Annotated in this window: 46 protein-coding genes (2 of these 46 cut by a window edge); 35 read left to right on the forward strand and 11 right to left on the reverse strand. The window is 47.5% G+C overall.

Annotation, left to right across the window (positions count from 1 at the left end):
- From nirB to L0660_RS18190, 5 genes are all read left to right on the forward strand, one after another.
- Positions 1-1,740: the 3' portion of a nitrite reductase large subunit NirB gene (nirB, locus tag L0660_RS18170; RefSeq protein ID WP_235160657.1), read on the forward strand. The gene continues 777 nt to the left of window position 1, outside the view; 1,740 of the gene's 2,517 nt are visible here — the last part of the coding sequence; its start codon lies beyond the left edge, outside the window; the stop codon is at positions 1,738-1,740.
- Between the two features lie 278 nt (positions 1,741-2,018).
- Complete coding sequence (gene nirD / locus L0660_RS18175; protein ID WP_026631460.1) at positions 2,019-2,366, forward strand: nitrite reductase small subunit NirD; 348 nt, start codon at positions 2,019-2,021, stop codon at positions 2,364-2,366.
- A gap of 4 nt (positions 2,367-2,370) precedes the next feature.
- On the forward strand, positions 2,371-3,801 hold the full coding sequence (locus L0660_RS18180) for an ATP-binding protein (protein WP_235160658.1): 1,431 nt from the start codon (positions 2,371-2,373) through the stop codon (positions 3,799-3,801).
- A gap of 26 nt (positions 3,802-3,827) precedes the next feature.
- Complete coding sequence (locus tag L0660_RS18185; protein WP_235160659.1) at positions 3,828-4,496, forward strand: response regulator transcription factor; 669 nt, start codon at positions 3,828-3,830, stop codon at positions 4,494-4,496.
- A gap of 56 nt (positions 4,497-4,552) precedes the next feature.
- On the forward strand, positions 4,553-5,920 hold the full coding sequence (locus tag L0660_RS18190) for a glycoside hydrolase family 140 protein (RefSeq protein ID WP_235160660.1): 1,368 nt from the start codon (positions 4,553-4,555) through the stop codon (positions 5,918-5,920).
- 8 nt (positions 5,921-5,928) lie between these two features.
- Here L0660_RS18190 and L0660_RS18195 read toward each other — a convergent pair whose 3' ends face one another.
- Positions 5,929-7,653 carry a M48 family metallopeptidase gene (locus L0660_RS18195; RefSeq protein WP_235160661.1) on the reverse strand — a complete coding sequence of 575 codons (1,725 nt, stop codon included), beginning with the start codon at positions 7,651-7,653 and terminating at the stop codon, positions 5,929-5,931.
- A gap of 140 nt (positions 7,654-7,793) precedes the next feature.
- Here L0660_RS18195 and L0660_RS18200 point away from each other — a divergent pair, with 140 nt between their 5' ends.
- From L0660_RS18200 to L0660_RS18220, 5 genes are all read left to right on the forward strand, one after another.
- Positions 7,794-9,119 (forward strand): Gfo/Idh/MocA family protein, encoded by a 1,326-nt coding sequence (locus tag L0660_RS18200; protein ID WP_235160662.1) that lies wholly within the window; start codon positions 7,794-7,796, stop codon positions 9,117-9,119.
- Positions 9,120-9,285: 166 nt separating this feature from the next.
- Positions 9,286-10,344 (forward strand): substrate-binding domain-containing protein, encoded by a 1,059-nt coding sequence (locus L0660_RS18205; protein WP_235160663.1) that lies wholly within the window; start codon positions 9,286-9,288, stop codon positions 10,342-10,344.
- A gap of 152 nt (positions 10,345-10,496) precedes the next feature.
- Positions 10,497-11,720, forward strand: a complete 1,224-nt coding sequence (locus L0660_RS18210) for an Nramp family divalent metal transporter (RefSeq protein WP_235160664.1) — start codon at positions 10,497-10,499, stop codon at positions 11,718-11,720.
- Entirely contained in the window at positions 11,720-12,736 is a 1,017-nt protein-coding gene (locus tag L0660_RS18215) for an NAD(P)-dependent oxidoreductase (protein WP_235160665.1), read from the forward strand. Before L0660_RS18210 ends, L0660_RS18215 begins: the two co-directional genes overlap by 1 nt.
- A 29-nt stretch (positions 12,737-12,765) precedes the next feature.
- Positions 12,766-13,827 (forward strand): dihydrodipicolinate synthase family protein, encoded by a 1,062-nt coding sequence (locus L0660_RS18220; protein ID WP_235160666.1) that lies wholly within the window; start codon positions 12,766-12,768, stop codon positions 13,825-13,827.
- On the opposite strand, the gene L0660_RS18225 is transcribed toward L0660_RS18220, so the two are convergent.
- The 3 genes from L0660_RS18225 to L0660_RS18235 form a co-directional block, all read right to left on the reverse strand.
- A complete protein-coding gene (locus tag L0660_RS18225) occupies positions 13,824-14,597 on the reverse strand; it encodes a LytTR family DNA-binding domain-containing protein (RefSeq protein ID WP_235160667.1) in 774 nt (257 codons plus the stop codon). The two genes, L0660_RS18220 and L0660_RS18225, sit on opposite strands and share 4 nt — an antisense overlap.
- Positions 14,594-15,415, reverse strand: coding sequence for a sensor histidine kinase (locus L0660_RS18230; protein ID WP_235160668.1), 822 nt, complete (start codon positions 15,413-15,415; stop codon positions 14,594-14,596). The genes L0660_RS18225 and L0660_RS18230 overlap by 4 nt, the downstream gene beginning before the upstream one ends.
- 218 nt (positions 15,416-15,633) lie before the next feature.
- Positions 15,634-16,569 (reverse strand): GAF domain-containing protein, encoded by a 936-nt coding sequence (locus tag L0660_RS18235; RefSeq protein ID WP_235160669.1) that lies wholly within the window; start codon positions 16,567-16,569, stop codon positions 15,634-15,636.
- A gap of 301 nt (positions 16,570-16,870) precedes the next feature.
- Between L0660_RS18235 and L0660_RS18240 the strand changes: the two genes are divergently transcribed.
- The 23 genes from L0660_RS18240 to L0660_RS18350 all read left to right on the forward strand — a co-directional run bounded on the left by L0660_RS18240 (position 16,871) and on the right by L0660_RS18350 (position 46,094).
- Entirely contained in the window at positions 16,871-17,734 is an 864-nt protein-coding gene (locus tag L0660_RS18240) for an ester cyclase (RefSeq protein ID WP_235160670.1), read from the forward strand.
- On the forward strand, positions 17,731-18,141 hold the full coding sequence (locus L0660_RS18245) for an ester cyclase (RefSeq protein WP_233797999.1): 411 nt from the start codon (positions 17,731-17,733) through the stop codon (positions 18,139-18,141). Before L0660_RS18240 ends, L0660_RS18245 begins: the two co-directional genes overlap by 4 nt.
- A gap of 1 nt (position 18,142) precedes the next feature.
- Positions 18,143-19,297, forward strand: coding sequence for a nuclear transport factor 2 family protein (locus L0660_RS18250; RefSeq protein ID WP_235160671.1), 1,155 nt, complete (start codon positions 18,143-18,145; stop codon positions 19,295-19,297).
- Between the two features lie 30 nt (positions 19,298-19,327).
- Entirely contained in the window at positions 19,328-19,783 is a 456-nt protein-coding gene (locus L0660_RS18255; RefSeq protein WP_235160672.1) for an ester cyclase, read from the forward strand.
- A gap of 56 nt (positions 19,784-19,839) precedes the next feature.
- Positions 19,840-20,667, forward strand: coding sequence for a type 1 glutamine amidotransferase domain-containing protein (locus L0660_RS18260; protein WP_235160673.1), 828 nt, complete (start codon positions 19,840-19,842; stop codon positions 20,665-20,667).
- Positions 20,657-22,366: a thiamine pyrophosphate-binding protein gene (locus tag L0660_RS18265; protein WP_235160674.1), complete on the forward strand. Its 1,710-nt coding sequence runs from the start codon at positions 20,657-20,659 to the stop codon at positions 22,364-22,366. Before L0660_RS18260 ends, L0660_RS18265 begins: the two co-directional genes overlap by 11 nt.
- Positions 22,367-22,392: 26 nt before the next feature.
- Positions 22,393-23,952, forward strand: a complete 1,560-nt coding sequence (locus L0660_RS18270; RefSeq protein ID WP_235160675.1) for a GMC family oxidoreductase — start codon at positions 22,393-22,395, stop codon at positions 23,950-23,952.
- A 33-nt stretch (positions 23,953-23,985) separates the two neighbouring features.
- Entirely contained in the window at positions 23,986-24,411 is a 426-nt protein-coding gene (locus L0660_RS18275) for a hypothetical protein (protein WP_235160676.1), read from the forward strand.
- Between the two features lie 35 nt (positions 24,412-24,446).
- Positions 24,447-24,839 (forward strand): nuclear transport factor 2 family protein, encoded by a 393-nt coding sequence (locus L0660_RS18280; protein WP_235160677.1) that lies wholly within the window; start codon positions 24,447-24,449, stop codon positions 24,837-24,839.
- Between the two features lie 28 nt (positions 24,840-24,867).
- The gene (locus L0660_RS18285) at positions 24,868-25,446 is read left to right on the forward strand and encodes a DJ-1/PfpI family protein (protein ID WP_233798007.1); all 579 of its coding nucleotides are present in this window, start codon (positions 24,868-24,870) and stop codon (positions 25,444-25,446) included.
- Between the two features lies 1 nt (position 25,447).
- Positions 25,448-25,870: a VOC family protein gene (locus L0660_RS18290; protein ID WP_235160678.1), complete on the forward strand. Its 423-nt coding sequence runs from the start codon at positions 25,448-25,450 to the stop codon at positions 25,868-25,870.
- Between the two features lie 32 nt (positions 25,871-25,902).
- Positions 25,903-27,726, forward strand: coding sequence for an AGE family epimerase/isomerase (locus tag L0660_RS18295; RefSeq protein ID WP_026631487.1), 1,824 nt, complete (start codon positions 25,903-25,905; stop codon positions 27,724-27,726).
- 27 nt (positions 27,727-27,753) lie between these two features.
- Positions 27,754-28,092 carry an STAS domain-containing protein gene (locus L0660_RS18300; RefSeq protein WP_026631488.1) on the forward strand — a complete coding sequence of 113 codons (339 nt, stop codon included), beginning with the start codon at positions 27,754-27,756 and terminating at the stop codon, positions 28,090-28,092.
- Positions 28,093-28,095: 3 nt separating this feature from the next.
- The gene (gene glgX, locus L0660_RS18305) at positions 28,096-30,216 is read left to right on the forward strand and encodes a glycogen debranching protein GlgX (RefSeq protein WP_233798010.1); all 2,121 of its coding nucleotides are present in this window, start codon (positions 28,096-28,098) and stop codon (positions 30,214-30,216) included.
- Positions 30,217-30,292: 76 nt separating this feature from the next.
- On the forward strand, positions 30,293-30,613 hold the full coding sequence (locus tag L0660_RS18310; protein ID WP_026631490.1) for an STAS domain-containing protein: 321 nt from the start codon (positions 30,293-30,295) through the stop codon (positions 30,611-30,613).
- A gap of 12 nt (positions 30,614-30,625) precedes the next feature.
- Positions 30,626-31,051 carry an ATP-binding protein gene (locus L0660_RS18315; RefSeq protein ID WP_233798012.1) on the forward strand — a complete coding sequence of 142 codons (426 nt, stop codon included), beginning with the start codon at positions 30,626-30,628 and terminating at the stop codon, positions 31,049-31,051.
- Positions 31,052-31,056: 5 nt separating this feature from the next.
- The gene (locus tag L0660_RS18320) at positions 31,057-34,239 is read left to right on the forward strand and encodes a hypothetical protein (protein WP_235160679.1); all 3,183 of its coding nucleotides are present in this window, start codon (positions 31,057-31,059) and stop codon (positions 34,237-34,239) included.
- Between the two features lies 1 nt (position 34,240).
- Positions 34,241-36,868: a TonB-dependent siderophore receptor gene (locus tag L0660_RS18325; RefSeq protein ID WP_235160680.1), complete on the forward strand. Its 2,628-nt coding sequence runs from the start codon at positions 34,241-34,243 to the stop codon at positions 36,866-36,868.
- A gap of 49 nt (positions 36,869-36,917) precedes the next feature.
- On the forward strand, positions 36,918-37,469 hold the full coding sequence (locus L0660_RS18330; RefSeq protein ID WP_233798015.1) for a GNAT family N-acetyltransferase: 552 nt from the start codon (positions 36,918-36,920) through the stop codon (positions 37,467-37,469).
- 3 nt (positions 37,470-37,472) lie between these two features.
- Positions 37,473-40,319 (forward strand): HEAT repeat domain-containing protein, encoded by a 2,847-nt coding sequence (locus L0660_RS26245; protein WP_235160681.1) that lies wholly within the window; start codon positions 37,473-37,475, stop codon positions 40,317-40,319.
- Positions 40,291-44,004, forward strand: coding sequence for a sensor histidine kinase (locus tag L0660_RS18340; RefSeq protein WP_235160682.1), 3,714 nt, complete (start codon positions 40,291-40,293; stop codon positions 44,002-44,004). Before L0660_RS26245 ends, L0660_RS18340 begins: the two co-directional genes overlap by 29 nt.
- A gap of 30 nt (positions 44,005-44,034) precedes the next feature.
- Positions 44,035-44,871: a sensor histidine kinase gene (locus tag L0660_RS18345; protein WP_235160683.1), complete on the forward strand. Its 837-nt coding sequence runs from the start codon at positions 44,035-44,037 to the stop codon at positions 44,869-44,871.
- A 41-nt stretch (positions 44,872-44,912) separates the two neighbouring features.
- On the forward strand, positions 44,913-46,094 hold the full coding sequence (locus L0660_RS18350) for a PP2C family protein-serine/threonine phosphatase (RefSeq protein WP_235160684.1): 1,182 nt from the start codon (positions 44,913-44,915) through the stop codon (positions 46,092-46,094).
- A 6-nt stretch (positions 46,095-46,100) separates the two neighbouring features.
- On the opposite strand, the gene L0660_RS18355 is transcribed toward L0660_RS18350, so the two are convergent.
- Positions 46,101-47,915 carry a glycosyltransferase gene (locus tag L0660_RS18355; protein ID WP_235160685.1) on the reverse strand — a complete coding sequence of 605 codons (1,815 nt, stop codon included), beginning with the start codon at positions 47,913-47,915 and terminating at the stop codon, positions 46,101-46,103.
- Between the two features lie 202 nt (positions 47,916-48,117).
- Here L0660_RS18355 and L0660_RS18360 point away from each other — a divergent pair, with 202 nt between their 5' ends.
- Positions 48,118-49,323 (forward strand): DUF5009 domain-containing protein, encoded by a 1,206-nt coding sequence (locus tag L0660_RS18360; RefSeq protein WP_235160686.1) that lies wholly within the window; start codon positions 48,118-48,120, stop codon positions 49,321-49,323.
- 43 nt (positions 49,324-49,366) lie between these two features.
- On the opposite strand, the gene L0660_RS18365 is transcribed toward L0660_RS18360, so the two are convergent.
- Positions 49,367-50,824 (reverse strand): T9SS type A sorting domain-containing protein, encoded by a 1,458-nt coding sequence (locus L0660_RS18365; protein ID WP_235160687.1) that lies wholly within the window; start codon positions 50,822-50,824, stop codon positions 49,367-49,369.
- A 433-nt stretch (positions 50,825-51,257) separates the two neighbouring features.
- Here L0660_RS18365 and pgi point away from each other — a divergent pair, with 433 nt between their 5' ends.
- Entirely contained in the window at positions 51,258-52,907 is a 1,650-nt protein-coding gene (gene pgi, locus L0660_RS18370) for a glucose-6-phosphate isomerase (RefSeq protein WP_233798023.1), read from the forward strand.
- On the opposite strand, the gene L0660_RS18375 is transcribed toward pgi, so the two are convergent.
- The 5 genes from L0660_RS18375 to L0660_RS18395 all read right to left on the reverse strand — a co-directional run.
- Complete coding sequence (locus L0660_RS18375; RefSeq protein WP_235160688.1) at positions 52,886-53,272, reverse strand: VanZ family protein; 387 nt, start codon at positions 53,270-53,272, stop codon at positions 52,886-52,888. The genes pgi and L0660_RS18375 overlap by 22 nt on opposite strands.
- 112 nt (positions 53,273-53,384) lie before the next feature.
- Positions 53,385-54,209 (reverse strand): SDR family oxidoreductase, encoded by an 825-nt coding sequence (locus L0660_RS18380; RefSeq protein ID WP_235160689.1) that lies wholly within the window; start codon positions 54,207-54,209, stop codon positions 53,385-53,387.
- Entirely contained in the window at positions 54,206-54,421 is a 216-nt protein-coding gene (locus L0660_RS18385; RefSeq protein ID WP_035361740.1) for a hypothetical protein, read from the reverse strand. The genes L0660_RS18380 and L0660_RS18385 overlap by 4 nt, the downstream gene beginning before the upstream one ends.
- A gap of 190 nt (positions 54,422-54,611) precedes the next feature.
- The gene (gene dnaK / locus L0660_RS18390; RefSeq protein ID WP_235160690.1) at positions 54,612-56,525 is read right to left on the reverse strand and encodes a molecular chaperone DnaK; all 1,914 of its coding nucleotides are present in this window, start codon (positions 56,523-56,525) and stop codon (positions 54,612-54,614) included.
- Between the two features lie 187 nt (positions 56,526-56,712).
- Positions 56,713-57,671 carry the end of a phosphocholine-specific phospholipase C gene (locus L0660_RS18395; protein WP_235160691.1) on the reverse strand. It continues 1,588 nt past the right edge of the window, so the window shows 959 of its 2,547 coding nt (coding positions 1,589-2,547); the start codon falls outside the window, past its right edge — the gene reads right to left on this strand; the stop codon is at positions 56,713-56,715.

Below are 57,671 nucleotides of genomic sequence, written 5' to 3' on the forward strand. Positions count from 1 at the left end.
ACGCATCCAAGAGGTGGCATCGTGGTGAACAACCAGTTGCAAACTTCTGACCCGAATATTTTTGCAATTGGCGAATGTGCATTGGCGCACCATATGATTTACGGGCTCATTGCACCTGGCTATGAAATGGCCGAAGTGGTGGCAACATTGCTTCTGGGCGGTGAAAAGGACTTTTTTCCTTACGATATGTCTACGAAATTGAAGCTGATCGGGACGGACGTGGCGAGTTTTGGTGACCCGTTTATCGAAGAGCCGGCTTGCAAAACCATTCGCTATGAGAACAAGGCGAAGGGCATTTACAAGCGCATTAATGTGAGTCCGGACAGTAAAACCTTGCTTGGCGGCATCCTTGTGGGCGATGCCGAACAATATAATATGCTCTTGCAAACTTGTAAAAGCAAGACCATTCTGCCACCAGATTCGGAAGATCTGATCCTGGGCTCGCGCGGGGGCAAAGAGGCAGGCGCAGGCGTGATGGGCTTCCCCGACGACGCGCTTATCTGCTCTTGCGAGGCGGTTACCAAAGGCATGATTTGCCATGAAGTGAGCGAAAAAGGCAACCATACGATGGACGCTTTGAAAAAATCCTGCAAAGCCGGAACGGGTTGCGGCGGCTGCGTACCGATGGTGAAAGACATCATTTCGGGCGTGATGAAGCAGAATGGCATTTACGTCCGCAATGTGGTGTGCGAGCATTTTGATTATTCACGGCAGGAATTGCTGGATCTGGTCAAAATGAATGGTGCCAAAACGTACGGTGCGGTGTTGGATGAATTTGGAAAAGGGGATGGGTGCGAGGTTTGCAAGCCGCTTGTGGCCTCTCTTTTAGCAAGCCTTTGGAATGAAAATATTTTGCAAAAAGACCGCGCGACGATCCAGGATTCGAATGATCGTTACCTGGCCAACATTCAAAAAGGAGGAACTTATTCGGTCGTGCCGCGGATTCCGGGCGGAGAAATCACGCCAGAAAAACTGATCATTATCGGTCAGGTGGCGCAGCAATATAATTTATATACAAAAATTACTGGCGGACAGCGGATTGATTTGTTCGGTGCGCATTTGAATGATCTGCCGGATATCTGGGAGCAGCTCATTGATGCCGGATTTGAAAGCGGCCATGCTTACGGCAAATCGTTGCGAACGGTGAAAAGTTGCGTAGGATCGACGTGGTGCCGGTTTGGGGTGCAAGATTCGGTAACATTTGCTATTGAGGTGGAGGATCGATATAAAGGTTTGCGTTCGCCACATAAGCTAAAGTCCGCAGTTTCGGGTTGTGTGCGGGAATGTGCGGAGGCGCAGAGCAAGGATTTTGGCATCATCGCTACGGAGAAAGGCTGGAATTTATACGTCTGCGGCAATGGAGGTTCTAAGCCGCAGCACGCGCAACTGCTCGCGACGGATGTGGATAAGGAAACGTGTTTGAAGTTAATCGACCGGTTCTTAATGTTTTACATCAAAACGGCTGATCCACTCACCCGCACTGCTACCTGGCTGAATAAGATGGAAGGAGGCATGTCTTACCTCAAAGCGGTGGTGGTGGACGACGTTCTAGGCATCGCGGCGGAACTGGAATCGGATATGCAAAAGCTCATCGACGTGTATCAATGCGAGTGGAAAGAAGTGGTTCAAAATCCAGAGCTGAGAAAACGCTTCTCGCACTTTGTGAATGCACCTGTGAAAGATCCTTCGATTGCTTTTGAAACCATGAGAGACCAGAAACGGGCTAAAGAATGGGCTTAGTTGGCTGGGATAGCTGGGCGAAATCAGATAGCTGGCTGAAAATAAATTAATAGATTATTCTGGCTTTCTTTTCCAGGGATTGAAATCCCTGGCGAGGGTATGGGTCGCCGGTGACCCGGCTTGGCATCTGGCTAGTGAGCCGCATCGCGGCGGCCAATGATTTGCCCCGGGCTTCAGCCCGGGGATCCAAAGAGAAAGAGAAAGAGAAAGAGAAAGAAAATAAAGAGAATAAAAAATGAAACAAAGCTTTGGGATCACAACGCTAACTTACAACCCCAATGGAAACAACAACACAAACGAAAGTAACCTGGCACATTGCCTGCCACGTCAATGACATTCCGGAAGATGGCGGCGGGTGCGCGCTGATTGACGGGAAACAGATTGCAATTTTCAACTTTGCCCGTCGCGGTGAATGGTATGCAACGGATAACCAATGTCCGCACCGCCAGCAGATGGCCGTGTCGCGGGGGATGATCGGGAGCCATGAGGGGGAGCCGAAAGTGGCCTGCCCTTTTCACAAAAAAACCTTTTCATTGCAAAGCGGGCAGTGCCTCAATGATGATTCCTATAAAATCAATACCTTTCCGGTGATGGTGAAAGAAAACCTCGTTTACATCGGAATATGAGCGAATGGAGAGACTCGATAAGAGCGTAGCAAGCAGTCTGACCCGGTTTTACATTGTAGCATTGTGCGTGGTGGCGATGCTGACAATCAGCGGTTTGTTTCTGATCAGAAGGACTATCAATAACCTGAACCATGACAGCCGCATGGTGAATGTGGCCGGAAGGCAGCGGATGCTGAGCCAGCGGCTGACCAAACTTGCGATCCTGAATGTCGGGCAGATAAAGCACAGCGACTCCGCTCAGTTCGACTCGCTTTTAACGATTTGGAAAGAAAGTCACGAGAATCTCGCCAACAAGAAATTACCCGTTGAAAATGGCCTGGTAACCTGGAAAAGCGCTGCACTGGACTCGATGTTTCTGGATCTGATGCCCGTTTTTGACAGCATTTATACCAATTTTTCTTTGGTTAATGATTCAAAAGTAGCCGCGTCGGCAAAAGCTGAGGCATTGAACCTCATTCTGGATAAGGAACCACTGTTTCTTGCCAAAATGGATAAGATCGTTTTTCAGTTTGATAAAGAGAGCTTCCAAAGACTCGAAAACCTCGAACGCATTGAATGGATTCTGGACATTATGACCATCCTCGTGCTTTTTGCAGAAGGGTTGCTGATTTTCAGGCCAGTTGTAAACACCACCAGGCGCGTCGTGCGAATGCTGACCGAATCAGAAAATGCATTGCAGCTTTCGAACCAAAAACTGAAAGAAGCGAATCACCAGCTCCTGGAAGCGCAGAACGATTTGCTGCGTGTGGAAGAGGAAAAATACGAGCTGCAACTGGCCGAAGATCGCATCCGCGCCAGCGCCTTGATCGAAGGGCAGGAGGAGGAACGAAAGCGTTTTGCACTCGAACTGCACGACGGCATTGGCCAGATGCTCACCGGCCTGAAACTGCACGCCGAAAAGCTGAAATCCGTCCAGTTTCATGACGAGAAAAACCAAAAGCGTTTCGAACAGCTGGTGACATTAATCCAGGACATTATCCAGACTACGCGGCAGATTTCGTTCAATTTGATGCCTTCCGTATTGAGTGATTTTGGGTTAAGCGCCGCATTGCGCCTGCTATGCGAGCAAACTGCCGAGCTCTCGGGGATCAAAATAGAGTTTGATGGCGATGCGCAAAAGCGTGTTGAAATGGGCCGTCCCACTGAAATAGGGCTCTATCGGATCGCGCAGGAAGCGTTGAATAATGCGGTTAAGCATGCCAATGCGGATAAGATCAAGATTAAATTGGAACAAAATAAGAATCGGATTATTTTGGAAATCGCGGATGACGGAAAAGGATTTTTAATTAGTAATTTGAAATCAGAAGACGGCATTTTCCTGACCCGAAACGGCATGGAAAATATCCGAACCCGAACCCAGCTGCTGAACGGCGAAATGGAGATCGTCTCCGAAGTCGACAGCGGAACACAGCTCATCGTGCGGGTGGATCTTTAAATTATCAATCCAAAAAACACACCTGCATGCCCATCCGGATCCTGGTCGTTGACGACCATTCAGTTGTAAGACAAGGCATTATAACCCTGCTGGAAGACGAGGAGGACCTGCTGATAGCGGGTGAAGCGGCGGATGGGGACGAGGTTTGGGATATGATTGAGCAGGTGAGCCCGGATGTGATCTTGCTCGACCTCACTATGCCGAAAATGTCAGGCATTGAAGTCATTAAGCAGATCGCGCCTGCGTTTTCGGATGTCCGGATCCTGGTTTTCAGCATGCACAACAATGCGGATTACATGATCTCAGCCGCCACCAGCGGCGCTGCGGGTTATTTGCAAAAAGACACAAGCCGCGACGAAATGCTCAAAGCGATCCGCAGTATTGCCAAAGGTGAGCTCTACTTTCCTCCCTATGCTTCGTCGGTGATCATCAAAAATTTATTGAAACAAATTGCCAGAAATCCCGAGCCCAAAGTTGAGCTCGAAGCAGACAATGATAAGTCGATCTGGAAAATGATCACGCCCCGTGAGCAGCAGATCCTGAAATGCCTCACCGAAGGCATGAGCAGCAAAGACATCGCCGAGAAGTTCGACATCAGTTCCAACACCGTTGCGAACCAGCGCGCGAGCATTATGAAGAAGGCAAATGTGAAAAACACAGCGGAGTTGATTAGTCTGGCTTTGCGGGGGAATTAGTTTGCTTCCTTTTTTTACATTTGTATCATTATAAATGTAAAATGTTTCAACTATCCATGAGCTTTCGCAGCCTCTTTTACGCCCTTTTGCTTACGATTTCCGGTTTTAGCGCTGTGGCGCAGTCGTTTACGGTAAGTCCCAACCAGCGTTACTTATTAAAGGACGGCAAGCCGTTTTTCTGGATGGGCGATACGGCATGGGAACTCTTTCACCGCCTCGACCGTGAGGATGCTACCTATTATCTGCAAAAACGTGCCGGACAAGGATTTACAGTCATCCAGGCCGTCGCGCTGGCAGAATTCGACGGATTGAATGTGCCTAACACTTACGGTGACAAACCATTGATCGATAATGATCCTACCAAGCCCAATGAAGCTTATTTCAAGCATGTTGATTTTATCATCGACAAAGCCGCGGAGCTGGGTTTAACCATTGCTTTTTTGCCCACCTGGGGCGATAAAGTTTTTAAATCAACTTGGGGAAAAGGGCCGGAAGTTTTCAATAAAACCAATGCTGAGGCTTATGGTAAGTGGCTGGGTAACCGCTATAAAAACCGCAAAAACATCATTTGGGTCCTGGGCGGCGACCGCACGCCTAGAAAAGACGTGGATGATGTAGGCGTTTGGCGGGCGATGGCTGCTGGCGTCGTTGCGGGCGTGGGAGGGAATGATAATGCGATGATGACCTTTCATCCGCAGCCTAATAAAGAAGGATCCGGCGAATGGTTTCATGATGATAAATGGCTGGATTTCAATATGTTTCAGAATGGTCATTGCCGGGATGCAGCCGTTTATGACAATATAAAAAGAGCATACGACCGCAAGCCTACCAAACCCGTGCTGGACGCAGAGCCGATTTACGAAGACCATCCCGTTTGTTTCAATGCCACCGAGCTAGGCACTTCCAATGCATACGACGTAAGAAAAGCAGCATATCTGGATCTTTTCTCAGGCGCTTTCGGCCATACATATGGCTGCCACGATATTTGGCAAATGTATGCACCGAACCGCGAAGCGGTAAATGGCCCGCACATTTACTGGCAACAAGCGATGGACTTGCCAGGCGCGAAGGAAATGCAATTTGTTCGCAAGCTCATGGAATCACGTCCCATCCTGGACCGCGTTCCGGATCAATCCGTTGTGGTTGAAAATGATTTGGCTTCCTACGAAAGAATCCAGGCCACGCGCGGCACGGACTTCATTTTCATTTATACATCAACAGGAAAATCATTCTCCGTAAATCCCGGCAAAATCTCAGGCAGTCAGCTCAATGCGTTCTGGTTCGATCCGCGAAACGGCAAAACTAAAGACATTGGAAAAGTGGACGCCAAGGCAGTAAAGCAATACACGCCGCCGACTTCGGGTTACGGGCAGGATTGGATTCTTGTTCTAGACGATGCTTCCAAAAATTACAAGATGCCGTAAAAAATGGCTCACCGCAGGAACACAGAGCCGGTCGGCAGTCGTTCGGCCGCCGAAAATGATTGCTTGTAACCACTCTCGATTTTGGGCAGATCCTTCGTTTTCTTTTGCGCTTTGAGGCTTTGGGATAAACCGATGGCTGACCAGCCGTTTCCGGGATTCCAGATCAGATCTTCCCTGTAAATTTTTTCAGCAACGGCTGGTTTGTTCATTTTTAATAAATAAGCACCTAAAAACTGCCGCGCTGGAATCGGCCAATCGTTGGGCTCCGTGTAGATGAGGCTATCTTCGATCCCGATTGCCTTGTTGAGGCTGGCGATCGTTTCGTCATAATTTTTGTTTTCAAATGCAATGGCGGCTGTCAGGATTTGTCCGGCAATGTTTGCGATGGGTGTAAATGCGTTAAAGGGAATGCGTCTTTTCGTCAGGATCGGATCTTTTGCTTTTTCCAGAAGTGACTTTAATTCCGATTTTGCCTTGTCGGCAGCGCCGGTATTTACAAGGGCCATTCCTCTTGCGAAGTTGCGGAGCAGACCAGCATATGTCCATTTAGGATCCAGTTTGGTGGTGTCGTTAAGGATTTCATCCCATTTTCCCAGCCTTACCAATGTAAGTTCAGGGAGCATGAAGAGATATTGATCGTATGGACTTTCGTATGTCGGCGCTACCGATTTCCTTAACCTGTTTGCCGCATGCATGCCCGTTTTATACAAGCCGGCGCTCATGGCGCAATAGGTTTGCACAGCAAAATAATGCGGACTGTGTTTTACGAGATTGAGGTTTTTGGCAAGAGAATCATATTGAACCAAGGCTGCATCCGCACGATCATTCACATCCACGCCTTTCAGGAAATAACCATTTCGCTCATATTCGTGACTCGACATATGCACCATATGTGCCACGCCGGGCAGCTGATCCCTCAATTTATCCGCATTGGGAAGCGCCACTTCCGGGTGACGCGAAGCTTCTGTTAGATGAATGTGGTAATGCAATGCTGCCGGATGATCGGGGTTTGCCTGCAAAACCTGTTCACTCAGCGCAATCACCTCGTTGGTCCAGGCTTTGGGTGTACCATCGTTATTCCAAAAATCCCACGCGTGTATGAGCATTACCGCGTCTACGAAAAGCATTTTGATGTCCTGATCCTCCGGAAATTGAGATATCAATCCGCGCGTTTTTTGCGCATAGGCAATGTTAAGGACTTTTCTGTCTGCATCAGACGCATCCGCGGAATAGCGCTGGTTCATGACAGCGATCAGTGCCTGCTCTTTCTTTGTTGTGTTAGCCGCAAACTGGTTCATTTGCTTTAAAACCGCCGGAATGCTCTCTGGTTTTTTATACAAATGTGCAGCATTATAATAAGGCCCCATCGCCAGCGCTTGTCCCCAGTAAGCCATTGCACACGTCGGTTCGAGGCGGGCTGCCTCCTGGAAAGATGCCAGCGATTCCTTCATATGGTAACTATAATACATGGTCAATCCCTGATCGAAATAGAACTGGGCACTATCATTCCTGGTCGAGATCGGATATGAATATTTACCCCATCCGGGCATTGCTGAAATGAACTTTCCGTTGGCCGCTGCTTGCACCTCCGAGCTGCTGACAGCGCCGCAAACGGCAATGTTGGTTTGTTCCGGAATTTGGGTTTTAAAAACTTCAAAGGCATTGAACCGCAGTAACAGAGCAGTTATCACAATGACGGGAAGCAATAAAAAAGAGAGGGAAAGATTTTTCATTTTAAGTAGCTAATGTGCCTGACGGATCATTTAAATATAAAGCCATTATTTCTTTTTCGGTAATCCGGCAGGCATTTTGTGGCTCTGCGGTATGATAATTGCCTTCATCAGGCTTTCGAAAAACAATCAACAAACTGAAAATGAGAGAGCCATTAACAGCCCAGCCGCCGATTTCGCGCAAGGGTTTCTTAACATTAACGGGTAGATATGCGGCCATCGGAGCCATGAGCGGATTGGCAATCCAAAGCTCAAAAGACGCTTTTGCACAAGCGCCGCTTAAAGCCACTTCGCCGCCAGCGCGCGTGCCTGCCAAACCGGAGGATCCTATCGTGTTGGAGAAGTGGAAGTCGGAATATGACCAGCAAAGCGCGCCTACGCCAACGCCGCTTCCGCCTGACCAGCGCGTGGGGTATGCCGTTGTAGGATTGGGGCACTTGTCCCTGGAAGAGATTCTACCAGCGTTAGGAATGTGCAAAAAATCCAAATTGGCGGCACTTGTGAGTGGAAGTCCGGAAAAAATGAAAAAGGTCGCTGCCCAATACGGAGTCAAGACAGAGAGCTGTTACAGCTATGAAACGTATGATCAGCTAAAAGAAAACAAGGAGGTGGACGTCATTTACATTGTTTTACCAAACGGCTTGCATAAGGAATATGTGGTGCGTGGCGCTAAGGCAGGAAAGCATATTTTGTGCGAAAAACCGATGGCCAACACTGCCGAAGAATGTAAGGAAATGATTGCTGCCTGTAATAAAGCGAATGTGAAGCTGATGGTTGCATACCGCATTCAATATCAGCCGCATAACCGCAAATTGAGGGAAATTTTGCAGAAAAAGGAATTTGGGCCTGTTAAAGTGGTTGAGGCTTCCAATTGCCAGAGTACCGCAAACCCGGATCACTGGCGTCACAAACTGAAACTCGCTGGCGGCGGCGTTCTCCCCGACATAGGCCTTTACTGCCTCAACACGACCCGTTTTATTCTTGGAGAAGAGCCAACCGAGGTTTTTGCATATCAGTACAGCACCCCGGGTAACCCGCTATTCACTCAGGTTGAGGAATTTGTATCATGGCAAATGCGCTTTTCCAATGGCATCATTGCAAATTGCACTACACATTATAATGTACACGAAAGCCGCCGCTATCGCGTCCTGTGTGAAAAAGGCTGGCTGAATATGGACAAAGCGTACGCTTACAAAGGCCAGGACCTGAGCAGCGCCAAAGCCGATGGCCGCTTAGAACTGCACCAGAACATTGGTATGGCGGAAGTAAACCAGTTTGCAACAGAGATGGATCACTTTTCCGACTGTGTGATCAACAACAAAAAGCCATTCACACCGGGTGAGGAAGGTTTGCAGGATCATATTATTATGGAAGCCATTTACAAGTCTGCGCGTGAAGGTAAGCCTGTGAAAATCAACTCAACCCAGACCAACGCTGCATTGCACGGGCCTGAGCCAGAGTTGGGATAATCATTGTTTAGCAAGATCAGGCCGGTCAAGCACTTCGTTTTCCGGCCTGATCTCAATCCACCACTCTTTGGAGGCACTGCGGGTCCGGCAGACAGTTTATTGAGAAAATCAGGCAATTCGGTCATTGCGTTATATCTTTACCCCGATATACAAACCTGATCCGTTAATGGAAAAAGAGAATACTTTGTTTGGCGTGCGGGAGATTGCGAGAAGGGCTAATGTATCCACGGCCACGGTGGACCGTGTGCTGCATAACCGGACTGGGGTTTCCGAAAAGACCAAAAAGCGGATCAACGACATCATTAAGGAACTCGATTATCAGCCTAACATCCTGGCCAGCAGGCTCGCTTCCAAAAAGATCATTACACTGGCCATTCTGGTTCCCGAGGTTTCCGAGGAAACTGATTTTTGGGAGGCACCATTGAATGGCGTGCGGAGGGCAGAAGCTGAAATCAGGCAATATGGCATTCAGACACTTACGTTTTTCTTTGACCTTAATAATAAAGATTCCTATGTTCAAAAAGCGCGTGAAATCCTTGCGCTCGATGTCCACGGCATTTTAATAGCACCCTCATTTATTGCAGAAACAAAAGAATTTGCAAAAGAATGTGCTGAAAGAAAAATCCCATTTGTCTTCATTGATTCGGACATTCCGGATCTGAAAAGCCTATCGTACATTGGCCCGCATCTTTATAAAAGTGGCTACGTAGGGGCGAAGTTGCTCACTTACAGGCTGCAACCGGAAAAGAAAGTGTTGATTATCAACATTTCAAAAGAAATCGACAACTTCAATTACGAGACTATCGAGGGAGGTTTCCGCGCCTATTTTTCGGACAATCAGAATCCCAATGAGATCGTCCGCATTGACATTCGTGAGACGGATTACCAATCTGTTGCGCGGCATTTAACCTATGTTTTTCATCTTAATAAGGATATAGGCGCTGCATTCGTGACGAATTCACGAGTGCATACCGTGGCCTCGTTTCTTAAAAACAGCCACCGCACCGAGGTGTCGCTGATCGGTTATGATTTTGTGAAGGACAATGTTAAATATCTTGAAAGCAATGTTATCGATTTCCTGATCTGCCACCGTCCGGAAGACCAGGCTTACCGGGGCATTATGGCGCTGTACCAAACGCTGGTCATGAACGCAAACGTGTCCAAGCTGAACTACATGCCCATTGACATTGTGACAAAAGAAAATTACGAGTTTTATCAAAATTGATTTCTATTAAACGGGCATATTACAGTTCTGCAACTTTATTATCTCGTCCGTTATTAATGTTAAATATTTCTTATCTATATTTACGGGCACGTGCCCGTTACATGTTGATCTTACATTGATGGGAAATCCCGGACCCTTTAAACATTCACATTTTGAAAGATTCTATTTTTAGATGGCTTCGCTCGTTAGGGCCGGGAATGATCACGGCGGCATTGGTTTTCGGGCCCAGCAAGCTCACCATTACTTCCAAACTAGGGGCGGTTTACGGTTATTCACTCCTTTGGGTCGTGATTGCTGCGATCGTTTTCATGGCTGTTTTCACGGCTATGGCCACGCGGATCGGCCTTGCTACGAACCAATCGTTGCTGGCGTCGGTAAAACATAAATGGGGCAGGCCGGCTTCCGTTGCCATGGGGATTGGTGTTTTTTTAGTGAGCACATCATTCCAGGCTGGCAATTCCATAGGCGTGGGTATTTCTGTTGGGGAGCTTTATCATACGTCGCCCGTTCCCTGGATCATAATTTTTAATGTGGTGGGAATCAGCTTGCTATTTTTCAGGAGCTTCTATTCTGTGCTGGAAAAGACGATGATATTCCTGATTCTTGTCATGTTGTTTTCCTTTATTACCACATTTTTTTACGCGAGACCTGATGCTTCCGAAATTGTCAAGGGCTTTACCACACCGGTCATCCCGGCAGGTTCACAAGGATTGATCATTGCTTTTGTGGCTTCCTGCTTTTCTATTGTGGGTGCATTATATCAATGTTACCTCATTCAGGAGCGCATACGGGTGAAGCCAGAGGTCAGGAATGGCAAAAATGACAGTACGACGGGAATCATCGTGCTCGGTGTCATGTGCTCGATAGTGATCATTTGTGCGGCGGCCATCTTGCAGCCGAAAGGCATTAAGGTAAATTCTGCAACGGATATGGCCAAGGCACTGGAACCACTTTTTGGTAACAATGCATCAACACTCTTCCTTGTAGGCCTGTTCGGTGCAGCATTTTCTTCATTGATCGGTAATGCATCTGTTGGCGGCACATTGTTGGGGGATGCATTGGGAGTAGGGAGCAATTTCAGCTCTAAATCAGTGCGTTACCTGGTTGCCTTGGTGATGGTTGTCGGTGCGGCTATCGCTGTTAAATTTGGTAAGCTGCCATTGGAGCTGATCGTATTTGCACAAAGCGTTACCATTTTCATTGTTCCGTTTATTGGAACTGCCCTCTATATGGTCGGTAATGACAAAGAGCTGATGGGCGACAAGGTAAACAGTCCGCTCGTGAAAGTGGTTGCGGGCGTGGGGCTGGTCATCATTTTCTCTCTTGCGATCATTAATAGTAAAGAATTATTTTTCAACAATCCGCTATTTAAATAATGACTGGTTTCGAACTTCTGGAAGAAAAATGGCTGAGCCCATCGGACGCTTTAATTGAAGATATAAAACAAATAAAAGGCGATATCCTGATCCTGGGGGCCGGTGGTAAGATCGGGCCTAGCATTGCGAAACTTGCTAAACAGGCTATCGAACGAGCCGGCCTGGACAAGCGTGTGATTGGCGTTTCCAGGTTTAGTGAGGAAGGATTGACTGAAGAGCTGAATGCGGCAGGCATCGAAACCATAGCTGCTAACATCTTGAATGATGCTGAGTTGCAGGCGCTGCCGGAAGTGGAAAACGTGCTTTATCTGGCCGGGACCAAGTTTGGCACTTCCAACAATGAACCTTACACCTGGGCAATGAATACGTATCTGCCGGGCCGGGTAGCTGAGAAATTTAAGAATTCAAAGATCGTCGTCTATTCAACCGGCAATGTTTATCCGTTCACGACGGTCGCATCCGGTGGTGCTACGGAGGAAATGCGCGCTGATCCGGTGGGTGAATATGGCCAGTCCTGCCTGGGTAGGGAGCGGTTATTTCAATATTTTTCATCTGTACATAGCACACCGATCCTGATTTACAGGCTCAATTATGCCATTGATTTCAAATACGGCGTCTTACTGGAAGTGGCAAAATCAGTTCTGGCGGGTAAGCCGGTGGATCTGCGGACAGGCCACGTGAATGTAATCTGGCAGGGTGATGCCAATGAAATGGCTATCCGTTCGCTGCTGCATTGCGAGTCGCCATCGAAGATGCTGAACATTACCGGACCCGAAACGGTCTCACTTCGCTGGCTGGCCGCGGAATTCGGACGTATATTCAATACCGAACCGCAGTTTGTAAATGAAGAGCAGCCCACGGCATTATTAAGCAATGCGGCTGAGTCTTTCCGGTTGTTCGGCTATCCGCGCACAACATTGAAGCAAATGATTGGAATCACTGCGCAGTGGCTGCAGGAAGGTGGAAAGACTATTAATAAACCGACTCACTTTCAGGAGCGTAAGGGACAATTTTAAGAGATTTTGGAATAAAAAAAACAGGAGAAATGCTTAACACAGAAACGAGGAAACTGTTGTTTGAGGGCACCGTAATCCCAGCCCACCCGCTGGCTTTGCAACAGAATTTGCAACTGGACGAGCCCAGGCAGCGCGGATTGACGCAATATTATATGGCCAGTGGGGCAGGAGGCGTTGCCGTCGGCGTGCATACCACGCAATTCGAGATCCGTGATCCTGAGGTAAACCTTTATGAAACAGTCCTCAGGATTGCGGCAGAGGAGATTGCTAATGCGCATCTGGACCGTCCGTTTATCAAGGTGGCCGGCATTGTCGGGCTTACAGATCAGGCGGTTAAGGAAGCAAACATCGCTTTGAAATACGGTTATGATCTTGGGCTGGTGAGTATGGCAGCATTCAAAAATCATTCGGAGGATGACATTATCGAACATATCAGAACCATTGCGAAGATCATCCCGGTTTTTGGATTCTACCTGCAATCGGCCATTGGTGGCAGGATTTACTCGTATCAATTCTGGCAGCAGTTTGCCGAGATCCCGAATGTGCTGGCGATCAAGATTGCCGCATTTAACCGTTACCAGACGCTGGATGTTGTCCGCGCGGTTTGCAACAGTTCGAGGGTGAATGAAATAGCACTTTACACGGGTAACGACGATAACATTGTAGCCGACCTGATCACGCCCTACCGGTTCGAAGTCAATGGTGAAATGATTGAAAAGACGTTCGTGGGCGGCTTATTGGGACATTGGGCAGTATGGACAGAAAAGGCAGTGAAGGTGCTCGCGGCGGCAAAGGAATTTGCAAAAAACAAACATACAAATGCAGCTGATGTTTTACGCTTGAATATTGAAGTGACCGACATGAACGCGGCCATTTTTGATCCGGCGCACAACTTTCACGGCTGCATCACAGGCGTGCATGAAGTGCTGAGAAGGCAGGGACTTATGGAAGGGATCTGGACATTAAACCCAAATGAAACGCTATCACCCGGCCAAGCTGAGGAGATCACGCGCGTCACACAAGCATATGCGCATTTAATTGATGATGAGTTTGTTATAGACTTTTTAAATCGCCACGTTAAAGTAGTTTAAGACAATTCTTCAAACCATTTCTTGAAAACGGGCACGCGCTCTTTGCTGATCAGGATCTGGTTGGACGAGGATGGCGTCGTGCGGACGAGCAGCCTGCCATTGAAATACAATTCGATCTCCGAAATGCATTCGCGCGATATGATAAATTGACGGTTGGCCCGGAAAAAATTCGTAGGGTCCAGTTGATTTTCAAGCTCTTCTAAAGATTTGTCGACAACAAAGTTCCTGTCATCATGCAAAGTGGCCACCACGACTCCGTTTTTAATGGTTAACCACCCGAAATCAGAATCCTTTAACGGGATCAGCTTGTCACGATAAGGCACCAGGAAGCTCCTGCGGGGGCTTTTTCGGTTCAGGATCTGGTTATGCATCAGCTCTTCCAGATATTTTACCTTGCTAATGGCATTCTCCTCATTAAGCTGATAGTATTTTTCAAGACTGAATTTCAGGGATTCCTGGCGGATGGGTTTCAGCAGATAATCGATGCTGTTGAGCTTGAAGGCACGCATGGCATACTCGTCGTGCGCAGTGGTGAAAATCACCGGACAGCCGATGGAAATTTGTTCGAAAATCTGGAAGCAAGTGCCGTCTCCGAGCTGTACGTCAAGGAAAATCAGATCCGGACTGGGGTTATCGCTGAGCCAATCAACGGCGGTTTCTACGCTGTCGAGCACACTCAGGATCTCAGTTTTAGGATCAATTTTTTGTATTAATTGCGTCAGATACTCGCCCGCTGGCTGTTCGTCTTCAATGATAAGGATCTTGGTCATGGAGCTTCAATCAATGGAACTTTAACTGTAAAATGCTGCTCATCTTGCAGCAACAATGGTTTTTGGCCCGTCTGGATCTTGTAACGTTTATCCAGGTTTTGCAGGCCGATCCCGGTTCCGGGCGAATTTTTTTTGTTGACGGAATTAGAAACCGTAATGTGCTTCTCCTGCTCGCTCAGCCTGAGCTCGATCATCAGTATCTGACTGGAAGTGATCACATTATGCTTGATTGCGTTCTCGATCAGGATTTGAAGGGAAAGTGGAATGATGTACCAACTCCTGGCCGTTTCCACTTCATGAAAGCAGTAAGCCAGTTTCTCACCAAATCTCGCCTTATATAGGTCAAGATATGCACGCGCAGCGTCCAGCTCGTCTTTAAGCAGGATGAGACTCTGGTTTTGCACTTTAAGATTGTATCTCAGAATGTCCGACAGATCCAGCACAATGCGCTGAGCCTGATCCGGATTGGTAGCGATCGAAATGTTCAGGATGTTTAGTGCATTGAACAAAAAATGCGGGTTCAGCTGATTTTGCAATGCTTCGAGCTGCGCTTTCAGCTGCTCGCGTTTCAGCTGCTCATTTTCAAGTCCGATCTGGTGGTTTTCCTGCGTCGTCAGTAGAAAATTCCGGAAGCCGAGAATGGCCAGCAGCAGCAGAATGTGGTACAGGTAATACACCACCCGGAAGATCAGCATATCCGAATTATCTGCGTCCAGGGCCAGTTTAAGCTGAAAAAGGATCTCATTGATCCCCATAAAAAGGACAAACAACAGGACGATCTGAACCCAGGTTTTCTGGCTGTTGAACCAGCTGGGCATATTGTAAGTATTTTGAAGGCAGATATAGACGAATATCCACGAAAATTCGAAGCTTATTATAAACTGAATGCAAATATCCAGCAACCCAGAACCGATCGTGTCGGGGTCAAATAATGATGTCCAGACAAAGATCAGGCGCGGAATTGTGGCAAATAAGCTTAGGATGAAACAGAGACGCCAACCTAATGACATCCCATTCCGATAGTTTAAGTCGGGGTTCATGCCAGGCTTGTCAGAAGCTTGCTATTCCTTGAAGTTTTTGCAGAAGTAGTATTCTTTTTTTGGATGAGCGACGCCACAGATTCGATCAGGCCAATTTCTGCCTGCGTCCATTCCCGGCTGTTCAGGGTGTCTTCCAGCCCTATGAAACCCAGCCAGCCTACATTTCCCTGAATCGGAACGGCCAGTAACGACAGGGCATCCTGCTGACTAAGCCATTGAATTTCAGCGCCTGTCATATTTGCAGACGGTTCTAAAACTGGTTTTTTGGCATCAAATAACGCATTCCAGCGATTGAAACCCGGAATCTTGATGGTCTTTCCTGAATGCTTAGCGGGCACGCCGGGTGCAGTAACCTCTATCTTTAATGTCAGGTCCTGCGCATCACCGGTTGCAGGCTGATTTTTGATATACAAATAAATCCTGCTCAGGTCCATCACTTCCAATAGCAACGAGAATGCATTGGAAAGCGAATCAGAAGCAAGCTCGTCTTCGCAACGCGCAAGCACTTTCTTGTAAAGCGACTCGTGGTTTTGGTTATGCTGGTCGATCTTTTTGCGGGCGTTGTTTTTCCATTTGGCCAGCGTGTTTTCCAGTGCAGGGATCCAGCCCAGTTTGTTAGAGCAATTGATATAATAGCTTGTTTCTGTCACTGCCAGCACTCTTTCAGCCGTAACCGGGCAATGTCCTTCTGTCATAACCAGGCAGGGAAGCTGGCTGCCGAGCACATTGGCGAGGTCGGTAATCTTACCGTCCGGAAGGAGGCAATTGGAAATCAGCAGATCGTATTTGGACTCGTAAAAGGCTTCAATAGCCAGTTGTTTGGAAGCAACTTGCCGGATACTGAATTTGTAACCAGCGTAGCCAAGAGAATCTTCAAGCAGAGCGAGATATTCCTTTTGGATGGCAACGATGAGGAGGTTTAAGGGTTTCATGAGATAAACGTTTTTAGTATTGCAATTATACAAACTAAAGTAGAAACAATACTACCATTCCGAACTTAAAGGTCAGAAAAAATAGTACCCCAAAAATCCAGGTTTAACGTCGTCGGTTTGAGGTCGGGAAACAACAGGTTCACCTTTACATTTTTCAGTTTCAGTTAAAATTCGAAATGCTTCGCGAGTGTTATTGGGATATTTATGGAAGAAAAGGGACACAGACGCGAAATTTTGTTTTGTTACCCTGCTCACATGGATTTAAGAAAAGTCGAACCCTTCAAACCGAACATTTAAAAAGATGAATGCTAATAAGTTACTCTCTCGACGATATTTTTATCAAATCATGAATGGCAAGAATGAGCAGGTTGCTCATGAGATCTTATCCGAAGATTTCGTATTCACATTGCCTACACATCCCGAGCCATTTCACGGCCCTGACGGATTTTTCGGACTGGTCCAGATGCTGCACGGTTCGTTTCCTGATTTTTACATTAACCCACAAGAAATGGTAGCCGGCGGCGACTGGGTTGTAACGCGCTGGAGAGGCGGCGGCACGCACACAGGCGGACCACTGCTTACCGTAAAAGGAAATGTGGAAGCAACCGGGAAATTCTTCGAAATCGATGGCATGACCTGGCACACCATTAAGGACGGCAAGATCACCGAATCCATCGGTCACGAAGATACACTGGGACTAATGCTGCAACTGGGCGTCCTGCCTTCCGAAAACGAGCCTGTACCCGCGGACCTGGAACACAACCAAACATTAGCGACCAGATATTTCGACGAGATCATGAGCCAGGGCAAACTGGAAGTGATCGAAGAGATCCTGGATCCTGAATTTGCGTTCATCATCCCAACCCAGCCCGAGCCGATCGCCGGATATCCCGCATTCAAAAATTTCGTAGGCTATCTGCGCAATGCATTTCCTGACATCAAATTCACGGTAATGCGCCAGACCGCAGAAGGCAATAAAGTCGCCACACGCTGGAACATTGAGGGCACACACCAGGGAGAATTCCTGGGCGCCGCGCCAACGGGTAACCACGTGAAGGATTACGGCATCGACATTTTCACAATCAAAAACGGCAAAATCCTTTCGGTTCATGTAAATGAAAACGACTTTGGATTAATGCAGCAACTTGGAGCAATCCCATCATGACATTGGAAGAAAATAAAGCAATAGTACGCAGATACTGGTTCGATTTCTGGAACGAAAAGAATGTAGCAGTCCTGGACGAAATCGCAGTGGAAGATGTGGTTTTTCACTTTCCTCCCGGCCAGGCACATCAGCCACCTACATTAAGAAAGTGGTTCGAAACTGCCCTGATAGCATTCCCCGACGTGTTTTTTACCTTGCACGACGAACTCGCAGAAGGCGATAAAGTGGTAAGCCGCTGGTCATACGAAGCCACCAATACCGGAAATTTCCTGGGACGCGAAACGACCAGCATCCGGGTCCAGGACCAGGGAATTGACATATTCCGCATTGAGAACGGCAAGATCGTTGAAATGTGGGTTGCCCAGGATAGTCTGGGTTTATTGCAACAATTGAAAGTGATTCAATAAAATGGAAAAAGCAGTTGTCCGTCATTATGTTAACAGAGGCGGGCAGCTTCCGGTGAAGCCTACAATTATTTCAGGCTTCGATGCGGATACGGACGTGCTGATCATTGATGAGCCCGAGCATTCCAGAAAAGACCTGGTTTTTGAGCAGGACGGCGACAATACATTGATCAGACTGGCGGATTCATTTATGATCCTCGCCTCGCTGGAAAATGTGCATGCGATTGATCTGGACCCGGCCCCGTTTTTAAAAGAGTTCTATAAGGCGTTGCAGGAGAATGATATAGAGGAAATTTTATCGTTTCTGGCTGAGGATGTCTTATGGGAAATGGGCGGCCCGCAGGATTTGATTCCCTGGGCAGGTGCCTGGGAAGGAAAAGCAGGAGTAAGGCAATTTTTCCAATTACTAAAAGAAGGATTGGCTTTTGAAAAACTGAATCCGACCCGGTTTGTAGCGCAGGGAAATACATTGGCCGTCGTGCTCGAAGGAAGCGGTGAAGCCAGAACCGGGAAAGCTTTTTCAGGCAGCGTGGTGCATTGGGTTATTGTAAAAAATGGCAGGATCAGCCAGCTGCAATGTTACCGCGATACATTTCCGATCATCGAGGCCATGCAGGGTGGGAGGCCGTTCACGATAGCAGCAAATGGTTTTGGATCAGCACATTATACCAATAAATCGGTCACATCGCCGCGCACGACGGACAGCATTGTATTCGACGAAGCAATTTTTGACAATGCGCCGGCAACGGTAAAATCGGCCAGGGCCATGTATGGCGCACTACAAGGATTCAAACCAGAAGACATCCGTAAAGCATTTGCGCCCAATGTAGTGTGGCATATGTTCGGGCCGAGGGACATCATTGCATGGTCGGGGGAGCGCATCGGACCGATTGCGGCCGTGGAATCGGCAAAGCAGATCATTGAAACCATGCGTTTTGACCGTTTCAAGGCAGTAAGGATGCTTTACCAGGACAATGTAGCGGCCGTTTTGATCGATGAGCCGGGCGTTTCCAAAGCAAGCGGATTGCCTTTTCATACGAGCGTTGTGCATATTGTAGTCGTGAATGAAGACGGAAAAGTGGCTTCGATCCATAACCACGTTAATACAGCAGAAATAGTAGAAGCCTTTTTGGGCGGAAGACCTTATACAGTGAATTGAACAGCATTTTAACCCTTAAAAGAAGAAAGCATGTCACTTACAGCAGAACAAAACAATGCGATTTGTGTTGAATTTTTCGAAACAGCCTGGAACACAGGTGTTGTACGCGAAGATTTACTGGCATCCGACGCGATAGACCATTCACAAGTGGGCGGTAAAACGGTTTCTGAGCCTGGTTCGGCCAGTTTTAAAGGCATCGTGGGCATGTTCCGCGGCGCTATGCCGGATGCAAAGCTTAGCATTGAAGATCAGATATATGTAGCCGATAAAGTAGTGCACAGATGGAGACTCAACGGCACCGACACAGGCGGCGTTATGGGCATGCCGCCATCCGGAAAATCCATCACATTAACAGGCACAACCACAGCCCGCATGAAAGATGGCAAAATCGCTGAGCGCTGGGCCAATGTGGATGAACTGGGCCTTTTGCAACAGCTAGGCGTAGTTCCTCCTCCTCCTTCCGGAGCGGCACCAGTAGCACACTGATGATATTCGTAAATCCTCCTCGACATTGTTTTTAAAATTATTCAAACCCGAATTTTATGTCTAAAAAAGTACTCGCCATTTTATCGGAATACGGATATTGGGGCATTGAGCTGGTAGGCCCGCTCGAAAAACTGGAAGCAGCCGGTTACACCGTAGATTTTATTACGCCAAACGGCAAAAAAGCAGAAGCGCTACCGCCAAGTTATGATACCACTTACGTAGATCCTCCTCTGGGCGTGTGTGTTACCACGCAGCTCGCAGCTGATAAAGTAAATGCATTTGAAGCGACAAACCGTTTGGAAAATACAATGAACCTGTCGGAAGTGATCCCGCAGCGTCCATACTTCTCAACACCGGATTTCCTTCGCGCATTTGAAAAATATTATAGCGACCTCAAAATCGCACAGGACAAACTGACCGAAGAATACGACGCGGTTTTCCTGGTAGGCGGCAGCGGCCCGATCATCGACATGGTGAACAACCAGCGTGTGCATGATGTAATCCTTGCTTTTTACAAAAAACAAATGCCTGTTGCTGGAATCTGCTATGGCGTTGCGCCACTGGTTTTTGCAAGAGATTTCAACGAACGCAATTCCATCATCAAAGGAAAACACGTTACAGGTCACTGCATTGAGTACGATTACCATGATGGAACCGGCTTCCTGCACACCGATCTGAACATGGGGCCACCGCCATATGTGCTGGAATACATTCTTTCCGATGCCGTAGGACCAGAAGGACAATATCATGGAAATTTCGGTAAAGAAACTTCCGTAATCGTTGACTATCCATTTATCACAGGCCGTTCATTGCAATGTTCATTCGAATTCGGAGAGCAGTTTGTGAACGTTTTGGACAAAGGCCTCACACGTTATGGCTGGTAAAACCGGGAATCAGAAGATCATTGAGCAATTCCTTGCGGATGGCATGGATTATATGTTCGGCAATCCCGGCACGGTGGAACAAGGTTTCCTTGACGCCCTGGCCGAGTATCCCGACATGAAATACATCCTCACCTTGCAGGAAACCATTGCGGTGATGATGGGAGACGGTTATGCCCGCGCCACACAAAAGCCGACATTGGTTCAGCTGCACAGCTCGCCGGGCATTGGCAATGCGGTAGGCGCTGTGTATCAGGCCAAAAGAGGTCATGCGCCCTTAGTGGTAATTGGCTCGGATGCCGGTGTGCAATACATGAATATGGATGCACAAATGGCCAATGACCTCGTAGCGATGATGGCGCCGGTGACCAAATATTCGACCATGGCCACCTCTTCGAAATCGCTGCTTCGCACTTTGCGCCGCGCTGTAAAAATAGCGTCGACGCCGCCTATGGGACCGGTTTACGTTTGCCTGCCCATGGATGTCCTCGACGAGATCAACGATGAGCCCGTATTTCCAAGCTGCATTCCTTCCACGCGGGTTTCGCCTGCGCCGGAACTGATCAGGCAGTCAGCGGAAATGTTGCTGGCAGCCGAAAAGCCGATAATTTTCGTCGGTGACGGCATTGCCTATTCAGATGCAATCCCTGAGCTTACACATGTTGCCGAGCTTTTGGGCGCGGAAGTATACGGTGTCGAATTCGGGGATCTCGTCATGGACAATACGCATCCATTGTATCAGGGCACCACGGGCCACATGTTCGGTTCGTTCAGCCATCCGATAACAACCAAAGGAGATGCAAACCTCATTGTAGGCACTTATATGATGCCTGAAGTTTTTCCTGAATTGGGAGAAATTTATGCGCCGGAAGCGAAAGTGATCCATTTCGATCTCAATGCTTATGAGATTGCCAAAAATCACCGCGTCGATCTGGGTGTAGTAAGCGATCCGAAACTTTCGCTTGCCGCATTGGCGCAAGAAATTGAGGCTGTAATGTCGCTTGAGCACAAAACGAAGGCACAGCAACGTATAGTGCAGATCGGTAATGCTAAAAACGCTAAGATCACCGCTGAGAAGGAAGCAGACTATCAGCAGCAAGGCAAGTCGCCGCTGCATATGTCGCAGTTCACGAAAGTGCTGGCTGAGAAGCTGAATCAGGATGAAACGATTATTTTCGATGAAGCATTAACCAGCTCAGCGGCCGTGAGCCGTTATCTGCCACCGAAGCTTGCCAAGCAGTACTTTTTCACAAGAGGCGGTTCCTTAGGCGTTGGTTTTCCGGGTGCGATCGGTGCAAAAATCGCTAATCCTGAAAAGACCGTGATTGGCTTTTCCGGAGACGGGGGAAGTATGTACACCATCCAGACATTATGGTCTGCGGTGCGGCATAATACGGGAGCCAAGTTTGTGGTTTGCAACAATGGTTCTTACAAACTGCTGCAACTCAACATTGACCAATACTGGCAGGAACGCGAAATTCCAAAACACGATCATCCGCTGCCATTTGACCTTTCCTATCCAGCCATCCGGTTTGACATCCTGGCGCAATCCATGGGTGTAGAGGCGGTAAGAGTGGAAAAAGAAGAGGAAATTTTGCCTGCTATCGAAAGAATGCTGGCCGACGATAAGCCCTTTTTGATCGACCTGGTGCTGGAAGGCAGCCACAAGTCGGACTGGGTAAAGACAAACTGTTCACAGTAATACATAAACTCTCCACCATTTCTGAAATGGAACAACCTGGTTTTGACTACATTATAGTGGGTGCCGGAGCCGCAGGCAGCGTTTTAGCCAACCGGCTAAGCGCTGACCCGCAGATTCAGGTGCTGCTTATTGAGGCAGGAAGCAAGGATACGGAGCCAGCGATCCACGACCCGGGCGGCTTTGTAAGTCTATGGGGATCAGATCTCGACTGGAACTTGTCTACCACGGATCAGCCCGGGCTGGGCGGCCGGGCTATTACCATCAACCAGGGCAAAGTGCTGGGGGGCGGAACGGCGATCAATGCCATGATGTATGTCCGCGGCAACCCGGCCAATTTCAATGAATGGGAAGCCATGGGTGCAACAGGATGGGGTTACCAATCTGTTTTGCCTTATTTCAAAAAATCAGAAAATTTTGAAAACGGTGCTTCGGAGTTTCACGCAACAGGCGGTGAACTGAGCATTCGCGAGTGTCCGGATGATGTGATGCGTTCCGATCATTTCCTGATCGGTGCTACGCAGCTGGGTTATGATGGCCCAAACTGGGATTACAATGGTGCACGCCAGGAAAATGGCGCCGGATTGTTGCAGTTTCACATTGATAATAACAACCATCGTGACAGCAGCGCATCTGCATTTTTGCATAATATTTCGGAAAGGAAGAACCTGACGATCTACACTAATGTACTCGTTTCCAATGTGCTGATCGATGATAGAAAAGCAATCGGTGTTGAGTTTCTCGCCAGCGCGGGGAATACAGAGCAGGTTTTTTGCAGTAAAGAAGTGATCCTTTCTGCGGGCGCCTTGCATACACCGAAAATATTGCTTTTGTCGGGCATAGGACCAGCAAATGAGTTGGACCAAAACGGCATTCCAGTGGTTGCTGACCTTCCCGGTGTTGGGAAAAATTTGCAGGATCATTTGCAGCTTCCCATGATTTACCGTTCCAAAATCGCGATGCCCAACACCACGCTTTTGACGGGTAATGCTTTGTTCGTTAAAGTAAGAGAAGAAAGCAGCGTCGTAGATCTGCAAATCAATTTTACACCAAGCTTACCCGGACCACTGGCGCCTGTGCTTCCCGACCTGGGCGGACCGGTCTGCATTTTCCTTCCGATCCTGGTGCAGCCTAAAAGTCGTGGAGAGGTGACATTGCGCTCCGCTAATCCGGCAGACAAGCCTGTGGTTAATCCGAATTACCTGGATCAGGAAGCGGATGTGGAAGTGCTTTCCAAGGCCGTTGAACTGGTCAGAAAGCTTGCTAATACTCCTAAATTTCTCGAACTGAACGGCGGGGAGATGGTGCCTGGTACGGATGCGGACATTGAAGCATTTGTGAGAAGCCAAAGCACCACGATCTGGCATCCGGCCGGAACTTGTAAAATGGGCACCGACGCAATGGCCGTTGTGGACGCTGAACTAAGGGTTCACGGCATTCAAAATCTGCGCGTAGCCGATGCGTCTGTTATGCCTACGGTTACGAGCGGGAATACAGTGGCGGCCTGTTTCATGATTGGTGAAAAGGCAGCCGATATGATCCTGGCAGCACATCCTGTTGCCGATCTCACAAGGAGTTTAATCGATTGATTGAATTATAATTAACCTAAAAAATACAACATAATGCTAACGCAGGAAGCAATACAAGCACTGGCTCTTGACTGGTATAAGAAGCTGGATGTCCATGTCCCTATGGTTGAAGTTTTGCCGCTGCTTGCGGATGCCGAACTCGAAATGGTTTTCCCGGAAGCAACCGTTTATGGTTATGCAGGATTTGAAGGCTGGTTTCAGCGCGTGATCCGCATTTTCTTCGACGAAGTGCACACTGTGAAAATGGTGGAGCCGGTCATTACAGGCAACACGGCTGTGGTGAAGGTGGTGGTGCAATGGGAAGCCAGCGTCTGGAATGCCCCTGAGCCATTCAGCAAGCGCATCAAATGCGATGCTTTCCAAACATGGGAAGTGAAATTGAATGATGCCGGAAATGTGATCATTACCAAATACATCGTCGACGGCCTCGAATATCATGAAGGCTCTGCGACGCTATAAATCAGGTTATTAACCCTTCTCTATTTTCTACAATCATGAAAAACGTTCCGGATACCAAGCTGGGAAAGATGTACAGAGAACACATCCAGCACATCCTAGATAAGAACATTGACGCGCTTTTGGACCAATACACAGATGACGCAACATTGATCAGCAGCTTCTCCAAATCGCCGGTTATCTACAAAGGCCGCGATCAGGTGAACGAGCATATGCAAGGCATTTTGGGAATCGACGGATTGGAAACAGACATTGTTTTCTGGGCCGAAACCGAAAATCCGGAAACATTGATGATCACCGAACAGATCACGATGACAGTAGGAGGCCAGAAAAGCGAAATGCGCTTCGCCGACAGCTGGGTGCTGCAGGACGGAAAAATCGCCATCCATTTTGCCGGAATGGTGCAGCATCCGGACGGAACATTAGCCTAATTAAAACATAACCCATAACACTTTCCTCATGAAACTGGCAGGAAAAAAGATCGGCGTGCTCTTGGAGGCCGATTATTTTGAAAATGAAATATTCTATTACAAATTCCGCTTTCCCGAGGAAGGCGCTGACCTGCATTTTCTGACAAGGTTATGGGGACAGGATAAACTAACATTCCTTGGCCACGAATATCGTGCTCCGATGGACTGCTGGGAATCGTTCGAAAACATGAGCGACGAAGAACTGCGCACTTACGATGCCATCATCGTGCCTTCCGGCATGGTCTCTGACCGGCTGCGTTACACCGAAGACGTAGAAAAAATCCCGCCCGCAACCGAATTCCTGAAACGCGTTTTTGCGGAACCAGGCATTTTGAAAGGCATCATCTGCCACGGATTATGGCTTACTGCACCCGCAACTGAGCTCGTTCGCGGCCGCAGGCTGGTGTGCCACAATAACCTTATCGGCGATGCCAAAGCTTACGGAGCCATTTATACCAATGAAGATGTGGTTGTGGACGGCGACCTGATCACCGGACGCTCGGGCGGACACGCGCATTTGTTTGCAAAAAAGATCATTGAAACATTGTCAGCAGCTAACCAGAATTAACATGAGCGCGACATTTTTTCACCTGGCACTAACCGTTCGGAACCTCGCTAAGTTCGAGGAGTTTTATTCCAAATATTTTGGCTTTCGACGGGCAAGGGTCATCAGTCTGGGCGACGACGCCGAGCTGGTTTTCCTCAAAAACGACGACAACATTTATTTCGAAATCTTCCCGCCCGAAGAAGACCGCCCTTACCCGATGTCCGAAGCCGACGGCCCGCATTATCCCGGATTAAGGCACATTGCATTCTCCGTGGACGACATTGATGCCAAAGTAGAAAGCATGGGCGAAGACGCCGTCATCACCCTAGGCCCGCTCCATTTCGACGACGTAATTGAAGGCTGGAAAACCGTCTGGCTCAAAGACCCGGAAGGGAACATTATAGAAATCACCCAAGGCTATAAGGATCAGGAAGACCTCGCATAATAAACTCTCAAAACACCTTTACCAACTAACGCATGAATATAAATTTCACTTTTTCAGATACCATTGCAGGGTATATCACGGGATATAATGCAGAGGAACGCTGGTTTACCGTGGAGACGTCGGACAAGCGTCCTTTTAAGATCAACCTGATCGCTTCCACCTATGCACGCGGTGTGCAGAACCTGACAGAAGGCTGGCAGGATCCGGGCGATATCGCTCCGTTTTTGTCTACGAACGGCCAGTACGTTTTCGCTTACGGAACATTTTATCCCAATGCTGGCGCAGATGAAAGCACGTTTGAAGCGCAGCAGCTGATTTTCCCTGGCAAGGAGCCGAAAGCCTATCGCCACGAGGAGCAGAATTACTGGATCACGCAGATCAGCTCGATCGCTTCCAGCTATCTGAAATGGCAATTTGATTATCCAAAGGAGGAGATCAATTACAAAAATTACCGCACAATGCTCCATTTGGGAGGTTCCAAAAAAGGAGATTACTTGCAGGAAACCGACACGATTTCCCGGATGGTTTACGGATTTGCGTCAGCTTATCTGTTAACTGGAAAAGACGAATTCCTGGAAGGTGCTGAGCTTGGAACAGAATATCTGCGCGACCATATGCGCTTTTTTGACCAGGACGATGACCTCGTTTACTGGTATCACGGCTTGAAAGTGGAAGGCCAGAAAGAAACCAAATTGCTGACTTCGGAATTTGGCGATGACCTGGATTCGCTTCCTATGTACGAGCAGATCTACGCATTGGCAGGCCCGACGCAAACTTACCGGATCACCGGCGATCAGCGCATCCGTGATGACATTGACAAGACCATTGATCTTTTTGAAAAATACTTCAAAGACCACGACGGCGAAGGTTATTTCTCACATTTGCACCCAATCACACTGGATGCGCACGAGGAATCCTTGGCGCATAACAAAGCCCGCAAAAACTGGAACTCGGTAGGTGACCACGCACCGGCTTACCTCATCAACCTCTGGCTGGCGAGCGGCGAGCAGAAGCATGCGGACTTTTTGGAATACACATTTGACACTATTACCAAGTATTTCCCGGACTACGAAAACAGCCCGTTTGTTCAGGAGAAATTCTTTGAAGATTGGAGCAAAGACCAGACCTGGGGATGGCAGCAAAATCGCGCAGTAGTAGGCCACAACCTGAAAATCGCGTGGAATTTGATCCGTCAGCAGTCGCTTACTCCGAAAGAAGAATACCTGGCATTTGCCAAAAAAATTGCTGAACTCATGCCTGCGGCTGGCTCTGACCAGCAGCGTGGTGGCTGGTATGACGTTGTGGAACGTGTGCAGAAAACGGGTGATAAGCACCAGTTTGTATGGCACGACCGCAAAGCATGGTGGCAACAGGAACAAGCGATCCTTGCTTACCTGATCATGTACGGGGTATTGGGCGATGAAGAATATGAAAAACAAGCGCGTGAGGCGGCTGCATTCTACAATGCATTCTTCCTGGATAATGACGATGGCGGTGTGTATTTCAATGTGTTGGGCAATGGTATGCCGTATCTTTTGGGAACAGAGCGTTTCAAAGGAAGCCACTCAATGAGTGCATATCACAGCACAGAACTATGCTATTTGTCAGCAGTTTATATCAATTTGCTGATCACCAAGCAGCCGACTTATTTCTACTTTAAGCCTTATCCAAACGGCTGGAAGGACAACATTCTGCGTGTTTCGCCGGACATTTTGCCTCCTGGAAGCGTGTATATCAGCGAAGTTTTTATTGACGATCAGCCTTACAGCGATTTCGATGCGTACGGACTTACCGTGAAACTTCCTGAAACAGAGGAACGTATCCGCGTAAAAGTACAGATCAGTTCGGCCAAGTAATTTGAACCACATTAAGAAACTATTCAGATGAAAGTTACCATTACGGATCAGGAAGAAATTACGGTGGTTGCGGTCTCCGGCGATATAGACAGCAAAACGGCGCCCGAATTTGAAAGAAATGCAAAGGTGGCCATGGACAAAAGCAAGAACATCGCGATTGACCTCACCGAAGTGGGCTTCATGTCCAGCGCCGGGCTGCGCGTATTGCTGATGGTTTACAGGAATATCAGATCGCAGGAAGGGAAAGTGGTGCTGGTGGGGGTTTCGGAAGAGATCCAGGACGTCATGTCAACCACGGGTTTTATCAACTTTTTTACGATCGTGGAAAAGCCGGAAGACGGAGTTGCATTCCTAAAACAAGACTAATCCATGGCAACAGATATCAGGATTGATTACTACCCGACGCACGAGCAGCAGGGGATCAAATTCAGAAGGGGACATGCATTGCCATTTGGTGCGACTATGGTCCCTAACGGAATCAATTTCAGCATTTATTCCAGCGAAGCCATCGACTGTACACTCGTATTGTTCGAAAGGGGAGAGGCCGAACCATTTGCAGAAATCCGTTTCCCTGAGGAATTCCGCACGGGCAATGTGTATTCCATGATCGTGTTTGATCTGGATTACGAGCGCCTGGAATATGGTTACCGCATGGACGGCCCGTTCAAGCCCGAAGAAGGTCATCGTTTCGACAAAAGCATTATACTCAGCGATCCCTACGCCAAAGCCATTGGCGGACGGGATTCCTGGTTGGCCAAGCCGAATTGGGATAACATTTACCCGTATCGCTCACGCCTCGTTTTCGAGGATTTTGACTGGGAAAATGACCACCCGCTCGAAACGCCTATTGAGGATTTGGTGATCTATGAAATGCACGTGCGCGGCTTTACGCAGCATCCGTCATCGAATGTTAAAAATCCAGGCACATTTGCGGCCATCCGCAGCAAAGTGGCTTACCTGAAAGATCTGGGGATCAATTGCGTGGAGCTGATGCCGATCTATGAGTTTGATGAATGGGAAAACAGCAAGGAAAACCCGGTTACAGGCGGTCTGATCGTCAATTTCTGGGGTTACAGCACGGTTAATTTCTTCTCTCCAAAGGCAGGTTATGCGGCCACGGGAAAGTTTGGCATGCAAGTGGACGAGCTGAAAACGCTGGTGAAAGAACTCCATAAAAACGGCATTGAAGTGATGCTGGACGTGGTTTTCAATCACACCGCCGAAGGCGATCACCGCGGTCACACGATCTCTTTCAGGGGAATAGATAACAAAACTTATTACATGCTGACGCCTGAGGGCTATTATTTCAATTTCTCAGGAACCGGCAACACATTGAACTGCAACAATCCGGTGGTGCGGAACATGGTTTTGGACTGTCTGCGTTACTGGGCAGCCGATTACCACATTGATGGCTTCCGTTTCGACCTCGCTGCCATTCTCGGCCGCGACCAGAACGGCGCTCCGCTAAGCAACCCGCCATTGCTGGAATCGCTCGCATATGACCCGATCCTTGCTAAATGCAAGCTCGTAGCAGAAGCATGGGACGCAGGCGGATTGTATCAGGTCGGTTCATTTCCGGCTTACGGACGCTGGGCTGAATGGAACGGAAAATATCGCGACTCGATCCGGAAATTCTTGAAGGGCGACGAAGGCCTGGTTGGAGAAATGGCACAATGCATCCAGGGATGGCCTGATTTGTATTACTATCGCGGCCCGACGGCCAGCATCAATTTCATCGCCTGCCACGACGGTTTCACGCTTTATGACCTCTTCGCTTACAATGAAAAACACAACGAAGCGAATGGAGAGAATAACAATGATGGTGGTAATGATAATCATTCATGGAATTGCGGCGTCGAAGGTGAAACAGATGATGCGTACATTAATCAGCTCCGTCACAAGCAGATAAAGAATGCGTTGTCGATCCTGATGGTGAGTCAGGGTGTGCCAATGATCCTTTCGGGCGATGAAGTTGGGGTTACCAAAAATGGGAACAACAACACCTATTGCCACGATAACGAGCTCAACTGGCTGGATTGGAGCCTGATGGAAAAAAACGCGGATATTTATCACTTTGCGCAACGCATCATGCGCTTCCGCCGTGCCCACCCGGTACTGAGGAGCAGGACGCATTTCCAGCACAGGGATTACGTAGGAAGCGGTTTTGCGGACATCACATTCCACGGAACCCAAGCCTGGCAACCCGATTTTTCACCCAGCAGCCGCTGCCTGGCATTTATGCTGGACGGCGCCCACGCCAAAAGCGGAACCATTGTCGACGACTCCATCTACGTAGCGATGAACTCCCACTGGGACGGCCTGTACTACGAACTCCCACCACTCCCGAATGGACAAAGCTGGCACCTGGCCGTGAATACGGACATGCCTTCAGGTGAAGACATTTACGAGATCGGCAAGGAGCCGAAATTGGAGGATCAGGGGAGGTTTTTGGTTGGCGGGAGAGCGACGGTGGTGTTGGTTGGGAAGTAGCGCCCCTTACAAGCACAAGCAAGCAGACATTTACATTTAAAAAACAAATTGTTTCAAAAACTTATAAAACAACATCATGGCATTTCAAATAGAATCTTTAATAGAGAATCAGGAGGCGCGGTTTACATTGCATGGTGAGCTGGATTCGCTTTCGGCGCGGGTGTTTCAGACCGAGATTGAGAAAATTGCAAATCAGCCGATCGATTCGTTGGTGCTTGATATGGAGGACCTTAACTTTATGTCCTCTGCCGGGCTCCGCGTTTTGATTTATTCAAAACAAAAAATCGGGCCGAAATTATCCATTTACATTGTGAAACCCCAGGAACTGATCGTGGACACGCTTACCAAAACGGGTCTGCAGCACAGCGTTACCATCGTTGATCAATATCCAGTTTAACATCTCCTGATAATGGAATCGAAAAGTTTTCCCGGCACTGTTGATTCTCTCGATTCGCTGCGGGAATACATTGGTGAGCTCTCGGAAAAGGCTGGTTTGGCCAAAAAACCAACTTACAGTCTCAAACTGGCGGTCGATGAGATTGCTACGAACATCATTTTGTATGGTTACCAGGAACCAGGGATCGAAGCGGACTTTCAGGTGGTGAGTGAGATCATGCCTGATAAGCTCGTGGTGATCCTGGAAGACATTGCCGCGCCGTTTGACCCGCTCGCGAAAGACCTGCCCAACGCGCAGGACCTGACGCTTTCGCTGGAAGAACGCGGCATCGGTGGTCTTGGTATTTTCCTGACAATCAATGGTGTAGATGAGTTTTCCTATGAATATGCCGATGGAAAGAACCGTAACAAATTTGTAATGAAAATTGCCGCAACCTGAGTCCTATGGTTGAGAATTCTACTGTTACCAATCCATTTCCTGGCCTTAGGAGTTATGATTATGACGATCATGCTTTATTCTTCGGCAGGGACGCGCACATCCGGGAGTTGAAAAACAAACTCCTGGACGGGCGTTTTCTTGCGTTGATCGGATCCTCGGGAAGTGGTAAATCTTCTTTAATCAAAGCGGGCCTCATTCCATCGCTGGAACAAGGCGAGGCGGCAGACCGCTGGGCGGCAGGCCGCTGGAAAGTGATCATTTTCCGGCCGGGGGGAAATCCCGTGAGAAATTTCGTAGAGGCCCTGAAAGTGGCCCTGAGGGACATTGATCCGCTTTGGGACAGCCGCGATCCATTGGCTGTGGAAAAAGAACTTAGCAGGGATCCCAAAGTTGCCTTAACATTGCTTTCGGCGATCCGTGACCAGAAAATTCTGCTGGTGATCGATCAGTTTGAGGAGCTGTTCCGCTATGAGCTTTCGGAAGATTTTTCGGGTAAAAACAGAACCAATGCATTTGTAAAACTGCTGTTGACCCTCATTAACCAGCGTGAGCTTCCGGTGCACGCGGTGATCACGATGCGGTCGGACTACTTGGACCATTGCACGGAATTCGACGGCCTGACCGAGATCATTAACAAGGGCTATTATCTGCTTCCGAAAATGAACCCGGAGGAAGTAAAGCAAGTCATTGTGGGGCCTGTCGAGTCGGTGGGCGCCAGCATTGAGTCTGAACTTGTTGCAGGTTTGCTTAAAGAATTGGCGGATAACCCAGATTTTCTGCCCATTCTGCAACATGCATTGATGCGCACCTGGGATCGCTGGAAATCTACCAAGCCATTCTCGTCTCCCGTTTCCCGTGCTGATTATGAGGCCATTGGCGGCATGCAGGAGTCGATTACCATGCATGCGGAGGAAATTTACACGCAGCGGCTTGATGAAAAAAGGCGGAATGCAGCAGCCAAACTTTTCAAATCCCTCATTGTCCTGGGCCCGAGCGACACCTCCTCGCTGCACCCGACCGTCTTGCGCGAGATCATCCAGATCACCGGCATTCCCGATTATCTGCTGATCGACGTCATCATGGTTTTCCGCGAAAATGGTGTTTCCATCCTGACGCCAAAACCAGGCGTAAAGATCGATCACGACTCGATCATTGATGTTTCGGTTGAAAAAGTGCTCACATTCTGGGAGCGGTGCAGAAAGTGGATAGAGGAGGAGCTGGAATCTGCAAAGCTCTACAAGCAGCTCAGTTACTCGGCTGCACTTTACCAGGAAGGCCGCACGGGACTTTGGGTTAATCCCGAACTGCAACTGGGACTTAAATGGCTGAAAGAAAGCGAGCCGACATTGGAATGGGCGCAGCGCTATGATCCGTTTTTCGAGCGTGCGACCAATTTTTTAGATTACAGTAAAAAACAATACGAACTCGAAGTTCGTCAGAAAGAAGACCGCCAGAAACGGGAGCTGCGCAAAGCCAGAATATTCGCTTCGGTGCTCGGGATCAGCTCATTAGTATCATTACTATTTTTGATTGTTGCACTTGTGTTGCGCACACAGGCACAGCAGAGTGAGAAAACGGCCCTGGAAAAGGAAAGCCTGGCACTGGAGGAACGGAAACGGGCTGAGGATCAGACACGTGAAGCCATTGCGCAAAAGAAAATCGCAGAGCAGCAAGGGACATTTGCCGAGCTGCAAAAGACATTAACCGAAGAACAAAAAGGCATTGCGGTAAGGGAACAGGAGAAAGCCGTGAAAGAGAGCATCGCCGCAAAAATTGCCAAGCAAATCGCTGAGGAACAAAAGATCCAGGCCGACAATGCCAGAAAAGCGGCGGTCGAATCTCAGAAACAAACGGAAATTCAAAAAGAATACGCCGTAAGTGCGCAGAAAGAGTCGGACAGGCAAAAAGTGTATGCGCAATCGGCCCAGAAAGAAGCGGAAAGCTCCCGGAATGATGCATTGAAACAGCGCTCCAAAGCAGTGGCGCGCTTCATTGCGATCCAGTCATTTCAAATGCCTGCCGGGGATGAACTGACTGCATTACTGGCTTTGAAAGCATATGATTTTAATATAAAAAATGGCGGGGAACGCGAGAATCCGGATATTTTCAATGCACTATCCAAAGCGGCGGGCGCGAAGGCAACATTAATTGCACATAACGACATTGTACGCGTCGTGGCCGAGCCGCAAGCAGGGAATTCGGTTTTCGCAACGGCGGGGGACGATGGTGTGGTCAGCCTCTGGAATTATCTCACGCCTGCGGCCAAGCCGCTTTTGCTGCGCAATCCGAGGCAAACCTTCAAAAGCATTCGTTCCGTCGCGTTTACGCCTGACGGAAAAACGTTTTTTACGGGCTCGTCCAATGGTCAGATCGTCCGCTGGGACAATTATATGCCGGGCGCGCCGCCTGCTAAAACCATCGTAGGGCATGACGGCATCGTGTTTTCGCTGACGGTGAAGAACATTAATAACAGGCCGCATCTGCTCTCTGTAAGTTCTTCCGGGCAGGTGAGGCTTTGGGATGTGAGCGACAAAAAGCTGGATGTCGTGAGAAATATCAATGTTGGCACCGAGATCGCCTCGGTTGAAATCCTGGCTGACGGCCAGTATATGTTCCTGGCAACCGGAACGGGCAAGCTCATCCGTGTGGACCTGACCAAACCAGATGCAAAACCAGCAGAATACAACCTCCCCGGCCTCCGCGGAAGGCTGCTATCCATGGCATTCACGCCTGATCAGAAGCATTTATACTTCGGCACCAGCTCGGGAATGCTTTACAATGTGCGCATGAACAATAACGAGCCGGTTCCAAACTCAATGAACGGAACACAGGGAACGCACACTTCGGGCATAACCAGCATTGCTTTCGCGCCGGACGGAAGCCGCATTGCCACAGCTTGCTATGACTGGAAAATACGCATCTGGAATGCAAAAGAAGATATTTCCAAACAACAGCCTGTGTTATTGAGCGATTTCGACTACTGGGTGATGGACATTCAATTTACCCGGGATGGTAACAAATTGCTGGCTGCCGGTGCGGATAAAACGGTCCGGATATGGGACATTAATTCGGCTATATTGTTTGCCGAAGTTTCTAAAAAGGTAAAACGCGAACTGACCGAGGAAGAGTGGGACCAATACATTGGAAAGGATATTCCTTACGAAAAACTGTCCCGGAACATCAGATAATATGAAAAGATTTTTACCCATTTTGATCCTCCTAACCCTTGCTTTTGCAGGCACAACAGCCTATGCACAAGAGGATTGCGATGCAACGGTGATCATTCCCGAGGCTGACAGGAAATATAGGACCGGGAATTTCGATGAGGTTTTTCAAATCCTGAACCCTTGCCTTAAAACCAGATTTTCGCCGAATGCGCAAGTGCAGGCATATAAGATCATTGCATTAACATATCTCGCGCTGGATTCTTTGCCACAGGCGGCCACGGCTGTGCGTAACCTTTTGATAGCCAACCAAAATTACGAGCCGGAATTCTCTGCATTGCCGCAATTCAAAGACCTCGTTGCCCAGCAGCGCGATCTCATGGACCGCATCATCCAAATCACTTCCGTTTCCAAGAAAGCGGAAAACCTTCTGCAAGTGCCCGCCACCGTAACCGTTTTGACCCAAACTGACATTGTAAAACGAGGCTATAAAGACCTGACCCAAATGCTGAATGACATTCCGGGCTTCGACGTCATCAGAGGGAACGGGCCGTCTTATGTCACATTCTACCAGCGCGGTTACCGCTCCACTTCCAACGACCGCACCATCCTCCTTGTGGACGGCGTCGAGGAAAACGACCTGAATTCAGACAACATCCCCATTTCACGGCAATATGCCTTGTCCGACATTGAGCGCGTGGAAGTAATCTATGGCCCGGCTTCGACTATGTATGGCGCAAATGCATTTGTAGGCGTTATAAACCTCATTACCAAGCGTTTTCTGGATCGCGAAATGCCGGAAGGTAAGAAAATGGTCGTTTCTACGAACGGTCAGGTGCGCTATGGATCTTTAAATACAAAACTCATTGACGGTGTGGTGACCATGCGGACAAAGGACGTTGCGGTTTCGGTAACGTCGCGCTATTTCGCTTCTAACGAGCTGGATTACAGCCGGTATCCCGAATGGAATTACGATCCGAGAACCGCTGATAACTATCCTGCACAGCAGAATATCAACGGCGCCGCCGCGCAGACTTACATTACTACCAACAAGCTCAACACGCTTTTCCCTAACAACGATCTTTATCAGGTTGGCTATGATGCGAACGGCAATGCCAATGCATTGAGCCTGACTAATGCCGGAAAGGCAAAGGCGGCCGAACTGGATAATGCTAATTTATTCCAGGCGAATGTGAACGGAAGTCCGGTGGGTTTTAATGATGATTCAAAAAACTTTTTTATCCGGGCAAAAATCGAGTTTAAGGATTTCATGATATCGCTCATGAGCTGGAAAACGGACGAAGGCGCAACACCTTGGTATACCAACCGCTCCCGCATCGTAACACCCGAAGTTTCGCGCTGGGTCGCCAACAACAAGGCGTTTTCTTTGACCTACAATAAATTCATTTCTGAAAAAGTCCAGATCCTGAACCTGACTTCCTACCGGCTCCATGAGCTGAATGGTGCAACCAATTTGCCCACTTATAGAGGTTATTTCAATGGCAGTTACGGCATTATCGACCTTCTTAACCAGCGCAAGCCCACCTATACGATCCCTTACTGGTATCGTGTTTCCAACCAGCTGCGTAACGAATTCCGCGTGTTGCTCACGCCGTTGCCGAAGCTGGACATTAACAGCGGCATCGAAATCAGGAACAGTATTATACAGGCCAACTACATTACTTCGCAAACCGAAAATGCAGACGAAACCGGACGCCCGGATTCCACATTGGCAGGCGGCGATAACTTCCGTGTTTTTGACATTGGTATATTCACACAAGCCACTTACAACTGGACCGAAAGCCTGAAAATGGTGCTCGGTTCACGGCTCGATCACAATCAGATCCGTTCTAAGGGCGGTTATGGCTTCGTGTTCAATCCGCGGGTCAGTTTGATTTATTCCAAAGGTAAATTTGTATTCAAAGGCATTTACACAGAGGCATTTAAGGATGCTTCCTATCTTCAAAAATACGCCACGAACCGCGAGCGCGCGCTGAATAATCCCACTTTGCAGCCCGAGCGCGTGAAGAATGTGGAAGGGAGCGTTTCAATCCGGTTCAATAAAGCAATGTCCTTTAATGTAGCAGGTTATGTAGCCAATTACAGCAATGCGGTAGGGCTTGCGGCTGCCACGACGCCGGCGGGCTTGCCTACGCAGCAGTTTCAGGCACTGGGCAAGCAGCGCATTATGGGCATTCAGTCGGAAGCGCGTTATGATGTGAAAAGGCTGAATGTCTGGGGCAATTTCACTTACAGTAAGCCGCGCGATCTTAGTAAAGTCGAGGGGCAGAAGATTCCTATCAGCGACATTGCGCCCTGGTCGGCTAATCTGGGAGCTGTATATGAGCCGGTTAAAAACCTGAGTATCAGTGTTACCAACAATTATGTGAGCGCAAGAAAATCTGGCGTAGGAACTTCGGGAAGCAGCAATCCGATCACGCGTTTTGAACCGATTTACTTGCTGAACTCGACATTGACCTATCATAACATTCTGAATGTGTTCAGCTTACAGGTTCAGGTTTCCAATGTGTTTAATCACGAATATTTTGTACCGGGCATCCGGGCGGCCGAGGGCGTTACGTCCGCGTCGCGTTACCCGCAGGAAGGTCGCGTGTTCTCGGTCGGGCTGCTTTTTGACACAAACCGCAAATGAAAACCGGCTTCTCGAAATGGAATTAATGCATATAAATCCTCCTCGCTTAATGGAAACAAGGTTTGAAATCAGAAATTCGGAGTTCCTGCTCATCAAGCTGGACCATCCCGAACGCCTGGACGAAATGGGGGCGCTCCGGGTGCTGGCCTGGAAGGATGAGCAGGGCATAAGCCAGGATTTTTTCTCACATAAAGCCTGGCTGGACGATGAGGATCTGCTGGCGCACCATTGGGTTATCTTGCATAATAAGACAATCGTGGCCGCTGCACGCATGACTTTCCATACGGATTACAAATCGGTCCCGCACGCAGATTTGTTCGACGGATCCATCCTGGAAGGTTTTGGAAATGGCCCTTATGCATCTCTGAACAGGCTGGTGGTTGCGCCGGAATATCGCGGCAACGGCTTTTCAACATTGCTCGACGAAGCCCGCATTCAGTATGCAGCCATTCTTGGCGCCAGGCTGATCATTGCCCAGCCCGTTGCGTCACGCATTAAGCCGCTGGAAGATCTTGGATTTTTCTACCTGGGGAAAATCAGGCCATTATATCAAATGCCTGAACGTCAGATCTATTTTATGATTAAAGAATTAGGAGTTTAACTGGTGAAAAAAATCAAGGACATATCGCGGATGCTCAACATCAGAAAGGACGAGGAAAGCCTCGTGAGCCTGCTGATGGCCTATTCTTTTTTTATGGGCGGCGCAACGGCATTGTTCTACACGGTGGTGGCTTCGTCGTTTCTGATGAGTTTCGACCGCTTAATGTTGCCCCAGGTTTACGTGGTCGGCGGCGTTTTCGTTTACCTGCTCGGGTTGGGCTTAACCCGCATTCAGAAACGCATTCCTTTTAATCGGTTAGGCGAAAATGCATTGCTTTTCCTGATTGTCTCCATCGCCGTTTTCCTGGTCATTTATCATCTTACAGGCAGTAAGTGGGTTTTCTTTTTTCTCTTTATCTGGAACCGGATTTTTGTTCTGGTCAATGGCGTCACGTTCTGGGCAGTGGTTGTGAAGCTGTTCAATTTTCAGCAATCCAAAAGGTTATCCTCGCTCATCAACAGCGGAGAAGTTTTTTCCTCTGTCATTATGTATCTGGCGGTTCCGGCCCTGGTCAAGATTTTGCCGATCGACTCGCTACTGATCCTGGCTGTTGGTTTCCTGATCGTCTGCGCCGTTTTATTGAGAAAAATTCACAAACGTCACGTAACAACGGATCATACACGCATTGAAATAAAACCGAAACCGGCCGAGCATGTGGCGACGGATGCTGTGGATCCCAAATATTTCCGCAACATTTTCCTGCTCGCATTGCTGCCCGTTTTCGCCTTATTTTATGTTGAATATATTTTCTTCACGGAGTCGCGCAATGTGTTCCCGAACAAAGAATCGCTGGCCAGCTTTCTCGGATTTTTCTTTGGTATCAGTGCCATTCTTGAATTTTTTATCAAAACATTTTTCTACAACAAGCTCATTAGCAAATACGGCTTGAAGCTCGGCATTCTGATCCTGCCTTTGAGCCTCGTTTTCAGCTTTGCCGTTTCTGTGATCTATGGTTTGGGTTATGACACGGCGGCCATCTTTTTTGCCTGTATTGCGCTTTCCCGGTTTTTCATGAGTGCGGTTCGCAAGGCCATTGCTGAGCCGGCATACCAGGTTTTATATCAGCCCATTCAGGCGCGTTTCAGACTGAATGTTCAGGGCCGGATCGAAGGCCGGGCCAAGGCGATGGGTGGTTTGGCGGCTGGTGTTCTGCTTTTTGTGCTGGTCAACATTTCGCGGATGGACGCCTTGCAGCTCGCAATTTTGTTTTTGGTGGTGGCGGTTTGCTGGACGTTTGTGGCATTCGTAGGGGAGAACTCTTACAAAAAAATGGTGCGCGACAAGATTTTTAATTTCCCCGAAAAATCGAAGAAAAACGCTTCCTATACGCCAGGGCAGGCTATTTCTGAAAAGCCATTTGAACAACTTATCAACCAGATTTTTTCACCCAAAGAAGAAGACCGCATTGAAGCGGCGCTGGGACTGGGCAGCACGAACCGGTTCCTGTCGTACAAATATCTCATTCCATTGTTACAGGATCCCAACAAACGGGTGCGTGAAGCGGCCATATACACGGCCGGCGAGTTGAAAAGGGCAGAGCTGTGGCCGTTTTTAATGGAGCAAATGGAGGCCGATCGTTACTTTACCGTTGCTTTCGATGCGCTGGTGAAGTCGGGACCGCCTTTGTTGAAATACATTGAAAAATCATTTTTAAGCAATGAGGATAACCGTTACCGGCAGCTGCATTTGCTCAAAATCGTAGAGCAGATCGGTGGTCCGGAAGCGATCCGGTTTTTGCGCAGAAACCTGGAAAATCCCAACCGTTTTGTAAAAGACAAGGTGCTGGAAGCATTGCGGAACCTGCGTTACACCTGCAACACCACGGAGCAAACATTCATGCTGAACGAGCTGGACGAACATTTGAAAACATTCGCCTGGCTGCTCTCGGCGCAGCACGATCTTTCGGATGCCTATGAGCCGGAAAGCCAGCTGATGCTGAATCTGGAGCGGGAGAGGATGCGGATTATGCGTAAAGCTTTCATTGTACTGGAAGCCGTTTATGGCTCTCGTTTTCACGCCGTAACCTTGCTCAAAGGCGATCAGGCAACCGATGCACGCGACTACCTGACCGAGATCTGTGACCTGCTTTTGCCCGAAAACATTAAAAACAAAGTCCTGCCATATCTCGATAGCGACTCGCTGGACGAAATGCGCCGCCGCTATGCAGAAATTTACCCGCTGGCAACATTATCCGTGGAAGAGCGTCTGATCGACATTATTAATAAGGATTACACCAGGATTTCGCGCTGGACGAAGGCGGTCGCGATCAAAGAGTTGCGCCATTTTGATGCCGGAATTGTGACGCCTGTGCTGGTTGCCAATGCGGTTTCCAGGTCTAAGATTATTTCTGAAACATCATTTTACGTCCTCCGAATTGTAAATCCGGCCCGTTTCCGCTCCTTAATGGAAGCAATGACCAGGAAAAATGATGCTTTTCACATTGAGATCATGAAACCGCTTGAATGGCTTTCGACCGAAGAAGATCTGCTTGTTTCCAAGCTCCGCCGCCTGCGCGAAACGCATGCATTAGGCGGACTGCTAAGCGGGGAATTGCAAAAAGTGTTGCTGACCTCGGCCTATTTCCAGGAAGAGAGCGGCGAAGTGGTAGATCTGCGGAAACACCTCAGCGACGGCGACGTTTCCATCCTTGTGACTTATGGAAAATTGTTTTTCTCCAAAATCGGCGCACTGGAAGCCGGTAACATCCGCAATGTCGCGGAACTGACGGCAATGGGTGTCGCTATGATCCCAAATGTGCTGGAAGACACGGAATTCTATATCATTGAAAATTTTCTTTTAAAAGATCTTAATATCAGGCAAAATGTGGAGGAAAGTGTTGAGATCCATTAAGTTACTAATCATTCTGATGTGTCTGACCGGCTCGGAAAAGCTTTGGGCACAGCTTGCAAATGTGGCAAGGCCGGACGTAGGAAGGCCATTGTCGGGCTATTATTCTTCTGCCGAATATCGGGCACACGACCAAAACTTCGCCATAGCCCAGGACAGGGCAGGCATGATGTATTTTGCCAATTTTGCGGGTGTACTTGAATTTGACGGCGTGGAATGGAAAACGATCCAGACGACAAATATCACACGCGTATCGGCCCTGGCGACGGACGCAAAAGGCCGGGTGCTTGTAGGAGCGAACGGAGAATTCGGTTATCTGGGCAAGGACGCTTTCGGTGTTCAGCGATTTGTGGATCTGTCAGTAAAACTGAAAGAAAATTTTGGACAAATTATTCAGATTATCCCTACCAAAGCCGGCGCTTGGTTTGTAACGGATCAGATCAACTTTTTTTGGAATGGCACAACGGTGAAGCCATTCAAGCACAACCTGAAAATCCAGGCGGCATTTTCCTTCAAAGAGGAAATGCTGGTTTATGCAAAAAATAAAGGGATGATTCGGATCAATGGGGATCAGATCTCCCAAATCGAGCAAAATAGTGACGTGCCTGCTTTGCTGGACCTTACGTCGGTGGTACAGCTTGGGGATGGTTCTGCGCTTCTGGTAACAACAAGTCAGGGCATTTTTAAATTAAAAAATAACCGCATTGAGGTCATTGGCGGCAATGTGAATCCCGTGATTGTACGCAATCAGGCAACTTATGCAACCAAATTACAGGATGGAACAATTGCGATCAGCATGGCAACGGGCGGCATGCTGGTGGCGAATGCGGACGGAAATGTGCAATATCCTGTGGCAGCCGATACGGATTTACAGGAAACGCAAGTGTCGGCCATGTTCACCGACCGTGAGCACAATCTTTGGGTTGCGCTCAACGACGGTATCGCCCGCTTCGACCTGCCTTCACCGATCTCACTTTTTGACAGCAGGGATGGTCTGAGAGGTTCCGTAACTGCTATCCGGCGGTTTCAGGGACGGGTTGTGATAGGCACATTGAACGGATTATATTATGTAGAAAACAACCAGATCATTCACGTCAACGGCTTTTCCGGAAGCTGTCTGGGCCTGGATGAAGCGAATGGCACGCTATACATTGCTTCAAACAAAGGGCTTTTTCAATGGACCAAAGGCTCCGGAACTTCGAGAATAAATTCGGTCTTTTCACTGAGCGTAACAGCTTCAAGCACTGGTAATGAGCTCTTTGTTGGCTTGCAGGACGGCTTAACAAAGTTAACGCGGGCAGGCAGTGAATGGCGGACAGAGCGGGTAAAGGCAGTTAACGAACAAATAGTAGGCGCTACCGAATCCTCCCCATCGACTTTCTGGCTCGAAACGCTTTCCAATGGCATTATAAAGCTGGATGGGAAATCAGGAACCATTAAACGATTTTCTGCTGCCCAAGGCATTTCCAGCCCATTATACAACAAACTGTCTTTGTATGAAGACAAGCTAATAGTCTCCAATAAGGATGGCCTGTTCGAGTACCAGCCTCAGTCGGACCGTTTTACCCGTGCGATTTGGCTGCATGCAGAAAAAACCTGGTTTGATCGTGTGCAAGGGGATGATAAGGGCAATGTCTGGACCACACGCGGCGACAAAAAATCAGCATCATTTTTCAAGAAAAAACCTTCCGGCGACTTCGAACTGCTGGAAACACCATTGATGCCCATCGCGGACGTTCCGTTTGAGATCATTTTTCCGGATGAAAATGGCAGCGCCTGGCTGGGCGGAGATCAGGGGCTCTTCCGGCTCGACATGCGGGTGCCGGACCAATATGTTTACGAATATCCGGTCATGCTGAGGAGTGTTGCCACGCAGGATAGCCTGCTGCAATTTGCACAAAACGGAATGATTACCAAGCCTCTCAGCCACCGTCAGAATAATCTGATTTTTGAGTTTGCATTACCGAGCTATCACACGAATCAGGAGGTTCAGTACCAATATTTTCTTGAAAATTATGACAAAGAATGGTCTGACTGGGGACCGCTGACGCGTAAGGAATACAGCGGCTTGCCGTCGGGAAGTTACAATTTCAAAGTACGGGCAAGGGACGTTTATGACCACGTTTCAAAGGAAACATCATTGGCCTTTAAGATCCGCGTGCCCTGGTTCAGACAGTGGTATATGATCGCCTTGTACCTGATCTTATTCGGGGCCATGATTTACTACGTGGTCCGCTGGCGGTTGAGAAGAATTTTGAGAGAAAAGGAAGAACTGGAAACGCGGATCCTGGAACGTACGGAAGAGGTTGTGAACCAGAAAGAAGAACTGGAATTGCAATCCGAAGAACTCTCAGCAACCAACGATCAGCTTGAAAGGATCGATGAGTTTGTGAAATCAATTAATGGCGAGGTAAATACGGGGCGGCTGTTCCAGCTGGTTTTAAACAAATTATGCGAATTTCAAAACGTCAACGGAGCGTCTGCACTCGTTTATAACGCCGCGACCGACAATTATCAATTTATAGCGCTGGCGGGCGCAGTGGAAACTGCCAATGTAGAAGATGTCAGACTGACGGCTCAGGAAGCCGAGCAGCGGTATATCGAAAATGGCGAAGAAATTTTGGAAGATATTTTCCTTAAAAATGATTTTCGAAAGCAAAACGCCAATGCGTCCATCAGTGAGATTTTTTCTCCTAAGGCACTCATTACGATCTTGATACGGGTTGACGGTGTGGTGAAAAGCTACATTACGCTGGAAAATACGGACCGTGAAAATGCATTTTCGGAGCGGGATTTCAATGTCGTTAAAAACCTGAAAGAGCATTTGATTGGGGCTTACATTAAAACAAACATTCTTGAAAATCTTGAAAATACATTGTCCAACCTGAAATCGACGCAGGAAGAACTGATCCGGCAGGAGCGGCTGGCCTCGGTGGGCAGCCTTACCAAAGGGATTGTGGACAGGATTTTAAACCCGCTGAACTACATTAACAACTTCTCGCAATCGTCCGGGAAGCTTTTAAAGGAAATTACCGAAGTCACTGACAAGCACCAGGATGGCTTGTCGGAAGATGAGAAGGATGATCTGGACAGTGGTTTCAGTATGCTTCAAAAAAACCTGGAAAAAATTTATGAACATGGCAACAGCACAACGCGTATCGTAAAGGATATGCAAAAGTTGCTGAAAGGGAAATCGAGCGATTTTATCATTACAGAATTGAATCCTTTCCTGGAAGCAAAGGCCAAAACCGCCATTCAGGAAACGCTGGCCGAATATAAAGATGCATCTGTAAAGCTGGATTTGGCTTTAAATGGCAATCCGGTTAAGGTCAGTGTGCTGCCTTATGAATTTGCACAGGTGATCACGAACCTGATCAGCAATGCCTGCTATGCCTTGCTGGAAAAGGCCAGGATCGATAAGACGTTTGAGCCTCAGATTATTATCTCGTCCAAGCTTGTAGAAAGCGGCGTTTGCATTACCGTACGTGATAATGGGAAAGGCATTCCGGCCAAAGAGCAGGAGCAGCTGTTTAACCCATTTTTTACAACAAAACCTACGTCCAAAGGAACAGGGCTGGGCTTATATATGAGTAAGGACATTATTGAGTATCACAAAGGGCGCATGTCGGTAAATTCATTGGAAGGGGTGTTTACCGAAATAGAAATTTTCCTGCCGGTTGTTGCTTAATACGCTAAATGCTGCAAATTTTTAATTACCATGACTATGGGAGCCGGAACGACGGAACAAGACATTGAACTGTATCAGCAAAAGATCATTGAGCTCAACAAGCTCGCCGAAATAGGACAACTGAGTGCAGGTATTTTACATGAAATAAAAAATCCGGTGAGTTTTGTCAATAACTTTTCCCGACTTTCGCAGGGATTGGTTGGCGAGATCCTGGATATTTGCCAAAGACCGCTGTCCGAAATGACCGAGACGGACATCGCCGATGAAAAAGATCTGCTGGAAACGCTTTCGCAAAACCTCGTCAAGATCAACGAAAACGGCAAACGCATTGAGCGGATCATACAGGGAATGCTCGCACAAACCCGCTCCGACGCTGCTATCCTGGAATCCACAGACCTCAACCAACTGCTTGAAGAATACAGCAAGCTGGCTTACCAGGGCGTCCGGGCAGAGGACATCGCCTTCAATGTAATGCTCAAATTTAACTTCGATCCTGAGATTGGCTGCGTGAAAGTGGCGAAAGGGGAGTTTGGTCGGGTGATTGTCAACCTGGTCAATAATGCGTGCTATGCGGTGAATGAAAAGTCGAAGCGGCAGGCGGAAGGCTATGAACCTGTCATTGAGATTACAACATCCAGAATCGGCCAGGAAGTGGAAATTAAAATTTGCGATAACGGCATCGGCATTCCGGAAGACATTGTTGCCAAGCTTTTTAAGCCGTTCTTTACAACAAAACCGCAGGGAAAAGGGACGGGACTGGGATTATCGCTCACGTACACCAGCGTGACGGACACGCACAAAGGAAGCATTCATGTAACCTCTGTGGTCGGCGAAAAAACGGAGTTCACAATTGTGATTCCCGGTTGAGATTTATTTAAAACAGATATCAATTTAAAAAATTATAGATAATGGCTATCAGAATATTAAGTGTAGATGACGAGCAGGATATGGAGATGCTGATTCTTCAATTGTTCCGAAAGCAGATCCGGGATAAGAAATACGAATTTGTGTTTGCTAGCAACGGCATTGAAGCATTGGAGCGGCTGGAAGAATCTGATGACATTGCACTTATACTATCCGACATTAACATGCCCGGCATGGACGGCCTTACGTTTCTGTCGAAGGTAAATGAGAAGCAAAATCCGTTGCTGAAATCGATCATGGTTTCTGCTTACGGCGATATGGACAACATCCGGACGGCTATGAACCGCGGCGCATTCGACTTTGTGACCAAGCCGGTGAATTTTGAAGATCTGGAAATTACCATTTCCAAAACCGTGGAGCACATTGAGATGCTGGCCAGCCTGGAAAAAGGCCGCGAGCAGCTGATCGCGATCCAGAACGATCTGAGCGTTGCTAAGGAAATTCAAATGTCCATGTTGCCGAAAACGGTCCCGGCCAACATTGGCAAAGCGGGGGTGGATCTGCATGCATTTATTCATCCGGCAAAAGTGGTCGGCGGAGATCTGTACGACTATTTTATGATGGATTCCGAGCGTCTGTTTTTCATGATCGGTGATGTCTCGGATAAGGGCGTGCCGGCAGCATTGTTTATGGCGATCAGCAAGGCCATTTTCAAAAGCCAGTTTTCCAACCGCAATGGTGATTCGATCACGGAGAAAGTAAAGATTGTGAATGAGTTTCTGAGTGAGGACAATTCTTCATATATGTTCGTTACGGCCTTTGTTTGTATATTAAATGTCAAGACAGGCGTTGTTGAATATGTAGATGCCGGCCACGAACCGCCCGTAATCATTCGCGCCAATGGTGAAACCGAGCTGGTCAAAAAGGAGGGAGGCATGGCCTTGTGCTTCGACCCGACATTCGAGTTCGAATCGCATACTTTAACATTGAACCCGGGAGACAAATTCGTCCTATACACCGACGGCGTCACCGATGCCAATAACCTGGTAGGCGCACGGTATGGCCTGCATTATCTTCAAGATTTCTTCACAACCGGCGAAGGCTCTACCAAAGAAACCGCCAAAGAAATGAACGAATCAACATTAGAAAGCCTGATAGATTTCATCGGAGCCGCAACGCAATTCGATGATATTACCATGCTTTCGCTGCGGTATATGGGGAATTGATTATTTTCAATACAACCCCGCTACAGGCTGGTATCTTAACAGTGCCAGCTTGTAACTTTCTTCGTATCTTTTTTGTAGCTCGGACCAGCATAGGGAGTCCAGAACCGATTTGGGGAGGGTGGCGCGGGGGATGTATTGGTGACTTTCGAAGTCTTCTATGAATTCGAGGAAGATTTCGGTAAGCTGAATGACTGCTTGCTCGCTGGATTGTTCCCGTCGTTTTACAACTTTGACTTCATTGTTTCCTTCCATTTCCGCAGCTTGTCTCGCGAAATGTCCAAAACCGGAAACGTCGCTGGTCACGACCGGCGTTCCGTGCAGGACAGTTTCCATGGGCGCATATCCCCAGGGCTCATATAGTGACGGAAAAACGCCTAAATGACAGCCTCTTACAAATTCCAGATATTCCATGGAAAAAAGCGATGTCACCCTTTCAATGAAATCGGGATGGTAAATCACTTTCACATTATCTCCTTCTTTATTAGTTAAGCCTGCTTGCTGACAAAATGCTAAAATGTCGTCCTGGCCGGTTAGATGGTGGGTGGTAGTGGGCGGCAGGCTTTTTCTTTTGAAGTTGGCCAATGCCTGGCGCCAGGCCATTTGCAGATCGTCATCGATGAGCTGATTGAGATCAGGAAGTTTGCGGCCTTCCGCACCTGTAACATTGGCATAGATCCTGGGCCCGAGCTTGGCGCTGATCATTTTACAGATTCGCTGCAACTCCCGAAAACGCTGGCGTGCTTCCAGAACATCCGGCTTAATGTTATGAAAAGGCTGTTTTGAAATAATAAACAGAACAACATTCGTTTCCGATTTCCTTCGCAGGAGTTCCTCATTCAGCCGCGCAATGGCCTGCAAGGTTACGTCGAAACCTTTGTTATAAAATTCATAACGGCCGGATGTAAAGAAATAGAGCGTCTTGTCACTTCTGAGTTGGTAGCTGGGCGAAAACAGCGCCTTGACAAATGCATCGATCTTTTGCCGGTTTTGCAAGTGCCACTCAAAAACTTCGTGACCAACACCCGGTTTACGATGGATACCGCTATGCACTATACTATCCGGCTTGCGCCCCAAAAACACCTCGCATTCCGCAGCCGTAGATTCGCTGTTTGTAACAAGCACATTGGCATACTTTGCGGCGTTTCTCTCCAATTGTGCCTGTGCTTCTATGCCATATTCCCGCGCTTTTTGCTGCCAGTTGTAGGTAGGGATTTTGCAAAAGTACTGATCTTCATTGGATGCAAGATAGCGGCCCAGTGATGTGGCATGTGTGGTAAAAACCGTTGCAATCCGTACTTGCCTACGCGCGAATTCGGCCAGCGCGGCAGCCGACATCCATTCGTGAAAATGAGCGATAATGTCCTGGTTAATATCCGTTTCTTCAATGAGTTTCGTGAAAAAAAGCCTGCTAACCTCCCCAAAACCAAGGACTTGATCCAGCAACGCATTGCTTTCCAAAGCGGAGATTTCCTGATGCTGCCACAATGCAGTTTTAACTTCATTCAGCGCTTTGGCAGGGATAATGGGGTTGATCAAAATTACTTTCGGACGTACTTCTTCCAACAGCCAGTAACCCAAATGTATCTCATATCCGAGGCTTCTGATGTACAGGATTGCCCGGGAAAGCGGGGAGTTATCCAGCTCACGGATCGGGCGGAAATCGAGTTTTGCTTTTTCGTGAAAATAGGGACCGACGAGGAAATATTTATCTCCGTAAGTGTCCGTCATCGTCGGTGCTTTGGACTTCACGTACGTGTATATCCCACCGATCTGGTTACAGACTTCCCAGGCAATTTCAAACAGAAGTGTATTCGGTTTCAAAATGATAAGAGGGTAAGGTAGGATATTTCAATTAAAATTAATTACTTAAATAAGATATGGTGAAATCGAATATGCTAAGCAGCAAAATCGAACGGTAAGACAGCTAAAAGTGGTGCTGAGCTGTATGCGCGAGTAAAAGGCGCTTGCAGATAGCTAATTTCCCGTATATTGGGTTCCTAAACCTTCATTCCTGAATTCTTTGATGAAACCTTTACTGCCCGCCTCACTGCGCCTGGACTCCATCGATATTTTCCGCGCGGTCACGATGCTGATCATGATTTTTGTGAATGATTTCTGGACCTTGAAAGGGGTTCCTGAATGGATGCAACATAGCAAAGGTCCAGAGGACGCTATGGGACTTTCAGACGTTGTCTTTCCCGTTTTCTTATTTATTGTAGGACTGTCCATTCCGTTTGCCATTGCCAACAGAAAATCAAAAGGGGACAGCAACGGGACAATTCTTTACCACATTGCCGAGCGCACTTTTGCATTACTGTTAATGGGTATTTTCATTGTGAATTATGAAAATGCCGTGAGCTCGGGCATGATCGTTAGTAAGTATGTCTGGGAAATTCTCATGGTAATCGCATTTTTCCTGATCTGGAATGTGTATCCTGACCGGCCAGAGAAAAAGCCCTTATATACAGGGCTGAAAGTGCTGGGCTATCTTTTGCTGGTGGGTTTGGCAGTTATTTACAAAGGTGGTGACGCGGCGAATCCTTCGTGGATGGGAACACATTGGTACGGCATCCTCGGACTGATCGGTTGGGCTTATCTGGTCTGCGCGGTTATTTACTTTCTGGCTGGCGACAACCTGACATTGAATGTGGCTGGCTGGCTTTTTCTCATTTTATTCAATCTTGCAGATTTCGCGGGGATGCTCTCTTTTTTGGATCCGGTGAGAGATTACGTCTGGATTGTAGGGAGCGGTGCAATGCCTGCATTTACGATGGCGGGCGTCGTGGCATCGGTCATTTATCGGCTTTATAGCAAGAAAAATGGTGTTAACGCGACATATCTGGCCATCCTGGTTGTGCTTGGCATCGTTTGTCTTCTCTATGGCTTCGGGACGCGCCCGTTTTGGGGAATTTCGAAGATCAGGGCTACGCCGGCCTGGGTTGGGATTTGCAGCGGGATCGCCTTCATCGTTTTCGCGATGCTGTTCTGGCTGGTGGATTTGAAAAAAGTCAAAACCTGGGCAACCATTATAAAACCTGCCGGAACCGCGACATTAACCTGTTACCTGGTGCCTTACATTTGGTACGCGGTGCTAACGCTGGTCGGGTTCAGCTTACCCGAGTTTCTGAGGACCGGAATCATCGGGCTGATAAAATCATTCTGCTTTGCATTGCTGGTCATCATTGTAACCGGGATCATTAATCGCGGCGGGATCAGGCTGAAGATCTGATGGTGCCTGAACGTCTTTGCCAAAAGTTCACCCAAGAAAGATATTACTTTGTGACAACTATCTTGTGATTTGAAAAAGTCGAGTTATTCTTGATAATTCTTAATGTGTAAGAACCGGAAGAGAATTTTTCCAGGTTTATACGATCAGCTAAGTTTCCCCGGCGCTTCATCACGATATTTCCTTTGCTATTGATTAATTCAAATGCCGCAATTTCGCTTGGGTCAGTTGAAACGATATTGATGCTTCCAGAAGTTGGATTGGGATATACGGTTTCAATGTTGCCATTAAAATACACATGCGATATTGTGCTTAATGCATAGGTTTGATCGAAGTCTATCATTTTTAATCGATAGTAATTATTGCGATCGGAGGGCGTTTGATGTGTATATTGATAGACAGCTCCCAAACCACCGATTCCGGAGGACTTTACCTCCCCGACAACCGACCATTGCTTTCCGTTTGTACTATGTTGCACTTCAAACTTCTCACTATTCTCTTCTTCGGAAGTTGTCCAGTTTAAATTTACGACCTTATTTTCCAGAACAGCATCAAATGAAAGTAATGTAACCGGCAAACTTTCTTTACACGCCGATTTGAGCAGATCGGTATTCGAGCAAATTCCTTTATTTTGATATAAGAATATCTCTTCTGGCGCGGAGTCCAAAAGCATCCAACAAACAGCATCTATTGCACAATCTGATAGTTCTGGATTGAAAAGAACAACAAATCGGGAAAGTTGGGATTTAATGTTTCCCATACCATCGATAGAGGTAAGTAAGGGATTATAAGTTATTTGAATTTGTTCGACAGTGTGCAGGTTTTCAAGCCCTTTTAAGCTGGTTAAGTTGGCATTAGCCTCGATATTCAATTGTGTAGCTACTTCAAGAGAATTCAACCATTGACAGTCTTGAATCTTGTCCAGCCCACTTATTATGAGCCTCGATGTGCTTTGCAAGTTTGCAAAACTGCTGAAATCATCAAGTAATGGACAAGCGCCTATTATTAGACCGTCAGGTAACGATGCGGGTATGTTGAGATCATCTATACTCGTCAATGAAGGACAACCAGCAATATAGATGCTGCCTGTAACAGTTGCTTGTCCCAGGCCGTCGAAACTTTCAAGACTGCTCAATTCGTTTATTGACAAGTGATTGATTGTCAAAACATTCTCCAGTCCCTTGAAATTTTTGAGTGAAGGGCTCCACTCGATAGCCAGTGTATCGACGCTGGTTAATGTCTCCATTCCGGTAAAGTCTACAAGTGGACCCCAACCGACAAACATAAATCCAGTTACCGTTGTAATTCCATTCAGACCATTGAGATTCAGGATATTGGGAGATCCATCCCCAATTATTAAATGCTGGACAACGCTGCATCCGCCATTTGCAAAGTAATTATCAACGTCGGCTTGATCCTCCAAGCTTACTATTCCTGTGGACGGACATTGCGCAATGGCCTTAAAGCAAAATAGTACCAGAATAAGAGTAAATGTTCTTTTCATATATCAGATGATCTAAGGGATTTTGCAATACTAAGATATCATATTGCCAGTTACAAAGCACTGAGTACGGTTACAGTTTTTATCGAATAATAATATTCTTTTCGCTTTTTGTACAAAAAACAAAAATATAGGCGATTAACAAAATTCGTTGATTCTCCGGCGAGTGGTAGTTATTGAACGGTCATATGTTTTGAGCTTAAAATCCAACATATGCCCACTGTCAGTATATTTCTGGTGAGGAGGAGCTTTGTAATCCATATTGCATCATCAAACCCAAATCTTAATTTATTTCAATAGCTACACGAAAACCTTTTGTGAAAAAAGGATTGGGTGGGCTTGTTACTGGTGTAAAATCATATTTTTGCATCGGGTTAATGTTGCAACCGCCCTATGCGGTCCTGAAAATTGATTTATAAACAAAACGCCATAAGAAATGCTCAAAACCGTGCCCTTTGACCAGCTGGCAGCTTATAAAAAGCTGAAAACACATCATAAAACCATATCTCAGAAACATTTAAAGTCGTTTTTCGAGGAAGATGCGGACCGTCACAAGAAGTTTTCGATCCGGTTTGGTGACATTCTGTTAGACTATTCAAAAAACCGCATTACCACCCGGACACGCTCTTATCTTGTTCAGCTTGCGGAAGAAGCAGGGCTGGCAGATGCAATTGAGCAGATGTTTACGGGCGAGAAGATCAATGCGACGGAAGGTCGCTCGGTGCTGCATGTTGCTTTGCGCAACCGGTCCAACGAACCGATTTTGTCTGACGGAAAAGATGTGATGCCGGACGTAAATGCAGTTTTGGCTAAAATGAAGGAGTTTTCGGGAAAGGTAAGGTCGGGAAGCTGGAAAGGTTATTCCGGGAAAGAGATTTCCGACATCGTGAACATTGGCATCGGCGGAAGCGACCTGGGCCCGGTGATGGTGACCGAAGCATTGAAAGCTTACGGTAAGCCGGGATTGAATGTACATTTCGTTTCCAATGTGGACGGAACGCATATTGCTGAAACGATCAAGTCGCTGAACCCGGAAACGACATTGTTCATGATCGCCTCTAAAACATTCACGACGCAGGAAACAATGACGAATGCGCATAGCGCGCGTTCCTGGTTTTTGGAAACAGCCGGGAATAAGGAGCATGTGAAAAAGCACTTTGTGGCGATTTCAACGAATCAGGCTGAGGTTGAGAAGTTCGGTATTGATCCGGAAAACATGTTCGGATTCTGGGATTGGGTTGGAGGCCGTTATTCTTTGTGGTCTGCGATCGGACTTTCTATTGCTTGTTTTGTTGGATTCCAGAATTTCGAGCAGCTGCTTGCGGGCGCGCATGATATGGACAAGCATTTCAGGACGACGAAGTTTGAACGGAACATTCCGGTCATTCTTGCGCTGCTGGGCGTTTGGTATAATGACTTTTTTGATGCGCAGACTCAGGCAATCCTGCCTTATGATCAATATTTACACCGTTTTGCGGCTTATTTCCAGCAAGGCGATATGGAAAGCAACGGCAAGAGCACAGGTCGTGACGGTAAGCCGGTTGGTTACCAGACAGGACCGGTGATTTGGGGAGAGCCGGGCACGAATGGTCAGCATGCGTTTTACCAATTGATACACCAGGGAACAAAGCTGATTCCGTGTGATTTTATCGCGCCTGCAACCAGCCATAACCCACTTGGCGAGCATCACAAGATGCTTTTGTCTAACTTTTTTGCACAGACAGAAGCATTGATGAATGGGAAAACAGAGGAGGAAGTGAAAGCGGAACTAGTGGCTGCGAAGAAGTCCAAAGAGGAAATAGAGTTTCTGACGCCGTTCAAAGTGTTTTCCGGTAATCGCCCTACCAACTCGATTTTGGTCAAAAAAATCACTCCTAAGACACTGGGAAGCCTGATAGCGATGTACGAGCACAAGATTTTCGTACAAGGCATTATCTGGAATATTTTCAGTTTCGACCAGTGGGGTGTGGAGCTTGGTAAGCAGCTGGCAAACAAAATTTATCCTGAACTTCAAAACGACTGGCCGGTTTCAAACCACGACAGCTCAACCAATGGTCTGATCAATCAATACAAACGGTGGCGGTAACGATCGATCACGATTGTTTTGAACGCATACCCGATTAGTACGCCAGCAGCGTCTGCCACTGCGTCCCACCAGTCAAATGTGCGGTCGAAGGGCAGGAGTTGCTGGTAAAATTCGAGACCCAGGCCATAAGCCATTCCGAGCAGCACGAACAGTGCTGCTTTTTTTGGGTAAACCAATGTCCATAATGTAATCCAAACGATAAAAAGGCCTGCATGAACAAGCTTATCAAAACCGACAATAGGCGCGGCAGGAATATCGTTTCCCGGCCATGTGCAGGCCAGCAGAATCAGAAATGTCCATAACCATGCGACCCACTGGTTTCTTGCGAGCAGCTCGCTTGTGCTTTTAAATAGTTTTGCAATCATTGAATGTTCTGTTTCAGCGCGCAAGTTACTTTCAGAAAGCCTGACTACAAACGAAAAGCGCCGGAAGTGAATCCCAGCGCTTTTATGTTATGATGAAGTGTAACTTGGAATATTAACCATTATCGGCAAATTCCGGGTATAATGTCATTCCACCGTCAATGTAGAGCGTTTCTCCATTGACATAATCTGAATCGTCTGACGCCAGCCAGGCAACAGCCTTAGCTACATCCTGCGGAGTTCCGATTCGCTTGTATGGAATCAATTGTAAAAGTCCTTTGTACTTGTCAGGATCGGACCAAACTTCCTTATTGATAGACGTTTTGATCGCGCCGGGACTGACCGAATTGACACGGATTTTATATGGTGCCAATTCCTGAGAAATGGATTTCATGAACATCATGATTCCTCCCTTAGAGGCGGCGTAATTTACATGTCCGGCCCAGGGAATCACATCGTGCACAGAACTCATCAGAATAATCTTACCAATTGACAGCTCGCTGTGATCAACATCGGTCTTTCCTTTTTCCTGCGCTACGAACTGTCTCGAAGCTTCACGGCACACGAGAAACTGACCTGTTAAATTTACGTCAATTACTTTCTGCCATTGCTCCAATGTCATTTCCAAAAACGATGAGTCTTTTTGAAGCCCGGCATTGCTGACAACGATGTCCAGACGTCCATACTTGCTGATGGTCTCGTTGAACAGCGCTTTCACTTCTTCTTCACGGCTTACATCAGCCTTAACCAGGATCCCCGATCCGCCTTTTGAGATAATCTCATTCAACGTCTTTTCGCCTTCTTCCAGGTTAGAGCTGTAATTAACAACCACTTTCGCGCCAAGCTCGGCAAGATGAATGGCGCATGCTTTACCAATTCCCGAACTAGAACCTGTAACGATCGCAACCTGATCTTTGAATTTCAGATCTGAACCTATCATATGATCTCTTTTTCGAATGATTTCAATTTTTTCCACACCCGACGGTTCACATTTTTTACCGCCCAGTTTTTAGCAATTAAAATTGCTTTTGCAACCGCCTCACGAGGAGAAATATTGTTTGTTCTTAAAAGCTCCTGAGCAATGGTGACCGCCTTTTCTCGGGTCGTAGGAGACAAATACATCAACTCTGGTAATGCGATTCTGTTGTCCATTGGAATGTTGAATTTTAGGTTCAAGTGGTTTTTAGTCTGATGATATGCTGATTGAATAGGGTAAAAATTAATGCCAGAAACGACTGGTCTTTTTTGTTCTTCAAGCAGGTCTTAATTACACACTTTTGAAAAATTTGCGTGTAAAAAAAATCCCCATCTGGTTAAAGACGGGGATTTTAAAGTTGCCTTATTATTTGACTTCCTCAAAATTAACATCCGTCACGTCGTCGGTTGCGCTGCTTCCGTTTGCAGCGCCTGGGTTACCTTGCGGTTCACCAGTTGGTCCGCCCGGCTGAGGCTCACCACCTTGTGCGTACATTTCCTGAGAAGCAGCTTGCCATGCGGCATTCAGTTTCTCCATTGAAGAGTCAATTCCTGCAAGATCCTGGCTTTGATGCGCAGTTCTCAATTCGGCTAATGCTCCTTCAATCGCTGACTTGTTTCCAGCAGAAAGCTTGTCGCCAAATTCTTTCAGTTGTTTATCAGTAGAGAAGATCAGGCTGTCAGCAGCATTGATTTTCTCGATTTTTTCACGTTCAGCTTTATCCGCTGCTTCGTTTGCTTTTGCTTCCTCACGCATACGGGTGATTTCTGCATCTGTCAAACCACTTGAAGCTTCGATACGGATTTTCTGCTCTTTGTTTGTGCCTTTATCTTTGGCAGAAACGTGCAGGATACCGTTTGCATCCACGTCAAATGTAACTTCGATCTGTGGTGTTCCGCGTTGTGCCGGTGGAATGTCAGACAAGTGGAAACGTCCTAATGTACGGTTCTGATTTGCCATCGGGCGCTCACCTTGCAACACGTGGATCTCAACAGAAGGCTGATTATCAGCAGCAGTAGAGAATGTTTCTGTCTTTTTAGACGGAATTGTCGTGTTGGCTTCGATCAGTTTGGTGAATACACCGCCTAATGTTTCGATACCCAATGACAATGGAATAACGTCCAAAAGAAGTACATCTTTTACTTCACCTGTCAAAACACCACCCTGGATTGCAGCACCAATTGCCACAGCTTCATCCGGGTTAACGCCTTTTGAAGGTTTTCTGCCGAAGAATTTTTCAACTTCTTCCTGCACACGAGGAATACGCGTAGATCCACCAACCAGAATCACTTCGTTGATATCATTATTGGTATAACCTGCATTCTTCATTGCTTTCTTGCAAGGCTCCATCATTCTCAGGAACAATGAATCGGCAAGCTGCTCGAATTTCGCACGTGTTAATGTGCGTACAAGGTGTTTTGGAATGCCATCAACCGGGAATATATAAGGCAGGTTGATCTCAGTTTGTGTTGAGCTTGACAATTCCACTTTTGCTTTTTCCGCAGCTTCTTTCAAACGTTGCAAAGCCATTGCATCTCTTCTCAAATCAACAGCTTCGTCTTTTTGGAATTCGTCTGCAAGCCAGTTAATGATTACCTGGTCAAAGTCGTCACCACCAAGGTGTGTATCGCCATCCGTAGATTTCACTTCAAAAACGCCATCACCCAATTCAAGGATCGAAACGTCGAAAGTACCACCACCTAAGTCGAACACAGCGATTTTCATATCAAGGTGTTGCTTGTCCAGACCGTAAGCAAGTGCAGCAGCAGTTGGTTCATTGATGATACGTTTCACATCAAGACCTGCAATCTGACCTGCTTCTTTTGTAGCCTGACGTTCTGCATCATTGAAGTAAGCAGGAACTGTAATAACCGCTTCTGTCACTTCTTGACCAAGATAATCTTCGGCAGTTTGTCTCATTTTCTGCAAAATGAATGCAGAAACTTCTTGTGGCGTATATAACCTGTCTCCGATGGGGATACGAGGCGTGTTGTTTGGACCTTTATCAACGGTGTATGCAACAGTTTTTTGCTCACTTGTTACATCATCGTATTTTTTGCCCATAAATCTTTTTATGGAGCTGATAGTATGCTTGGGATTCGTGATCGCCTGGCGTTTGGCTGGTGCACCGATTTTGCGTTCACCATTATCCATGAATGCAACCACTGAAGGGGTTGTACGGGCACCTTCGCTGTTTGCAATTACAACCGGCTCGTTACCCTCCATGACAGCCACACAGGAGTTCGTTGTTCCTAAGTCTATGCCAATAATTTTTCCCATTGTTCTATATTAAAGTTAAGTATAATTTGATTCTGACTAATTCGCTGCCGCGGTTATCGCTTGACGCTTGCCGCAACAGTTGCTCAGAGGCTTTACTAAAAAGCCCGTACCAGAAACAAATGAATAAAAGGGGAGTGACAAAGTGTCAGGCTGAATAATGCCTGACACTTTCTGAGGTTGAAGTTGCTTAGGCTAGGTCTCCCATAAGTGGATCGCTCGTGCTGATACGGCCGGTTTCAACGTGGCCTGCAAGGCGCACCAGGAAATCGGGCTGGTCTTCCAGCGTGACCGAGAAGTCATACCATTGGAAGCTTTTATCAAGATTCAGGGTTAGTGTTTTTTCAAACATTCCTGCAAGGCCATCATTATTTAATGTTACAAGTTGATTACTAGCGCCATAAGCATTGTCCTGTATCAGGAAAGCACTTTTCGCTGTTTGCTTATCGCCTTCCATTTTTAGCTCGATGCTGCCGGTTGGTTTGCCGTTTTTGTCCAGTTGGTAGTTAAATCCAACTTTTAAATTGCCCGTGGCCTTATTGCCCTGAAATTCCCGGAAAAAGCCGTTAGGGCCATAAACGCGCAGGTGATATTTTCCACCCTCAAAATCCTCTGGTTTCCAGGATCCTGTAAGCGCATCGCCGGCTTTTACTGCATAATTCCAGACCTTAACATCTTCATTTTTGTATTTTCCAGGCGCATAAATCATAAAAGGAGCGCCGGCAGCTTTGTCGCGGAATATGCCATTTTTGGCTTCGAGCTTGATCTCAAATGCATTTTTGGCAGAGTTGAAGTTACCATCAGCCGCCAGTTCATACGGAAGCGGGCAGGAGGGACGCGTTCCTTTTTCCTGTTTTGGCATCAGGGACGAGCTCAACGGGTTTTTGTTGATCTTCTCAATGTCTGCCTTGGACAATGCTTTATAAGTGCTGGGCAGTTTTTTGAACTGCGCATTATAAATGCCCTCCATGAATTCGTTGCGGGCGAGGAATTTTGGCAAAGCAATTTTTTCACCCTCATAAGGCGAGAATGTTGAAGTCAGGTCGCCGCAAATCGTCCTGCGCCATGCGCTAATGTTGGTTTCTTCAATCTTCTTGCCGGACTTATGACTCGTGAATTTCTCCAAAAACTGCAAAATGGAAGTATGGT

This window comes from Dyadobacter sp. CY351, from assembly GCF_021502625.1.
Lineage (GTDB): Bacteria > Bacteroidota > Bacteroidia > Cytophagales > Spirosomataceae > Dyadobacter > Dyadobacter chenhuakuii.

Bases quoted from the DNA above. Each gene is read 5' to 3' on its own strand.
- nirD (WP_026631460.1), top strand. From the start codon at position 2,019: ATGGAAACAACAACACAAACGAAAGTAACCTGGCACATTGCCTGCCAC.
- L0660_RS18180 (WP_235160658.1), top strand. From the start codon at position 2,371: ATGGAGAGACTCGATAAGAGCGTAGCAAGCAGTCTGACCCGGTTTTAC.
- L0660_RS18185 (WP_235160659.1), top strand. From the start codon at position 3,828: ATGCCCATCCGGATCCTGGTCGTTGACGACCATTCAGTTGTAAGACAA.
- L0660_RS18190 (WP_235160660.1), top strand. From the start codon at position 4,553: ATGAGCTTTCGCAGCCTCTTTTACGCCCTTTTGCTTACGATTTCCGGT.
- L0660_RS18195 (WP_235160661.1), bottom strand. From the start codon at position 7,653: ATGAAAAATCTTTCCCTCTCTTTTTTATTGCTTCCCGTCATTGTGATA.
- L0660_RS18200 (WP_235160662.1), top strand. From the start codon at position 7,794: ATGAGAGAGCCATTAACAGCCCAGCCGCCGATTTCGCGCAAGGGTTTC.
- L0660_RS18205 (WP_235160663.1), top strand. From the start codon at position 9,286: ATGGAAAAAGAGAATACTTTGTTTGGCGTGCGGGAGATTGCGAGAAGG.
- L0660_RS18215 (WP_235160665.1), top strand. From the start codon at position 11,720: ATGACTGGTTTCGAACTTCTGGAAGAAAAATGGCTGAGCCCATCGGAC.
- L0660_RS18220 (WP_235160666.1), top strand. From the start codon at position 12,766: ATGCTTAACACAGAAACGAGGAAACTGTTGTTTGAGGGCACCGTAATC.
- L0660_RS18225 (WP_235160667.1), bottom strand. From the start codon at position 14,597: ATGACCAAGATCCTTATCATTGAAGACGAACAGCCAGCGGGCGAGTAT.
- L0660_RS18230 (WP_235160668.1), bottom strand. From the start codon at position 15,415: ATGCCCAGCTGGTTCAACAGCCAGAAAACCTGGGTTCAGATCGTCCTG.
- L0660_RS18235 (WP_235160669.1), bottom strand. From the start codon at position 16,569: ATGAAACCCTTAAACCTCCTCATCGTTGCCATCCAAAAGGAATATCTC.
- L0660_RS18240 (WP_235160670.1), top strand. From the start codon at position 16,871: ATGAATGCTAATAAGTTACTCTCTCGACGATATTTTTATCAAATCATG.
- L0660_RS18245 (WP_233797999.1), top strand. From the start codon at position 17,731: ATGACATTGGAAGAAAATAAAGCAATAGTACGCAGATACTGGTTCGAT.
- L0660_RS18250 (WP_235160671.1), top strand. From the start codon at position 18,143: ATGGAAAAAGCAGTTGTCCGTCATTATGTTAACAGAGGCGGGCAGCTT.
- L0660_RS18255 (WP_235160672.1), top strand. From the start codon at position 19,328: ATGTCACTTACAGCAGAACAAAACAATGCGATTTGTGTTGAATTTTTC.
- L0660_RS18260 (WP_235160673.1), top strand. From the start codon at position 19,840: ATGTCTAAAAAAGTACTCGCCATTTTATCGGAATACGGATATTGGGGC.
- L0660_RS18265 (WP_235160674.1), top strand. From the start codon at position 20,657: ATGGCTGGTAAAACCGGGAATCAGAAGATCATTGAGCAATTCCTTGCG.
- L0660_RS18270 (WP_235160675.1), top strand. From the start codon at position 22,393: ATGGAACAACCTGGTTTTGACTACATTATAGTGGGTGCCGGAGCCGCA.
- L0660_RS18275 (WP_235160676.1), top strand. From the start codon at position 23,986: ATGCTAACGCAGGAAGCAATACAAGCACTGGCTCTTGACTGGTATAAG.
- L0660_RS18280 (WP_235160677.1), top strand. From the start codon at position 24,447: ATGAAAAACGTTCCGGATACCAAGCTGGGAAAGATGTACAGAGAACAC.
- L0660_RS18285 (WP_233798007.1), top strand. From the start codon at position 24,868: ATGAAACTGGCAGGAAAAAAGATCGGCGTGCTCTTGGAGGCCGATTAT.
- L0660_RS18290 (WP_235160678.1), top strand. From the start codon at position 25,448: ATGAGCGCGACATTTTTTCACCTGGCACTAACCGTTCGGAACCTCGCT.
- L0660_RS18295 (WP_026631487.1), top strand. From the start codon at position 25,903: ATGAATATAAATTTCACTTTTTCAGATACCATTGCAGGGTATATCACG.
- L0660_RS18300 (WP_026631488.1), top strand. From the start codon at position 27,754: ATGAAAGTTACCATTACGGATCAGGAAGAAATTACGGTGGTTGCGGTC.
- glgX (WP_233798010.1), top strand. From the start codon at position 28,096: ATGGCAACAGATATCAGGATTGATTACTACCCGACGCACGAGCAGCAG.
- L0660_RS18310 (WP_026631490.1), top strand. From the start codon at position 30,293: ATGGCATTTCAAATAGAATCTTTAATAGAGAATCAGGAGGCGCGGTTT.
- L0660_RS18315 (WP_233798012.1), top strand. From the start codon at position 30,626: ATGGAATCGAAAAGTTTTCCCGGCACTGTTGATTCTCTCGATTCGCTG.
- L0660_RS18320 (WP_235160679.1), top strand. From the start codon at position 31,057: ATGGTTGAGAATTCTACTGTTACCAATCCATTTCCTGGCCTTAGGAGT.
- L0660_RS18325 (WP_235160680.1), top strand. From the start codon at position 34,241: ATGAAAAGATTTTTACCCATTTTGATCCTCCTAACCCTTGCTTTTGCA.
- L0660_RS18330 (WP_233798015.1), top strand. From the start codon at position 36,918: ATGGAAACAAGGTTTGAAATCAGAAATTCGGAGTTCCTGCTCATCAAG.
- L0660_RS18340 (WP_235160682.1), top strand. From the start codon at position 40,291: ATGTGGAGGAAAGTGTTGAGATCCATTAAGTTACTAATCATTCTGATG.
- L0660_RS18345 (WP_235160683.1), top strand. From the start codon at position 44,035: ATGACTATGGGAGCCGGAACGACGGAACAAGACATTGAACTGTATCAG.
- L0660_RS18350 (WP_235160684.1), top strand. From the start codon at position 44,913: ATGGCTATCAGAATATTAAGTGTAGATGACGAGCAGGATATGGAGATG.
- L0660_RS18360 (WP_235160686.1), top strand. From the start codon at position 48,118: ATGAAACCTTTACTGCCCGCCTCACTGCGCCTGGACTCCATCGATATT.
- L0660_RS18365 (WP_235160687.1), bottom strand. From the start codon at position 50,824: ATGAAAAGAACATTTACTCTTATTCTGGTACTATTTTGCTTTAAGGCC.
- pgi (WP_233798023.1), top strand. From the start codon at position 51,258: ATGCTCAAAACCGTGCCCTTTGACCAGCTGGCAGCTTATAAAAAGCTG.
- L0660_RS18375 (WP_235160688.1), bottom strand. From the start codon at position 53,272: ATGATTGCAAAACTATTTAAAAGCACAAGCGAGCTGCTCGCAAGAAAC.
- L0660_RS18380 (WP_235160689.1), bottom strand. From the start codon at position 54,209: ATGATAGGTTCAGATCTGAAATTCAAAGATCAGGTTGCGATCGTTACA.
- L0660_RS18385 (WP_035361740.1), bottom strand. From the start codon at position 54,421: ATGGACAACAGAATCGCATTACCAGAGTTGATGTATTTGTCTCCTACG.
- dnaK (WP_235160690.1), bottom strand. From the start codon at position 56,525: ATGGGAAAAATTATTGGCATAGACTTAGGAACAACGAACTCCTGTGTG.